57 protein-coding genes, 1 tRNA gene and 1 pseudogene (1 of these 59 only partly in view) are annotated in these 55,212 nt (G+C 63.6%); 14 read left to right on the top strand and 45 right to left on the bottom strand.

Annotated features, from left to right (window positions below):
- The 3 genes in view from KHY18_RS12250 to KHY18_RS12240 are tightly spaced (each overlapping or abutting the next) and all read left to right on the top strand, a layout consistent with a single transcriptional unit that may run on beyond the window.
- On the top strand, window positions 1–660 hold the 3' portion of the coding sequence (locus KHY18_RS12250) for a putative FMN-dependent luciferase-like monooxygenase (protein WP_213299964.1). 429 nt of this gene lie to the left of the window's left edge; 660 of the gene's 1,089 nt are visible here — the last part of the coding sequence; the start codon falls outside the window, past its left edge; the stop codon is at window positions 658–660.
- The gene (locus tag KHY18_RS12245; RefSeq protein WP_213299961.1) at window positions 657–1,322 is read left to right on the top strand and encodes a CMD domain protein; all 666 of its coding nucleotides are present in this window, start codon (window positions 657–659) and stop codon (window positions 1,320–1,322) included. Before KHY18_RS12250 ends, KHY18_RS12245 begins: the two co-directional genes overlap by 4 nt.
- Window positions 1,319–1,933, top strand: coding sequence for an alkylhydroperoxidase domain protein (locus tag KHY18_RS12240; RefSeq protein WP_213299958.1), 615 nt, complete (start codon window positions 1,319–1,321; stop codon window positions 1,931–1,933). Before KHY18_RS12245 ends, KHY18_RS12240 begins: the two co-directional genes overlap by 4 nt.
- A gap of 10 nt (window positions 1,934–1,943) precedes the next feature.
- Here the strand turns inward: KHY18_RS12240 and KHY18_RS12235 are convergent, their stop codons facing one another.
- Complete coding sequence (locus KHY18_RS12235) at window positions 1,944–2,813, bottom strand: VOC family protein (protein WP_213299955.1); 870 nt, start codon at window positions 2,811–2,813, stop codon at window positions 1,944–1,946.
- Window positions 2,814–2,948: 135 nt separating this feature from the next.
- On the opposite strand from KHY18_RS12235, the gene KHY18_RS12230 reads away from it, so the two are divergent.
- Complete coding sequence (locus KHY18_RS12230) at window positions 2,949–3,374, top strand: thermonuclease family protein (RefSeq protein WP_213299952.1); 426 nt, start codon at window positions 2,949–2,951, stop codon at window positions 3,372–3,374.
- Between the two features lie 12 nt (window positions 3,375–3,386).
- Here the strand turns inward: KHY18_RS12230 and KHY18_RS12225 are convergent, their stop codons facing one another.
- Window positions 3,387–3,800: a hypothetical protein gene (locus KHY18_RS12225; protein ID WP_213299949.1), complete on the bottom strand. Its 414-nt coding sequence runs from the start codon at window positions 3,798–3,800 to the stop codon at window positions 3,387–3,389.
- A 103-nt stretch (window positions 3,801–3,903) separates the two neighbouring features.
- A complete protein-coding gene (locus KHY18_RS12220) occupies window positions 3,904–4,116 on the bottom strand; it encodes a hypothetical protein (protein WP_213299946.1) in 213 nt (70 codons plus the stop codon).
- Window positions 4,117–4,335: 219 nt separating this feature from the next.
- Here KHY18_RS12220 and KHY18_RS12215 point away from each other — a divergent pair, with 219 nt between their 5' ends.
- Together KHY18_RS12215 and KHY18_RS12210 are read left to right on the top strand one after the other, a co-directional pair.
- Window positions 4,336–5,370, top strand: coding sequence for a porin (locus KHY18_RS12215; RefSeq protein WP_213299944.1), 1,035 nt, complete (start codon window positions 4,336–4,338; stop codon window positions 5,368–5,370).
- 243 nt (window positions 5,371–5,613) lie between these two features.
- On the top strand, window positions 5,614–5,775 hold the full coding sequence (locus KHY18_RS12210; protein WP_213299941.1) for a hypothetical protein: 162 nt from the start codon (window positions 5,614–5,616) through the stop codon (window positions 5,773–5,775).
- A gap of 10 nt (window positions 5,776–5,785) precedes the next feature.
- Here KHY18_RS12210 and KHY18_RS12205 read toward each other — a convergent pair whose 3' ends face one another.
- The 10 genes from KHY18_RS12205 to KHY18_RS12160 form a co-directional block, all read right to left on the bottom strand.
- Window positions 5,786–6,526, bottom strand: coding sequence for a hypothetical protein (locus KHY18_RS12205; RefSeq protein WP_213299938.1), 741 nt, complete (start codon window positions 6,524–6,526; stop codon window positions 5,786–5,788).
- Window positions 6,523–7,509, bottom strand: a complete 987-nt coding sequence (locus tag KHY18_RS12200; protein WP_213299935.1) for an MlaD family protein — start codon at window positions 7,507–7,509, stop codon at window positions 6,523–6,525. Before KHY18_RS12200 ends, KHY18_RS12205 begins: the two co-directional genes overlap by 4 nt.
- Window positions 7,510–7,542: 33 nt before the next feature.
- Window positions 7,543–8,346 (bottom strand): MlaE family ABC transporter permease, encoded by an 804-nt coding sequence (locus tag KHY18_RS12195; RefSeq protein WP_213299932.1) that lies wholly within the window; start codon window positions 8,344–8,346, stop codon window positions 7,543–7,545.
- A 47-nt stretch (window positions 8,347–8,393) separates the two neighbouring features.
- Window positions 8,394–8,903 carry a disulfide bond formation protein B gene (locus tag KHY18_RS12190; protein ID WP_249729087.1) on the bottom strand — a complete coding sequence of 170 codons (510 nt, stop codon included), beginning with the start codon at window positions 8,901–8,903 and terminating at the stop codon, window positions 8,394–8,396.
- A gap of 43 nt (window positions 8,904–8,946) precedes the next feature.
- Window positions 8,947–10,071, bottom strand: a complete 1,125-nt coding sequence (locus KHY18_RS12185; protein ID WP_213299929.1) for a sulfate/molybdate ABC transporter ATP-binding protein — start codon at window positions 10,069–10,071, stop codon at window positions 8,947–8,949.
- A gap of 13 nt (window positions 10,072–10,084) precedes the next feature.
- Complete coding sequence (gene cysW / locus KHY18_RS12180) at window positions 10,085–10,999, bottom strand: sulfate ABC transporter permease subunit CysW (protein WP_213299926.1); 915 nt, start codon at window positions 10,997–10,999, stop codon at window positions 10,085–10,087.
- Window positions 10,996–11,901, bottom strand: coding sequence for a sulfate ABC transporter permease subunit CysT (gene cysT, locus KHY18_RS12175; RefSeq protein WP_213299923.1), 906 nt, complete (start codon window positions 11,899–11,901; stop codon window positions 10,996–10,998). Before cysT ends, cysW begins: the two co-directional genes overlap by 4 nt.
- 21 nt (window positions 11,902–11,922) lie before the next feature.
- A complete protein-coding gene (locus tag KHY18_RS12170; protein ID WP_213299920.1) occupies window positions 11,923–12,924 on the bottom strand; it encodes a sulfate ABC transporter substrate-binding protein in 1,002 nt (333 codons plus the stop codon).
- A gap of 141 nt (window positions 12,925–13,065) precedes the next feature.
- Window positions 13,066–13,641: an RBBP9/YdeN family alpha/beta hydrolase gene (locus tag KHY18_RS12165; RefSeq protein WP_213299917.1), complete on the bottom strand. Its 576-nt coding sequence runs from the start codon at window positions 13,639–13,641 to the stop codon at window positions 13,066–13,068.
- 112 nt (window positions 13,642–13,753) lie between these two features.
- Window positions 13,754–14,677, bottom strand: a complete 924-nt coding sequence (locus tag KHY18_RS12160) for a LysR family transcriptional regulator (protein WP_213299915.1) — start codon at window positions 14,675–14,677, stop codon at window positions 13,754–13,756.
- Window positions 14,678–14,813: 136 nt separating this feature from the next.
- Between KHY18_RS12160 and KHY18_RS12155 the strand changes: the two genes are divergently transcribed.
- From KHY18_RS12155 to KHY18_RS12145, 3 genes are all read left to right on the top strand, one after another.
- Window positions 14,814–15,431: an FMN-dependent NADH-azoreductase gene (locus tag KHY18_RS12155; RefSeq protein ID WP_213299913.1), complete on the top strand. Its 618-nt coding sequence runs from the start codon at window positions 14,814–14,816 to the stop codon at window positions 15,429–15,431.
- A 187-nt stretch (window positions 15,432–15,618) separates the two neighbouring features.
- Entirely contained in the window at window positions 15,619–15,993 is a 375-nt protein-coding gene (locus KHY18_RS12150) for a hypothetical protein (RefSeq protein WP_213299911.1), read from the top strand.
- Between the two features lie 275 nt (window positions 15,994–16,268).
- Complete coding sequence (locus KHY18_RS12145) at window positions 16,269–18,392, top strand: TonB-dependent siderophore receptor (RefSeq protein ID WP_213299909.1); 2,124 nt, start codon at window positions 16,269–16,271, stop codon at window positions 18,390–18,392.
- 67 nt (window positions 18,393–18,459) lie between these two features.
- Here KHY18_RS12145 and KHY18_RS12140 read toward each other — a convergent pair whose 3' ends face one another.
- The 3 genes from KHY18_RS12140 to KHY18_RS12130 are packed head-to-tail and all read right to left on the bottom strand — an operon-like array spanning window position 18,460 to window position 20,627.
- Window positions 18,460–18,921 carry a GNAT family N-acetyltransferase gene (locus KHY18_RS12140; RefSeq protein WP_213299907.1) on the bottom strand — a complete coding sequence of 154 codons (462 nt, stop codon included), beginning with the start codon at window positions 18,919–18,921 and terminating at the stop codon, window positions 18,460–18,462.
- 24 nt (window positions 18,922–18,945) lie between these two features.
- Complete coding sequence (locus tag KHY18_RS12135) at window positions 18,946–19,983, bottom strand: LLM class oxidoreductase (protein WP_249729086.1); 1,038 nt, start codon at window positions 19,981–19,983, stop codon at window positions 18,946–18,948.
- Window positions 19,980–20,627, bottom strand: a complete 648-nt coding sequence (locus tag KHY18_RS12130; protein WP_249729085.1) for a glutathione S-transferase family protein — start codon at window positions 20,625–20,627, stop codon at window positions 19,980–19,982. The genes KHY18_RS12135 and KHY18_RS12130 overlap by 4 nt, the downstream gene beginning before the upstream one ends.
- A 129-nt stretch (window positions 20,628–20,756) precedes the next feature.
- On the opposite strand from KHY18_RS12130, the gene KHY18_RS12125 reads away from it, so the two are divergent.
- Window positions 20,757–21,647: a LysR substrate-binding domain-containing protein gene (locus tag KHY18_RS12125; protein WP_213299905.1), complete on the top strand. Its 891-nt coding sequence runs from the start codon at window positions 20,757–20,759 to the stop codon at window positions 21,645–21,647.
- A gap of 13 nt (window positions 21,648–21,660) precedes the next feature.
- Here KHY18_RS12125 and KHY18_RS12120 read toward each other — a convergent pair whose 3' ends face one another.
- From KHY18_RS12120 to KHY18_RS12015, 22 genes are all read right to left on the bottom strand, one after another.
- Entirely contained in the window at window positions 21,661–22,284 is a 624-nt protein-coding gene (locus tag KHY18_RS12120) for a LysE family translocator (RefSeq protein WP_213299903.1), read from the bottom strand.
- Window positions 22,285–22,332: 48 nt separating this feature from the next.
- A complete protein-coding gene (locus KHY18_RS12115) occupies window positions 22,333–22,881 on the bottom strand; it encodes an NADPH-dependent FMN reductase (RefSeq protein WP_213299900.1) in 549 nt (182 codons plus the stop codon).
- Between the two features lie 111 nt (window positions 22,882–22,992).
- Complete coding sequence (locus KHY18_RS12110; RefSeq protein WP_213299898.1) at window positions 22,993–23,814, bottom strand: MetQ/NlpA family ABC transporter substrate-binding protein; 822 nt, start codon at window positions 23,812–23,814, stop codon at window positions 22,993–22,995.
- A 77-nt stretch (window positions 23,815–23,891) separates the two neighbouring features.
- Window positions 23,892–24,557, bottom strand: a complete 666-nt coding sequence (locus tag KHY18_RS12105) for a methionine ABC transporter permease (RefSeq protein WP_213299895.1) — start codon at window positions 24,555–24,557, stop codon at window positions 23,892–23,894.
- Window positions 24,550–25,428 (bottom strand): methionine ABC transporter ATP-binding protein, encoded by an 879-nt coding sequence (locus tag KHY18_RS12100; RefSeq protein ID WP_213299893.1) that lies wholly within the window; start codon window positions 25,426–25,428, stop codon window positions 24,550–24,552. The genes KHY18_RS12105 and KHY18_RS12100 overlap by 8 nt, the downstream gene beginning before the upstream one ends.
- Before the next feature lie 332 nt (window positions 25,429–25,760).
- Complete coding sequence (locus KHY18_RS12095; protein WP_213299891.1) at window positions 25,761–26,561, bottom strand: MetQ/NlpA family ABC transporter substrate-binding protein; 801 nt, start codon at window positions 26,559–26,561, stop codon at window positions 25,761–25,763.
- A 109-nt stretch (window positions 26,562–26,670) separates the two neighbouring features.
- A complete protein-coding gene (locus tag KHY18_RS12090; RefSeq protein ID WP_213299889.1) occupies window positions 26,671–27,030 on the bottom strand; it encodes a single-stranded DNA-binding protein in 360 nt (119 codons plus the stop codon).
- A gap of 101 nt (window positions 27,031–27,131) precedes the next feature.
- Window positions 27,132–27,208, bottom strand: a tRNA-Pro gene (locus tag KHY18_RS12085).
- A 32-nt stretch (window positions 27,209–27,240) separates the two neighbouring features.
- Entirely contained in the window at window positions 27,241–27,645 is a 405-nt protein-coding gene (locus KHY18_RS12080) for a MerR family transcriptional regulator (protein WP_213299887.1), read from the bottom strand.
- Between the two features lie 102 nt (window positions 27,646–27,747).
- On the bottom strand, window positions 27,748–28,083 hold the full coding sequence (locus KHY18_RS12075) for an integration host factor subunit alpha (protein ID WP_213299886.1): 336 nt from the start codon (window positions 28,081–28,083) through the stop codon (window positions 27,748–27,750).
- A 38-nt stretch (window positions 28,084–28,121) separates the two neighbouring features.
- Window positions 28,122–30,569 carry a phenylalanine--tRNA ligase subunit beta gene (gene pheT / locus KHY18_RS12070; protein ID WP_213299884.1) on the bottom strand — a complete coding sequence of 816 codons (2,448 nt, stop codon included), beginning with the start codon at window positions 30,567–30,569 and terminating at the stop codon, window positions 28,122–28,124.
- A 72-nt stretch (window positions 30,570–30,641) separates the two neighbouring features.
- The gene (pheS, locus tag KHY18_RS12065) at window positions 30,642–31,694 is read right to left on the bottom strand and encodes a phenylalanine--tRNA ligase subunit alpha (RefSeq protein WP_213299882.1); all 1,053 of its coding nucleotides are present in this window, start codon (window positions 31,692–31,694) and stop codon (window positions 30,642–30,644) included.
- A gap of 101 nt (window positions 31,695–31,795) precedes the next feature.
- Window positions 31,796–32,155, bottom strand: coding sequence for a 50S ribosomal protein L20 (rplT, locus tag KHY18_RS12060; RefSeq protein WP_213299879.1), 360 nt, complete (start codon window positions 32,153–32,155; stop codon window positions 31,796–31,798).
- A gap of 26 nt (window positions 32,156–32,181) precedes the next feature.
- Entirely contained in the window at window positions 32,182–32,385 is a 204-nt protein-coding gene (gene rpmI, locus KHY18_RS12055) for a 50S ribosomal protein L35 (RefSeq protein WP_175504242.1), read from the bottom strand.
- Window positions 32,386–32,597: 212 nt separating this feature from the next.
- Window positions 32,598–33,203: a translation initiation factor IF-3 gene (infC, locus tag KHY18_RS12050; protein ID WP_213299876.1), complete on the bottom strand. Its 606-nt coding sequence runs from the start codon at window positions 33,201–33,203 to the stop codon at window positions 32,598–32,600.
- A 76-nt stretch (window positions 33,204–33,279) separates the two neighbouring features.
- Window positions 33,280–35,211 (bottom strand): threonine--tRNA ligase, encoded by a 1,932-nt coding sequence (thrS, locus tag KHY18_RS12045; RefSeq protein ID WP_213299873.1) that lies wholly within the window; start codon window positions 35,209–35,211, stop codon window positions 33,280–33,282.
- A gap of 278 nt (window positions 35,212–35,489) precedes the next feature.
- Complete coding sequence (locus tag KHY18_RS12040; protein ID WP_213299986.1) at window positions 35,490–37,220, bottom strand: acetyl/propionyl/methylcrotonyl-CoA carboxylase subunit alpha; 1,731 nt, start codon at window positions 37,218–37,220, stop codon at window positions 35,490–35,492.
- Between the two features lie 38 nt (window positions 37,221–37,258).
- Window positions 37,259–38,890, bottom strand: a complete 1,632-nt coding sequence (locus KHY18_RS12035; protein ID WP_213299871.1) for a 5-oxoprolinase subunit B/C family protein — start codon at window positions 38,888–38,890, stop codon at window positions 37,259–37,261.
- A 7-nt stretch (window positions 38,891–38,897) separates the two neighbouring features.
- Window positions 38,898–39,656, bottom strand: coding sequence for a LamB/YcsF family protein (locus KHY18_RS12030; protein WP_213299983.1), 759 nt, complete (start codon window positions 39,654–39,656; stop codon window positions 38,898–38,900).
- A gap of 29 nt (window positions 39,657–39,685) precedes the next feature.
- On the bottom strand, window positions 39,686–40,354 hold the full coding sequence (gene pcp, locus KHY18_RS12025; RefSeq protein ID WP_213299869.1) for a pyroglutamyl-peptidase I: 669 nt from the start codon (window positions 40,352–40,354) through the stop codon (window positions 39,686–39,688).
- Window positions 40,355–40,370: 16 nt separating this feature from the next.
- Window positions 40,371–41,327 (bottom strand): DUF979 domain-containing protein, encoded by a 957-nt coding sequence (locus tag KHY18_RS12020; protein WP_213299867.1) that lies wholly within the window; start codon window positions 41,325–41,327, stop codon window positions 40,371–40,373.
- Between the two features lie 2 nt (window positions 41,328–41,329).
- Window positions 41,330–42,082 (bottom strand): DUF969 domain-containing protein, encoded by a 753-nt coding sequence (locus tag KHY18_RS12015; RefSeq protein WP_213299865.1) that lies wholly within the window; start codon window positions 42,080–42,082, stop codon window positions 41,330–41,332.
- Window positions 42,083–42,450: 368 nt separating this feature from the next.
- On the opposite strand from KHY18_RS12015, the gene KHY18_RS12010 reads away from it, so the two are divergent.
- On the top strand, window positions 42,451–43,128 hold the full coding sequence (locus KHY18_RS12010; RefSeq protein WP_213299863.1) for a GntR family transcriptional regulator: 678 nt from the start codon (window positions 42,451–42,453) through the stop codon (window positions 43,126–43,128).
- A gap of 34 nt (window positions 43,129–43,162) precedes the next feature.
- Here KHY18_RS12010 and KHY18_RS12005 read toward each other — a convergent pair whose 3' ends face one another.
- From KHY18_RS12005 to KHY18_RS11995, 3 genes are all read right to left on the bottom strand, one after another.
- Entirely contained in the window at window positions 43,163–44,074 is a 912-nt protein-coding gene (locus KHY18_RS12005) for a bifunctional GNAT family N-acetyltransferase/nucleoside diphosphate kinase regulator (RefSeq protein WP_213299861.1), read from the bottom strand.
- Window positions 44,075–44,215: 141 nt separating this feature from the next.
- Window positions 44,216–44,734 (bottom strand): GNAT family N-acetyltransferase, encoded by a 519-nt coding sequence (locus KHY18_RS12000; protein WP_349630285.1) that lies wholly within the window; start codon window positions 44,732–44,734, stop codon window positions 44,216–44,218.
- A gap of 8 nt (window positions 44,735–44,742) precedes the next feature.
- On the bottom strand, window positions 44,743–45,390 hold the full coding sequence (locus KHY18_RS11995) for a glutathione S-transferase family protein (RefSeq protein WP_213299977.1): 648 nt from the start codon (window positions 45,388–45,390) through the stop codon (window positions 44,743–44,745).
- Window positions 45,391–45,678: 288 nt separating this feature from the next.
- On the opposite strand from KHY18_RS11995, the gene KHY18_RS11990 reads away from it, so the two are divergent.
- Both KHY18_RS11990 and KHY18_RS11985 read left to right on the top strand, forming a co-directional pair.
- On the top strand, window positions 45,679–46,131 hold the full coding sequence (locus KHY18_RS11990; protein WP_213299858.1) for a gamma-glutamylcyclotransferase family protein: 453 nt from the start codon (window positions 45,679–45,681) through the stop codon (window positions 46,129–46,131).
- Window positions 46,132–46,717: 586 nt separating this feature from the next.
- Window positions 46,718–47,119, top strand: a complete 402-nt coding sequence (locus KHY18_RS11985; RefSeq protein WP_213299855.1) for a DUF2845 domain-containing protein — start codon at window positions 46,718–46,720, stop codon at window positions 47,117–47,119.
- A 309-nt stretch (window positions 47,120–47,428) separates the two neighbouring features.
- Here the strand turns inward: KHY18_RS11985 and KHY18_RS11980 are convergent, their stop codons facing one another.
- The 4 genes from KHY18_RS11980 to KHY18_RS11965 all read right to left on the bottom strand — a co-directional run bounded on the left by KHY18_RS11980 (window position 47,429) and on the right by KHY18_RS11965 (window position 53,787).
- Entirely contained in the window at window positions 47,429–48,280 is an 852-nt protein-coding gene (locus tag KHY18_RS11980; protein ID WP_249729084.1) for an alpha/beta hydrolase, read from the bottom strand.
- A gap of 385 nt (window positions 48,281–48,665) precedes the next feature.
- Window positions 48,666–49,997 (bottom strand): isocitrate lyase, encoded by a 1,332-nt coding sequence (gene aceA / locus KHY18_RS11975; RefSeq protein ID WP_213299849.1) that lies wholly within the window; start codon window positions 49,995–49,997, stop codon window positions 48,666–48,668.
- A gap of 992 nt (window positions 49,998–50,989) precedes the next feature.
- The gene (locus KHY18_RS11970) at window positions 50,990–52,381 is read right to left on the bottom strand and encodes a L,D-transpeptidase family protein (RefSeq protein ID WP_213299846.1); all 1,392 of its coding nucleotides are present in this window, start codon (window positions 52,379–52,381) and stop codon (window positions 50,990–50,992) included.
- Window positions 52,382–52,482: 101 nt separating this feature from the next.
- Window positions 52,483–53,787, bottom strand: a complete 1,305-nt coding sequence (locus KHY18_RS11965) for a L,D-transpeptidase Cds6 family protein (protein WP_213299843.1) — start codon at window positions 53,785–53,787, stop codon at window positions 52,483–52,485.
- 533 nt (window positions 53,788–54,320) lie between these two features.
- Between KHY18_RS11965 and KHY18_RS11960 the strand changes: the two are divergent.
- A pseudogene (locus tag KHY18_RS11960) lies at window positions 54,321–55,212 on the top strand (hypothetical protein); the annotation flags it as partial.

Below are 55,212 nucleotides of genomic sequence, written 5' to 3'. Positions count from 1 at the left end.
GCGGGCCAGCTCGCCACGCTGCGGCGCGCCTGGGCCGGTGCGCCGCTCGCGGGCGGCGACCGCATCTACCCCGCCGCAGAGCAGTTGCTGGGCCGTCTGTGGCAGGCCACGTTCTCGGCCGGCGGCGCGGCCCTGGCCGGCGCGGCCGGCGACGGCCTGATGCTGTCGCGCACCCAGCCGCGCAGCGCCGAGGCCCCGCAGGCCACGCTGGCCCAGATCCAGCACCCCATCATCGACTCCTATCTCGCGGCCCTGCCCGCGGGCCGGGCGCCGCGCATCGTCGCCTCGCGCAGCCTGTTTGTCGCCGACGACCGCGCCGAGGCGCTGCGCCTGGCCGAGGTGGGCCTGCGCCGCAGCATCGCGCGCTCCGCCACCTTGGGCAAATCACTGGTTCCCGCCGATGCGCCGCTGGCGCAGATCATCGCCGCCTATGACGTGCATGTGGGCACGGTCGCCGATGTCGTCGCCTCGCTGCGCGCCGACACCACGCTGGAGCGCGTGAGCGACATCGTGTTCCAGGTGCACTCCATCGACCCTCCGCAGGCGCAGATCCTGCGCTCCATCGAACTGATCGCCACCGAAGTCGCTCCGGCCCTGGGCTGGCGCGCTGCCGTCTCGACCCCCACGACCACCGATTCACCCCTGGAAGCCTTTGCATGACCGCACCAAGCCACACCCTCCCCGACCAGCCAGCCCTGCCCGATGTGATCGACCAGCTGCTGGCCATTCTTCCCGGCGACCCGCTGGACCGGATTCGCGCCCAGCGCCCGCAGGCGCGCACCCAGGCCCAGCAAAGCTATCTGTCGCTGTTCCACCCCGCCGCGCCCGTGGTCGGCCAGGTCACGGCGCTCGAACGCCATGCGCTGGCCTGGTGGGTCGCCACGCTGCACACCGCACCGGATGTGGCCGGCTTCTACGCCCAGGGCCTGCAGGCCGCGGGCGCCGAGCAGCCCCTGCTGCGCGCGCTGGAGAAGGCCGCAGACACGGCGCGCGGGCAAGGCCCTTATGGCCACTATCCCGCAGGACCGCTGAGCGTGGAAAACCTCGATGGCCCCGCGTACGCGCTGGACAGCAGCCTGCGCGCCCAGCTGGGCAACAAGCTCGCGGCCGCCTTCGAGCAAGCCCATCTGCTGGTCTTCCATCCGCGCGATGCCAGCCCCGCGGGCCTGCAAGCCCTGCTCGACGCGGGCTGGGACAACACCGACATCGTGATCCTGTCCCAACTGGTCGCCTTCCTGAGCTTCCAGATCCGCGTGGTGCTCGGCCTGCGCACGTTGCAAGCCCATCTCGCCACCGTCTCCCCCCGCCTGGAAACCGCATGACCTATCCCGAAAACGCGCTCATTGCCCACCCCGACAACCAAGAGCCGCTGGAGTTCACCCAGGCCCAGCTCGAATGGCTGCCCTGGATCGCGCCCTTGCCAGAAGAAGACTTCAGCCCGCGCCACCAGGCCGGCCTGGTCGATGCCTCGCGCATCAAGTCGCCCTACTTCCGCCTGCTGGCGCGCGATCCCGACACGCTGGCCGCGCGCACCAAGACCGACAAGGACATCTTCTACAACCCCGAAGCCGGACTGCCGCGCGCCGAGCGCGAGCTGGCCGCGGCCGCGACCTCGCGCCATAACGGCTGCATCTACTGCGCTTCGGTCCATGCGCGCTTTGCAAGCCATTTCTCCAAGCGCAGCGACGACGTGCAGCGCCTGCTGGACCAGGGCACCGAGGCCGATCTGGGCGATGAACGCTGGAACGCGGTCGTGGAAGCCAGCGTCGCCCTGAGCAACACGCCTTCGACGTTCGACCAAAGCCATGTGCTGCGCCTGCGCGCCGCGGGCCTGGACGACGCGGCCATCTCCGACGCCATCCATGGCGCGGCCTTCTTCAACTGGGCCAACCGGCTGATGCTTTCGCTGGGCGAACCCACACCCGCCGGCTGAGCCGCATCGATCAGAGGCCGGCCTGGCGCTGGTACTCGATCAACGCGCCATGGGTCAGTTCCCCAGGCAGTTCAGTCGCACGGCCCCAGGGCAGCGCCTCGGCGCCCAGGCGGCCGCGCAGCGCAAAGCCCAGCACGCCCTGACCGCGCTGGCGCAACACCGCCGACAAGGACTGGGCCGCCGCGGCGCGGCTGCCCTGGTCGGGCTCGAGCAGGACCAGGCTGGTGCCGCCCTGCGCCACGCCATGTTCGCTCGCATGCGCGGGCAGGCCCAGGCTCGCCAACCGCAGGCCCGTGCCCGCAAGATTGAGCGGCGCGGTCTGCAGCGCATCCTCACCCAGCAAGGCCTGGTAGCCGGCCAGCGTGGTTTCCAGACTATCGACCACCAGCGTCACGCTGGCCACGCCGCTCACGCCATTGGCATGCGCGCGCACCGCGCCGTGCTGCACGCGCAGTTGGCGCGGCGTGATGTCGCCGCACAGAAAAGGCAGATCGGGCGTTGCGGCTCTCGCGGTCTGCCACTGGAGCAATTCGCCGTCGGGCCGCGCACGGCCGCCATCGAGCGGGCCTTCGAGCAGCAGCCCGCCAGCGCCGGCGCGCTCGACCACGGCCTTGACATCGCCGGGGTGCAGCGCGAAATCGACCAGGCCTTCGCCATGGGCTTGCAGCCACTGCCACCAGCGGTCTTCGGCCAGGCCCTGGGCATGCCAGGCGATCAGCTCCAGATAGCTGCCGTCTTCGAACACCACCAGCGCGTTGTGCGTGGGCCGGCCCGGATGCCGACCGCCCTCGATGACATGAAAGCCCAGCGCGCTGTAGTCGGCAATGGTGCGCGGCAGATCGGAAACGGCAATCACCAAGTGGTCCAGGGAAAGTGTCATGTGCGCAATCTTGAATAGACGAAGTGAATGGGAAACCCCTCAGTCTGGGCCTGGCACGGGCTGCTTGGCAATCCGGTTTTTCTCATGTGCAAGTTGGTCGGGTGCATATCGGAAATCGCACATCCGCGGCACCATATGCAGATGATCTCCGCGATCCTTGTCTGCCTGGTCGTCGGCATCAGCGACGGCGACTCCATGACCGTGCGCTGCGCGGCGGCCGCCCCGCAGCGCCAGGTGCGCATTCATGCGATCGACGCGCCCGAGCGCTACCAGTCGTTCAGCGACGCAGCGCGCAGCAGCCTGGCCGCGCTGTGCCTCGACACCCGCGCCAGGATCCGGCCAATGGACACCGACGACTATGCGCGCACCGTTGCCGAAGTCGAATGCCGCGGCGAGGATGTGGCCGCGCACCAGGTGAGCGCGGGCATGGCCTGGGTCTATGAGCGTTATGCCGAGATGCGGCCCGACCTGCGCGCGCTGCAGGCGCAGGCGCGTTCCGCGCGCCGCGGGCTATGGGCCGATGCGCACCCGGTTGCGCCCTGGGAATGGCGACGCCGCTGAGGCGCAGCGCTGTCAATAACAGGCTTCGAATTCCTCTTCGGTCTGGCGATCGAGATCGCGCAGCCAAAGCACGCCTGCGCGCTTGGTGAATCTGAAATGCCGCTTGACCAGTTCATTGGTCAGAAAGCATTCGCTGCGCACTTCCACACCGTCCTTCACCACGACGATGGGCTCGGTGGCGCGGCACACCATGGCATCCAGGCTGTTGTCCTGCTGGGGATTCATGTACCCATAGCGAAAAAACCGCGACTGCACCACCAGGTAGGCGGGCGTGGCCTGGCCCGCACGCTCCTGCCGAAGACAGGCTTCCGACGAGCGATTGGCCAGATAACTGCCGATGAACTCATCGGGAATCAGATAGTCAGGCGCGGCGCTCGCACTGCCGAAAGCGAGCCAGGCCATGCAGGTGATGACATGTCTGCGCATACATCCCCTCCCTCAAAGTGATCAGAGGTTGAAAGTATAATAGCCATAGACTATTAACACAATTATCCGATACCCCAAGAAAATAGAGTGACGAACGACACCATCAGAGCGGCGCCCGGTCGCCCGAAGCGATGCGCCGGATCGCCTCCAGTGCAGCCTCGCGCGTGGGCCAGGTTTCGCCGTTGAGCAGGATGTTGTGCTCATCGACGACGAAACTGGCGCAATACCAGACGCCATTCGCTTGGCGCAGCGTGGCGCTGTAGCTGCTGCCGTCGTTCTCGCCAAAGACGTTTTCCTCAGGTACTTCGGGCTGCATGCAAATCTCCTTGTACATATCTGGAAGCCCATTGTGCGGTGCCCGGCGCGCCGGGGCAACCGGGAGGGTGTGGACCGCGCCCGCAGCGCACCTGTTGGCGACATGCAACATTCATTACAGCGTCATAAGCATATATTCACGCAGGACGGGTCCTACGCAAAAAGCTGGCACAGCTCTTGCTATATTCACGTTTCCTAACCTTTTATTACAGGAGTCCCTATGAAGAAGTCTCTGCTCGCCCTGGTTGCAGCCCTTGCATGCGCTGGCGCGGCACATGCCCAAAGCACGGTGCAAATCTCTGGTCTGGTCGATGTCTACGCTGGCTCCATGCGCCAGTCCGGCAGCGTCGGGCGCACCAGCACCGTGGGTTCGGGCGGCATGACGACCTCGTGGATTGGCTTCTCGGGCAAGGAAGATCTGGGCGGCGGTCTCAAGGCCGAGTTCGTGCTGAACTCCTTCTTGCGCGCCGACGTCGGCAATCTGGGCCGCTACGATGGCGACCCGGCTTTCTCGCGTGACGCCAACGTCGCACTGACCGGCGGCTTCGGCGGCCTGCGCCTGGGCCGCTCGAAGGCGCCCAACTTCCTGCCGACCATCCTGGCCAACCCCTACGGCGACTCCTTCACCGTGTCGCCCCTGGTGCTGCACGCCAACATGGCCAGCCTGCCCGCCTGGGGCTTTGGCAACCTGACCACGCCCGCCGACACCGGCTGGAGCAACCAGGTCACCTACTCCACGCCAAGCTTCGGCGGTCTGAGCGCCAACCTGCACTACCAGTTCGGCGAACAAGCCGGTGACTCGGGCAAGGGCAATGTCGGCGTCAACGTGATGTACTTCGGCGGCCCGCTGACGCTGCTGGGCTTCTACGAGCACGTGAAGATCAACAACCCCGTGGCCCTCACGCCTTTGGCCAACACCAAGACCGACTGGATGCTGGGCGGCACATACGACTTCAGCGTCGTCAAGGCCTATGCGACCTACGGCCAGGCCGAAGTCGATGCCACCAACTTCGAAGCCCGCACCATCTCGCTGGGCCTGGACGTTCCCGTGCTGAGCAAGGCCGGCACCGTGAAGGCCGCCGTTGCCCGCACCAAGGTGGAAGGCCCGGTCAACGCCACGCGCACGACCGCCAGCGTCGGTTACGACCACTTCCTCTCCAAGCGCACCGATTTGTACAGCGTGGTCATGCACGACAAGATCACCAACCTGAAATCGGGCACCAGCCTGGTGCTGGGCGTGCGCCACCGTTTCTGAACGGCCCCGTCCGAGTGCATGCCTGCGGGCATGCCCTTCCACAAAAAAGCGAAGCCTGGTGCTTCGCTTTTTTTCGCCAGGCCATCGCGGCATCACGGGCGGCAAGCGCACGCGCATTTGTCCCACAAGGAAAAAGAAGGATTCGAGCTGCAATCGAGGGGTCGCAGGATGGAACGAATACCGTCCGCACGGTTGACCGATTCGCCCCTTGTCCCTGTCGCCATTTACCTCCCAGGAGGTCCCATGCAAGCTTTTCCTTCCATCTCTCGCCACCCCCTCGTGGCTTTCGCCGTTACCGTGGTCCTGGCCGTCGCTTCGATGACCTTGATGCTCTGGATTGACAACGCGGCCCAGGCCGCCGACAGCCTGCAGGTCGTCGACCTGTTCACGCTGCTCGAAGAGTAAGACCCGAGGGTCAGCGCCCGGCGCCGGGTTGCGAACCCGACGCAGCCTCGCCCTCCGCCTGACCTTCCAGCACACGCACACGGCGTTCCAGCCGCTGCGCGGTTTCCATATCGCCAGACTGCTGCGCCTGGCGTGCCGACAGCAGCAGCCATGCGAGCAACGGGCGTCGCCAGCCCTGGGCCGATGCGGTGTCCACGGCCTCCACCAGCAACTCCGGCGACGGGCCTTGCGCGCGCAGCACCACCGACGCCGCGAGCAGTCGCGACAGCGGCGCGTCCACCGCCTTCACGGCCGCAAACGCTGCCGCCGGCCCCGCGCTCAAGGCTTGTGCCACCGGCTGCTGGGCCTTGGGCAACAGCGCAATCTGCTGCGCCGACAAAGGCTGGGCCTGCAGATAGCGCGCATACGCCTGCTCCTGCGGATCGGCATCGACAGCCAGCGCGACATATTCTTCGCATTCATTCCATTGCAGGCTTGCATGCTCGACCGCGCAGCGCATCAGCGCCAGGCGCGCGAGCAGTTGCGGGCTGGCCGTGCGTTCGACTTCGGCGCGCGCCTTGCTCCATTCGAGCGCCTGCACGCGCTGGTCGGCACGCAAGTACGCCTGGGTGGCGCGGTCGGACGCCGATTCGGCGTTGAGCGCCCAGTCGGCGGCCGGCGGTTTCTGGCTGCAGGCGGCCAGTGTTGCGCCCAGCAATGCAATTGCGGACCAGCGGGCCCAGGGCAGGGAAAAGCGGCGCGTCACGGTCATGGCAGTTCAAGCTCCGGTTTGCGCGCCAGCGGCCACTTGCGCTGGAGGTCGGAGAGAATATCTTCGAGGCGGCGCAGATTGCTTTCGACTTCGGCGCGCAGCGCGCCCAGATCGCCGGTCGCCTCGCGCGCATTCGCGCCCACGGCCTGGGCTTCGACCAGCACCGCATCGACCTTGCGCAGGCTTTGGCGCGTGTCGGCAAGCAAGCCGTTGAGCTGCACTACCGTCGAGCGCACTTCGGGCATCACGCCGTCGGCGTCGAACACCTGGCGGTCGGCGCGCACCACGAGCTGCTCCATGCGCGCAATCAGCGCATTCGCGCGCTCCAGCGTCTGCACCACCTTGCGCGCATCGGCCTCGTTGCCCATCACCACGCCCAGCGCCCCGCCCGGCCCCTGCAGGCGTTCAGCCAGCGACTGGACCTGGCCCAGCGCGCCGCCCAGCGCCGAGTCCTGGGCCGTCATCGCGCCCAGGTTGGCCAGCAGCTCCTTGGCCGAGGCCATGATCTGCGGAATCTCGGCCGTGGCATCGCCGCGCAGCACGGGCCGCACCGAGCCTTCGGCCAGCGGCGCATCCGTGAGAATGCCGCTGTAGGCCTTGATGGTCGTGCCGCCGACCAGTCCGCGCACCAGCGTGAACACGCTGGTTTCACGCAGCCAATGCGCATCCTTGCGCGGCACGTCGACGACGATGCGCACATTGCCGTCTTCCGACAGTTCGATGCGGCGCACGCGCCCTATCGGAAAGCCCGAGAACGTCATGTCCATGCCCACCACCACGCCTTCGGAATCGTCGGTGGTCAGCACCAGCTGCTGCGTGGGCTCGAACACGCCGCGTGAGTACAGCAGATACAGCGCCGAGCCGAAGACCAGCATCAGCGTGAACAGCAGCAAGGCCGCGGCCTTGGCACGCAGATGGGCCACGGGGCGCAGCTCGGCCGGCGAATGCACCGCCGCGCCAGCGTCCGGTTCAGTGGAATCCATGGTGATTTCCGAACATTGCCAAACTCCAAAACATCAATAGTAATTGCCCATGAGCGAAAGCACCTCAATCAACAGCAACACCGCGAACATGCGTGTCAGCCCGCCCAGCTCGCGCCCTTCCTGGCGCAGCCGCGGCAGCGGCGAGTACCAACCGGACGCCAATGGAATCAGCGCCACGGCCAGGCTGAAGAACAGCGTCTTGAGCGTGAACACCAGCGTCACCACGGGCGAGAAAACATGGCCGAAAAGCCGCGTGTAGGCAGGCAGGCCCGCGAGATTGAAACCATAGACGCTCAGATACACCGTGATCAGCGCCACCACGCAGCTCAGCGCCGCGAGCGTAAGACAGGCGAACAGACCGCCCACAGCGCGCGGCAGCAGTTCGCTGCGCACCGGATCAAGGCCATGGCGATGCAATGCCTCGGCACGCCCGCGCAGACGCAGTTGCACCAGCTGCGTGCCATTGGGAATGGTGCAGCGCATGGCGACGAACAGGCAGGCCGTGAGGGGAATCAATTCGAGCACCAGCACCCGAACCACCATCTCAAGCGCATAGCGCGAGAGACCGTAGCTCAGCGCGGTGACGATCACGATGCGCGTGATAACCGCGCACAGCAGCGCCGCGAGCGCCGTGAAGCCGAGCAGCACCGGCCCGGTCTGCACATACAGCTGGTAGGCCATGCGCGCACGCGAATGGCCGCGGTAGCTCGATGGCGACAGCAGCAGCACCAGCACCACGGCGCCGAGATAGACGCTGCGCCACCAGGCCGCCGCGGTCTCGCACGCGCCATTCCAGATGCGCGCGGCAATATCCAACGTGGAATGGCTCAGACTCATGCGGCCATGATACGGTGCGCGGCCAGTACGCAGCCGCTGGAGCAGCGTTAACGCGCTGCGCGCTGGCGCAGAAACACTGCGACCAGGGCCAGGGCCATCACCACGAAGCAGATGAACGACCAGTTGGCGATGGAGCCGCCGAGGAAAGTCCAGTCGATCGCGGTGCAATCGCCCGAGCCACGGAAGATCATGGGAATGGCGCGGCTCAAGGGGTAGTTCTCGACCATGCCGTAGAAGTCACGACCGCAGGTCGCGATTTCGGGCGGGTTCCATTGCAGCCAGCTCTGGCGCGCGGCGACAAAGGCGCCGAAGCCCGCGCTCAGCAGCGCCACGCCGCCCCAGCCGAACAACCAGCCGCGGCCGCGGCGCAGGCTCGCGATGCCGGTGAACACCGCCACGCCGATCAATGCGTAGCGCTGCACGATGCACATGGGACAGGGCTCGAGGCCCTGGCCATACTGCAGATACATGCCAAACGCGAGCATGGCCACACAGGCCGCGCTGATCAGCGCCAGCACCCGGCGCGGCGCCGTTTCGAACCAGTTCAACAACACCATTTTTCTTGTCCTTCAAAGGCCGCGGCGCGGCCCCTGGGAACCGTCAGATGCCTGCAGCCTGGTCAATAAACACGCGGGTCCTGCGCGGTGTCACCACCAGCGTTTCGCCTTCCTTGAATCCCATTTCCTTGAACTGATGGGCAGGAATCTGCGCTTCGATCAAGGCATCCTCCCCGTTCTGGGTGGTTGAATGATTATCGTCGGCGGGAATAAGTTCCAGGCGTGCGATAGGACCGACAACGATTGCCCGCTCCAGGCGCGCGACGATGCCCCGTGGACGTCCCTGGGCGTCGATGTTCTGGCCCGGCGAATAGCGCTCGACATCGAGGTCGTGCGGGCGCACATAGGCAAAGGCCTTGGCGTCCTTGGCCTCGTCGGCCTCGGGTGCATCCACTTCGATGCCGCTCATGTGCACCAGGCCTTCGTTGGCGCGGCCGTGGAACAGGTTCACGTCGCCCAGGAAGCCGTAGACGAACGGGCTTGCGGGGTTTTCCCAGACTTCCTGGGGCGAGCCGCTTTGCTCGATCTTGCCCTGGTTGATCACCACCACGCGGTCGGCCACTTCGAGCGCCTCTTCCTGGTCGTGGGTCACGAAGATCGAGGTCACATGCAGCTCGTCGTGCAGGCGGCGCAGCCAGCGGCGCAGTTCCTTGCGCACCTTGGCATCGAGCGCGCCGAACGGCTCGTCGAGCAGCAGCACCTTGGGCTCGACAGCCAGCGCGCGCGCCAGTGCGATACGTTGGCGTTGTCCGCCCGACAGTTGCGAAGGATGGCGGTCGGCGAGCCAGTCGAGCTGCACCAGCTTGAGCAGGTCCATCACCTTGGTGCGGATCTGGGCTTCGCTGGGGCGCTCCTTGCGCGGCTTGATGCGCAGGCCGAAGGCCACGTTCTCGAACACGGTCATGTGGCGAAACAGCGCGTAGTGCTGGAACACGAAGCCCACGTTGCGCTCGCGCACATGCACGTCGGTCGTGTCTTCGCCGCTGAAATGGATGCTGCCCACGTCGGGCGCTTCGAGGCCGGCGATGATGCGCAGCAGCGTGGTCTTGCCGCAGCCCGAGGGGCCGAGCAAAGCGATCAGTTCGCCGGACTGGATGTCCAGGCTCACATCACGCAGCGCCTGGAAACTGCCGAACTGCTTGCTGACATTGCGGATTTCGATACTCATGATGCTTGTTCTTTCAGGCGGTCGTGGCCAGCGGCGTGGGCCGCTCGGGAGGCAGGTCGGCGGCAGCGGCCTGCTCGCGTTCCGCACGCCATTCGGCGATCGACTTGATGACCAGGGTCAGCAGCGCGAGCAGCGCCAGCAACGAGGCGGCGGCGAAAGCCGCGACCGACTGGTATTCGTTGTAGAGAATTTCCACGTGCAGCGGAATGGTGTTGGTCTGGCCGCGGATATGGCCCGAGACCACCGACACCGCGCCGAACTCGCCCATGGCGCGTGCGTTGCACAAAATGACGCCGTACAGCAGGCCCCACTTGATGTTGGGCAGCGTGACCTTGTAGAACGTCTGCCAGCCGGTCGCGCCGAGCACGATGGCCGCCTGTTCCTCGTCGCTGCCCTGGGCCTGCATCAGCGGGATCAGTTCGCGCGCAATGAACGGGAAGGTCACGAAGATCGTCGCCAGCACGATGCCGGGCACCGCGAAGATCACCTTGATGTCGTTGGCCTGCAGCCACGAGCCCATCCAGCCATGCGAGCCGAACATCAGCACATAGGTCAGACCCGCGACCACGGGCGACACCGAGAACGGCAGATCGATCAGCGTGGTCAGAAAGGCCTTGCCGCGGAACTCGTACTTGGCGATGCACCAGGCCGCGGCGACGCCGAACACCAGGTTCAGCGGCACGGCGATCGCTGCCGTGAGCAGCGTCAGCTTGATAGCCGACCAGGCATCGGGCTCGCGCAGGCCGTCGAGATAGGCGCCAAAGCCCTTGCGCAGCGCCTCGGTGAACACCGCGGCCAGCGGCAGCACCAGGAACAGCAGCAAAAAGGCCATCGCGATGCCGATCAGCGTATAGCGCACCCACGGAGCTTCGGTGGTGCCGGCCTTGGCGCGGCGCACCGGGTTACGGGAAGAAGTGAGTCCACTCATGCCGGTGCTCCTGCGTGGCGGCGCTGCCAGGCTTGCAGCGCATTGATGATCAGCAGCAACACAAAGGAGATGACCAGCATCACCACCGCCACGGCGGTCGCACCCGCGTAGTCATATTGTTCCAGCTTGCCGATGATGATCAGCGGCGTGATTTCGGAAATCATGGGCATGTTGCCGGCGATGAAGATCACCGATCCATATTCACCGACGGCGCGTGCAAACGCCATCGCGAAGCCGGTGAGCAGCGCGGGCGTGATGCTCGGCAGGATCACCTTGATGAAAATCTGCAGGCGCGTCGCGCCCAGGCTGGTCGCGGCTTCCTCGAGTTCCTTCTCCGCGTCTTCGAGCACCGGCTGCACCGTGCGCACGACGAACGGCAGGCCGATGAAGATCAGCGCGATCACGATGCCCGCGGGCTTGAACGCCAGCTGTATGCCCAGCGGTTCGAGGTATTGGCCTATCCAGCCATTGCCGGCGAGCAGCGCCGTGAGCGAGATGCCGGCCACGGCCGTGGGCAGCGCGAACGGCAGGTCGACCAGCGCGTCGACGATCTTCTTGCCCGGAAATTTGTAGCGCACCAGCACCCAGGCGATCAGCAGACCGAACACCAGGTTGACCAGGGCCGCGATCAGCGAAGCGCCGAACGTCAGCCGGTAGGAGGCCATCACGCGCGGTGCGCTCACGGCTTCCCAGAACTGCGGCCAGGTCATGGTGAAGGTCTTGAAGACCAGCGCCGACAGAGGGATCAGCACGATGATGCTGAGATAGAACAGCGTGTAGCCCAGCGTCAGCCCGAAACCGGGCAGGACGCGCTTGGCGCCACGGCCACGCCGCGGTGCCGCTGGGGCGCCCGGGGTGGCGGCGAGGGATGCGGCCGGAGCCGAGTTAGCAGCGAATGCCATGGTGCGGGTGCGCGCGCAGGCTTACTTGCCAGGCGTGTAGAGCTTGTCGAACTGGCCGCCGTCGTTGAAATGCACCTTCTGTGCTTCAGACAGCGAACCGAAGTACTTGGCGACGGTGAACTGCTTGAGCGGCTTGAACGTCGCGGCATGCTTCTTCAGCACGGCTTCGGAACGCGGGCGCAGCGCATGCTGGGCGGCGATTTCCTGGGCTTCGTCCGAGTACAGGTAGTCCAGGTATTCCTTGGCCAGCGTGGCCGTGCCCTTCTTGGCGACGGTGCGTTCGACCACGGCCACGGGGTTCTCGGCGATGATCGACGAAGATGGATACACGGCCTGGACCTTGCCCTTGCCGAACTCGCGGTCGATCGAAATCACTTCCGACTCGAACGTGATCAGCACATCGCCGATATTGCGCTGCAGGAAGATCGCGGTCGCGTCACGGCCGCCCTTGCCCAGCACGGGAACGTTCTTGTAGAGCTTGCCGACGAATTCCGCGGCCTGCGCTTCGGTCGCGCCCTTTTCGCGCGCTGCGCCCCAGGCGGCCAGATAAGCGTAGCGGCCGTTGCCGCCGGTCTTGGGGTTCACAACCACGACTTGCACGCCGGGCTTGAGCAGGTCGTCCCAATCCTTGATGTTCTTGGGGTTGCCATTGCGCACCAGGAACAGCATGGTCGAGGTCGTGGGCGACGCATCGTTGGGGAATTTCTTGGCCCAGTCCTTGGCGACCACGCCGTTGCCGGCCAGGAATTCGATGTCGGTCGTGGTGTTCATGGTCACCACGTCGGCGTCCAGGCCGTCATTGACAGCACGCGCCTGGGCGCTGGAGCCTGCATGCGACTGGTCGATCTTCACGTCCTTGCCGGTAGTCTTCTTGTAATGCGCGGCAAAGGCGACGTTGTAGTCCTTGTAGAACTCACGCGCCACGTCGTACGACACATTGAGCAGCTGGCTCTGGGCCATTGCTGCACCACTGGCCGCGAAGGCAAGGCTGGCCAAAACTGTCTTGAGAGTCAAAGATTTCATGGTTACAAAGCCCGGAACGTGAAAAAGTGTTTCATTGTCTGAAGTTTTCCTTCAAACTCAAACGAATAGATTCTTGTTAATTAATCATCTTTTGGCATATAGAACCCGTGAAGCTGCCCGCCGCAAGGCGGTGTTCATGGCTTATGCCTGCAGCGCGGCAGCGTCTGCGGGTGTAGACGACCAGGCAAGCCCGGCCGTCAGCGACTGCAGCAGCGCCAGTCCCAGCGGCCAGGCGCCATGGCCCGACTCGACATTCACATGGCCCGCATTCTGCAGCCGCACCAGCTCGCTGCCCCAGGCTCGCGCATAGGCGCCAGCGAGCCTGATCGGACAGAACGGGTCGTTGCTGCTGGCCACCAGCACGCTGCGGTAAGGCAGGGGCGCGGCGGGCACGGGCGAGAAATCGATGAGCTGGGCGCGGCGCTCGGGATCGGCGGGCGCAACCAGCAGCGCACCGACGACGCGCTGCGCGGCCTGGGCCGAAATCTGCGTCGTGGCGATACAGCCCAGGCTGTGGGCAACGATCACCACCGGCTCGGGACGCGAAAGAATGCACTCTTCGAGCCGCCCTACCCAGGCGTCGCGATGGGGCGTGATCCAGTCGTCCTGCACCACCCGCTCTGCGCCGGGCAATTGCGCAGCCCAGAGGCTTTGCCAATGACCGGGGCCTGAGTCGCGCCAGCCGGGCACGATCAAAATGCGGGGGGGTGTATCCATGCCAGTTCTCCTTGAACGGACATTGTCTGCACCTTCATCCGAAATCCCAACGAACCATTGGTTGTTATCTTATGGCCCAGAGGCACAGCAGCGCTGCGCGCAGCCGCGCTTGTCAGGCGCTGCCCGGCCCCGAAGAGATGCTGCTGCCGGGTATGGTTTCGGCAAGAAAGTCGAGAAAACTGCGCACCGCGGGCGACAGGCCGCGGCGCGAGGGAAAGACCGCATGGAACACGCCGGGCGGCGGCGACCAGCCAGGCAGCAGATGCACCAGTCGGCCATCGGCGAGTTCGTCGTGGCACATATAGTCAGGCAGCCAGCCCATGCCGGTGCCGGCCAGCACCGCGAACTTCACGGTCAACAGGTCGTCGGCGATGTAGCGCGGCTGGTGCTGCAGCGTGAACTCCTGGCCTTCGGGGCCGCTGAGCAGCAGACTGGAGCGCCCGTCGACCGCCGACATCGCCACGCTGTCGAGCCGGCCCAGCTCCTGCAGTCGGCTGGGCGTGCCCTGGCGGCGCAGCAGTTCGGGGCTGGCGACCAGCACCTGGCGCGAAACATCCAGACGCTTGACCACCATGCTGCCGCTGTCGTCGAGCGAGCCGCGCACGCGCAGCGCCACATCGATGCTTTCCTCCACCAGATTGACGGCGCGGTTGGTGACCTGCATTTCCACGCGCACCAGCGGGTGGCGCGCGAGGTAGATCGGCATCAGTTCCCCGAGCACCGTCTGGGCGATGGTCACCGGGCAACTCACGCGCAATGTGCCGCAGGGTTCGGTACGCACTTGGGCCACGGTGTCGGCCGCGGCCTGGGCGGCATCGCGCATCACAAGGCAGTGGCGCAGATACGCCTCGCCCACTTCGGTCAGCGACAGCTTGCGCGTGGTGCGCTGCAGCAGCCGCACGCCCAGCCGACCTTCGAGTTCGGCGACCCGGCGCGAAAGCCGCGACTTGGGGATTCCCAGCGCCCTTCCGGCCGCCGCGAAGCCGCCGCGCTCGACTACTTCGGCGAAATAGAGCATGTCGTTGAGATCGTTCATTCAGCCCTTTTATTGTCTCGCTGATAGAACAATCTATCGCATTTAAAGCAGCTTATCAAACATTCAACACACCTGCACAATCTATACCAAGCCCTCACCGGCAACCATTCATATCTTGAAATTCAAGGAGCCTTCCATGCAACTGCTGCACATCGATTCCGCCATCACCGGCGACATGTCCGTTTCCCGCGATCTGACCGCCCGCACCGTGCAGGCATGGGTTGCGGCCCACCCCGGCTTGAACGTCGACTACCTCGATCTGGCGCAGGACGCTCCCAGCCACCTGTCGGCGGTGTCCATGGGTTTCCGTACCGGCCAGAGCGCCACGACCGAAGCCGAACGCGCGGAAAACGCGATCTCCGAGAAGCTCGTGAGCCAGTTCCTGGCTGCGGATGTGGTCGTCATCGGCGCGCCACTGTACAACTTCAGCATCCCCAGCCAGCTCAAGGCCTGGATCGACCGCGTTGCCCAGGCCGGCCGCACCTTCCGCTACACCGCCGCCGGCCCTGAAGGCCTGGCCAAGGGCAAGACCGTGATCGTCGTGTCCACGCGCGGCGGCGTTTATTCCACGTCCGAAGGCGGCCGTGCGATGGAACACCAGGAAAGCCTGCTGCAGACCGTGATGGGCTTCATGGGCGTGACCGATGTGCGTTTCGTGCGTGCCGAAGGCATTGCCATGGGCCCCGACGCCAAGGCTGCAGCCCTGGCCCAGGCCGAACAGGCCATCCACAGCCAGCTGGCTCTGACGGCATAAGCGCCCCAGCGGCCTGCTCCAGAAGCAGCGCATCGATGCGCCGCCGCTGACCGCCTTGGTGGGACATTGCACTCAATGTCATCGCCAAGGCGTTTTTTTTTGTTAGGCTTGCTTCAGTAAAAACCCTGAAAGCCGTTGTCGCGGCGCCGGGCTTGTACCCTGTCCCAACCTAACCACCAACGTTTCCATGTCGTCCGCCACGCAGCACCCGCGCAAGTACACCGATGAGTCGTTCGTCCTCAAGGCCACCGCCATCGGCGTGGTCTGTGTCGCCATTGCAGGTTACCTGGTGAATCGGCATCTGGAAGCCAAGAGCGCAGACGAGAAGCTGATTCGCGCCCAGGGCGCGGTGTACAAGGAGTATTTGAACAATACCCCGCCGCAGGAGCCCAAGCCGCTGTCGGAAGCCATGGCCGCGCGCCTCAAGGTGCGTGATCAACTGCTGGCCAATCCCGCAGTGAAACCGGGCCCGGGTTTCGCCGCGCCTGGCGTGCAGAGCACGGGCAAGGCCATCATCGATGCCATAGACCGCGTACAGGGCCGCTCGGCAGCCACGCTTTGATTGAGGAGTTCGCCGTTCGGGCGGACCATGGCCAGCACACTTGATGCCACAGAATTAACCACGGGCCTACTGGTGTTTACACCTGTTCGTGAAAATTTGTGACGGCTCTGTGGCATTCTTCGGCCGTTGCCGTTGCCCGCAGGGTTCCCCGCGTACCCTGACGACGGCGCTCTCCCCCATTTGAATGATTGCTGCGCAGGCCCTTGTGTGGCTGCGCTGCGCTTTGCCGCAGCCAGCCCTCACAGGGCGGCGCCAGCATAAAGAGGTTTTTTCACATGACATTGCATCACCTGCGCTGGGTTGCCGGCCTTCCTGCTCTGGTCGGCGGCATGTATGGCGTCGCCATCGCCCAGCCCGCCACCGAAGCCCGCCTGCCTGAAATCATGGTGCACAGCACGCTGGGCGGCACCTCGCTCGAGCAGACGCCCGCTTCCGTGTCCGTGATCGACGCCGACCAGATGCGCGACCGCCAGTTGCAGGTGAACCTGTCGGAAAGCCTGTCGGGCGTTCCCGGCCTGCAGATCAACAACCGCCAGAACTACGCCCAGGACCTGCAGTTGTCGGTGCGCGGCTACGGCGCGCGCTCCACTTTCGGCCTGCGCGGCGTGCGCCTGTATGTCGACGGCATTCCCGCGACCATGCCCGACGGCCAGGGCGCGCTGTCGCACATCGACATCTCCAGCCTGGAGCGCGTCGAAGTGCTGCGCGGCCCCTACTCGGCGCTGTATGGCAACTCGGCCGGCGGCGTGATCAGCATGTACACCGAAACGCCCACGGGCCGCCCCACTGTCGAAGGCGGCTACTCCGTCGGCAGCAACGGCCAGAAGCGCATCTCGGGCAAGGCCAGCGGCCAGACCGCCCAGGGCCTGAGCTATGTGCTCAGCGCCAGCCGCTACCTGACCGACGGCTACCGCGACCACAGCGCAGCCGACCGCAACGTCGCCAACGCCAAGCTGTCGACCGCCATCGGTGACGACGCGCGCCTGACCATCGTCGCCAACACCATGAAGTCGAACGCGCAGGACGCGCAAGGCCTGACCTGGGAACAGTGGCAGGCCAACCCGCGCCGCGCCTCCTTCCGCGCCGACAACGGCGAAGCCGTGGCCGAGAAGTTCAACACCCGCAAGTCGCTGGAGCAGACCCAGGTCGGCGCCACCTACGAGCGCCGTCTGAGCGGCACGCAAAGCGTGTCGCTGACCGCCTATGCAGGCCACCGCTCCATGGAGCAATACCAGTCGCTGCCCGTCGCCACGCAAGCGCCCGCAGGCCATGCGGGTGGCGTGATCGACATGTCGCGCGACTACGCGGGCCTCGACGCGCGCTGGACCGGCCGCTTCGACAACGCGCCCGTGCCCGTCACCGTCACGGCCGGCCTGGCCTTCGACACCATGAAGGAAGACCGCCAGGGCTACGAGAACTTCATCGGCAGCCAGCTGGGCGTCAAGGGCGCGCTGCGCCGCAACGAAGACAACACCGTCACCAGCATCGACCCCTACGTGCAGGCAACGTGGCAGCTCGCTCCCACCTGGAGCCTGGGCACCGGTCTGCGCTACAGCCATGTGAAGTTCGAGTCCGACGACCGCTACATCCGTGCCGGCAACCCCGACGACTCGGGTTCCGTGACGCACAGCCAGGCCTTGCCCGTGATCTCGCTGTCGCACCAGCTGACGCCCGAAAAGACGGTCTACGTCAGCGCCGGCCGCGGTTTCGAGACCCCGACCTTTGCCGAACTGTCGTACCGCACGGGCAGCATCGGCGGCCTGAACCTGGACCTGCAGCCCAGCGCCAGCACCCAGTATGAAGTGGGCTTTCGCGAACGCCTGACCGGCGCCGTCAAGGGCGGCTGGAGCGCCGCCCTGTTCCATTCGCGCACCAGCGACGAAATCGTCAGCGCGGGCGCGAGCAACGGCCGCACGACCTACCGCAATGCCGGCGACACGCGCCGCCAGGGCCTGGAACTGCAGGCCGACCTGCGCCTCGCGCCCCAGTGGAAAGTGCAAGCCGCCTATACCTACCTCGACGCCACGTTCCGCCAGGCTTCGGGCAGCGCCGCCGCCGGCAACATGCTGCCCGGCCTGTCCAAGCAGCACCTGTCCGTGGGCCTGGACTACGACCTGACGTCCGCGTGGCGCCTGGGCGTGTCGGCCGAGCACGCGAGCAAGGTCTACGTGAACGACGCCAACAGCGCTTCCGCGCCCGGCTACACCGTGGCCGCGGCCAGCGTGGGCTACCGCAAGGTCATGGGCCCCTGGACGCTGCGTGCCTTCGCACGCGTCGACAACCTGTTCGACCGCAAGTACGTGGGCTCGGTCATCGTCAACGACGGCAACAGCCGCTTCTTCGAAGGCGCGCCGGGCCGCCAGTGGATGACGGGCATCAGCGCCGCCTACCAGTTCTAAGCACTGCGCTTGCGAACGCCAAGGGCGCCGGTCTTGCAAAAGGCCGGCGCCCTTTTTCGTTGCGGCTTCAGCGCGCGGCCACGTCCAGGTCGTAAGTGACCCAGGCCGTGGCCTGCGCCAGCTGGTCATATAGATGCCTGGCCACGGCATTGTCTTGGGCCGTGATCCAGCGCAGCACGGGCCAGCCGCGCTGGCGCGCGATCGCCGCGACCGCGTCGATCAGCAGGCGCCCGATGCCCAGCCCCCGGTGCGCGGGCGGCACGAAGAGGTCGTCGAGAAAACCCACATCCTTGCCCAGCAGCGGCTCGGAAAACGAACGGTAATGGGCCAGGCCCACAAGCTCGCCGCGCCGCACTGCCACCAGGCCTTCGACGCGCCGCTCGCGGCCCATCAGCCAGCGCCAGGTGGCGTCGAGCACCGCGTCATTCATGGGCACCTCATAGAACGCCGCGTAGCCGCGGTAAAGCCGCTCCCACGCAAGCCTGTCGCCCGCCGCAAGGGCGCGCACGCTGACCGTACCCTCATTCATTGACCATCCCTCCTGAATCGATGTTCACCACAGGGGCGCGAGCGCCGGCGGCCCCGCATGCGAGGGAAAGCGCGGCAGCACTTCCTCGGCCAGCTCCTGAATCACTTCCGCGGCCGGGCGCTGCGAGAACTGGATGCCCAGCGCCGCATGATTGACGCCCGCGCGCTGCCATTCCTCGAGCAGCGCAATCAAGCCCTTGCGACCGGTGCGCAGCACGAAGCCGCCGCGCAGCGGCGTGCGCGGGTGATCGGGATCATCCACCAGATCCAGCCACTCATTGGTCATGTGCGGCCGGAATCCGCCGTCGGGAATCAGCGCGCGCCAGGCAGCGATCTTCTGCGCCAGGCGCAGCGGCCCCTGCGGCACATGGGTGGCTTCGGGATAGGTCAGCCAACCGTCGGCCTGGGCCGCGATCCAGTCGAGCGATTGACCCGACGAACTGGTGACGACCAAGGGAATGGCGCGGTTCACGGGCTTGGGCAGCAGCGCGGCGGCGTCGATGCGGCCCAGCGGCGAATCGATGGCCGGACTGTCGGCACGCAGCAGATCGCGAAAATACCCGACCGACTGCGCGAAGCGCGCGCCGCGCTCGGAGTGTTCTATGCCATAGGCCGGAAACTCGGCCGGGCGGTCACCCGATGCAATGCCCAGCACCAGCCGCCCGCCCGACAGCTGGTCTATGGTCGCCGACGCCTTGGCCAGATCTATGGGATGGCGCAGCGAAAAGATCGCGCTGCCGGTCGCCAGCGCCAAGCGCTGGGTGCGCGCCGCGAGAAATGCCAGATAGGTGAACGCATCGAACACCTGCCCGGCATCGCCGAACGCCGGGTCGAACAGCGGCACGTCGCGCACCCATACGGCGGCAAAGCCCTGGCGGTCGATCTCCGCCACCAGGTCTGCCTGCCCGGCAAGCACCCGCATGTCGCCCGCGTAAAAGCGCAGCGGCAGGAAGATGCCCAGCGTCAGTTGATCGGGTGCAAACATCCGGCGGTAGCCGGGATGGGCTGAAAAGGCCGGATAGGACGCTCCGGCGGACGACGCAATGGAAGTCATGGCCTTCATGCGCCGGTCGCCGGTGCGGGCAGCGTCACGCCCTTGCGCACCGCGGGCCGGGCGGCAACACGCTCATGCCAGGCGCTCAGGTGGCGGTGGTGACTGAAATCGAAATCGATGATGCGGGCGATATGCGTCCAGCCGAAGTGGGCGATATCGGCGATGGAGAACGCGTCGCCCGCCAGGAAGCGATGGCTGGCCAGATGCTGGTCCAGCGTGGCGAACGCTTCGTCGGTGAGCCGACGATAGCGCTCTATTGCCTCGGCGTTGGGGTGGGCGGCAAACAGCTCGAAATGCACGCGCTGGCCTATCAGCGGCCCGACGCTCGCGGCGTGGAACACCAGCCACTGCAGCGCCTGCCAGCGCGCCTGGGGCGCGCTCGGCAACAGTCGCCCTGTCTTCTCGGCCAGATAAAGCAGGATGGCCGCGGACTCGAACAGCGTAATGCCTGGGGCGGCATCCACCAGCACGGGAATGCGGCCATGCGGATTGAGTCGCAGAAAGTCGGGCTCGCGCTGCGCCCCTTGGTCGATGCGCACATGGTGCAGGGTATAGGGCAGGCCCAATTCCTCGAGTGCAATGGTGATCTTGAAACCATTGGGAGAGCTGTCGGTATAAAGCTGGATAGGCGATCCGGCCATCAAATGATTCATGCGTACGCTCTTATAAATGTAGATAAACTAAATCAACTACTTGCTTCACAAGCGCCTTAATATTAGTTTTCTCATTTGCAGAATGGAAACGATCATTTCTTCTCCATGGATTCAGAAAAACTAAATTCAATGACGGCCGCACTACCGCTGCTTGCGCTGCGCGCCTTCGTCGAAGTCGGTCAGCGCGGCAGCATCAAGGCCGCGGCCCAGGCACTGCACGTGACCTCCGGCGCGGTCAGCCAGCAGATCCGGTTGCTCGAAGACCGGGTCGGCGTGCCGCTGTTCACGCGCGAGCGCCAGGGCCTGCGGCTCACCGAGGCCGGCGCAAGCGTCCACCCTGCCCTGCTTCAGGCCTTTGCGCAGATGGCCCAGGCCATGCAATCGCTACAGCAGACCCAGGCCAGGCCCACGCTCACTGTGAGCACGGTGGCGACATTTGCGGCTTCATGGCTGGTGCCGCGGCTGGGCCGGTTCACCCAGCGCCATCCCGGCATCGAAGTGCGGGTCGAAGCGACTTCGGCCCTGGTCGACATGCGCCAGGGCCGGGTCGATGTCGCGCTGCGCCATGGCCTGGGCGTCTACCCTGGGCTCGATGTCACGCGACTGATGGCGCCCGTGCTGGTGCCTGTGGCCCGCCCCGGCCTCGTAGACACAGACAACCCACTGACGGCGCCTGGAGACTGCCTGGGCTACCCGCTGCTGCACGATGGCGATCGCGCCGACTGGCCGCTGTGGTTCGCCGCGCATGGCGTGGCACCAGACGCGCGCGCCGAACGCGGCACGGCATTCGAAGATGACTTCCTGCTGATACGCGCGGCCGAAGCCGGCCAGGGCCTGGCACTGGTGCCGCAGGAATATGCGAGAGATGAGATCGCCGCGGGCCGGCTGGTGCAGGTGCTCGACAAGCCCTGGCCCGCGCGCTTTGCCTATTACGCGGTCACGCCGGCCCAGGCCAGGCAGCGGCCCGAAGTTCAGGCCTTTGTCGACTGGGTGCTGGAAGAAGCCCAAAGTCCGGGCTGACGCCCATGCCGCCTTACCGGCTCGTAGCTAGGCGCAGCCCCAGCGCCACCAGCGCCGCACCCATCAGCGCGTCGATGGGGCGGCGTATGCGCATGTAGACGCTGCGCACACCGTCAACCGAGAAGAATGCGGCCAGCAAGCCCAGCCACAAGGCCGTGATGGCGCCCACCAGCCCCACGACGGTGAGATACACCCACGCAGGCGCACCAACGGGCAGCAGCGTCACGAACAGGGTCGCGAAAAACGTCGCCGTCTTGGGATTGGTCAGGCCCACCAGCAGCCCGCGCCGCCAGGCCTGGCCTGCACTGCCCACCGCTGCCTTGGCAATGGCGCCGTCGGCCGGCGCCTTGCGCAGCGCGCCCAGCAGCATGCGAATGCCCAGATACACAAGATAGGCCGCGCCCGCGATGCGAATGAATTCATAAAGCCAGAACATCTCCTGGATCAGCAGGCCGAAGCCGAGAATGGCCAGGCTCGCCCACAGGATGACGGCGCAGGCAATGCCCAGGCCCAAGAACACGCCCGCGCGCCGGTCCTGCAGCGAATGCGAGGTGACCGCCACGAAGTCGGGGCCGGGGCTGGCACAGCCCAGAAGAATGATGCCGGAAAGCGTGATCAGTTGAGGCAGGTAGTCCATGGGTTCTCCACGAGGCAGCGCCAAAGCATACCCTGCCCTACACGTCCATCAACCGTGGCGCTTGACCCATTCCACGTAGCGGTGCAGCCAAGCCTGGAAGAAATCATGGCTGGCCTTGCCAATCGTGCCGTCGTCGTTGAACAGCCCGTCCTTGGCCTGGATGAACATTTCGGGCTGGCCCAGCAACGGCACATCAAGATAGGCCAGTACATTGCGCAGATGCTGCTGCGCCAGCGCCGTGCCCGTGGCACCGACCGAAACGCCCAGCACCGCACCCGGCTTGCCGGCCCAGACGCTCTGGCCGTAAGGGCGCGAGCCCTGGTCCAGCGCGTTCTTGAGCACGCCGGGAATCGAGCGGTTGTATTCGGGTGTCAGAAACAGCAGCGCCTTGGCATTGGCGATCTGCGCGCGAAAGCGCTTCACGGCTTCGACCTCGTTGCCGTCGGCGTCCTGGTTGTACAGCGGCAAGGTATCGATCGCGATTTCCTCGAAACTGAAACCTTCGGGCGCCATGCGTGCAATCGCCTGTCCGAGCTTGCGGTTGAAAGAATCCTTGCGCAAGCTGCCGACGATGACAGCGACCTGGTATTGGCTCATGAAAACTCCTCGCTTCAAAAACAAAAAGGGCTTCCTATTATGGAAGCCCTCGTCAGCCAGGTCCGTGGGCAACGTCCTACATGAAGCGACATGCCGACGGGCCCTGCGCGATCACTGCAGGAATGCAGGCTTGGCGTAGCCCTGGAACTTGCTGTCGACCACGGCCTTGTACTCGTTCGAGCGGTAGGCGGCTTCGAGGTCCTTGGCCCAGGCCGAGTCCTTGTCGGCGCGCTTGACCGCAACCACGTTCAGGTAGTGGTCAGGCGTCTTTTCGAGCTTGACGGCTTCGGTCAGCTTGAGGCCCGAGGAAATCGCGAAGTTGCCGTTGATGATCGCGTACTCGGTGTCGCCGATGGAGCGCGGCAGTTGCGCGGCTTCGAGCGGAATGAACTTGAGCTTGCGCGGGTTCTCGACCAGGTCCTTTTCCGATGCGCGCAGCGGATCGATGCCGGGCTTGATCTTCACCAGTTGGTTCTGTTCGAGCAGCACCAGTGCGCGCGCCAGATTGCTCGGGTCGTTGGGCAGCGTCACGCGGTCGCCGCTCTTGGCTTCTTCCAGCGTCTTGCGCTTGTTCGAGTACACGCCCAGGGGCGCGATCGGGCCTTGCACCAGCTCGACGATGTCGAGCTTCTGGTCGGCCGCGAACTTCTGCAGATAGACGCGGTGCTGGAAGAAGTTCGCGTCCAGCGAACCCTGGGCCAGTGCCAGGTTGGGCTGGACGTAATCGTTGAATTCCACCAGCTTGACCTTGTAGCCCTTCTTTTCGAGCAGGGGCACGATGCCTTGCTTGAGCTGGTCGATGTTCGAGCCGGCGGTTCCGCCGATGACCAGTTCCTTCTTGGACTGGGCCTGCACGGGCGCCGTCAGGCCGACAAGAGTCACTGCAGCCACGGCAGCTGCCAGCAGGGAACGACGCACAACGGAATTCTTCATCACAAACCTCTTTCCAAAAGAGAAACAACGCAGAAAAAATACGGCCGCCTGGCGGCCAGGAAAAACGTTTCGCCGGCTCAGCCGCGCTTGTCGAGGCGCCGCGCGGCGGTGTTGCCGACAAATTGCAGGATTTGCACCAGCACCACCAGAATGGTCACGGTCAGCACCATCACATCGGTCTGGAAACGGTAGTAGCCGTAACGAATGGCCAGATCGCCGATGCCGCCGCCGCCGACCACGCCCGCAATCGCCGAATACGACAGGAAACTCACGGCCAGCACGGTCAGCGCCAGCACCAGGCCCGAACGTGCTTCGACCACCAGCACGCGCCAGACGATCTGCAGCTCGGATGCGCCCATCGCATGCGCGGCTTCGATCACGCCGCGCGGCACTTCACGCAGGCACTGATCGACCAGGCGCGCGAAATACGGAATCGCCGCGATCGACAGCGGCACGGCCGCGGCCAGCGGGCCTATCGACGTACCCGCGATCACGCGCGTGAACGGCACCAGCGCCACCAGCAAGATGATGAAAGGGAAAGAGCGCACCGTGTTCACGATCCAGTTGAGCACGATGAACGCCGGCTTGTTGTCCAGCGACTGGCCGGGGCCCAGTAGAAACAGCAGCACGCCCAGCGGCCCGCCGAGAACGACCGCGGCCGTCAGGCCAATGCCCAGCATCAACGCGGTCTGGCCCAGGGCCAGCCACAGTTCGGGAAGAATGGCGGCGATGTTTTCAGACATGGTGCAGCTCCTGGGCTGCAGCCGCAGCGGACGATGAGGAAACGGATGGCGGCGAAGACTCTGCGCTCCAGCGGGCCTCGCGGGCCGTGCGCGCGCGCAGTTCTTCGATTTCCTGGCCCAGCGCCGTGCTGCGTGCCGCGCTAGGGCCTTGCAGCGAGAACTGTTCGACCAGATGGCCGCCTTCGATGATGGCCACTTCGCTGCACAGCACTTCGACCACCGACAGCTCGTGCGTCACGATGACGATGGTCACGCCGGTCTTTTGCTGAATGTCGCGCAGCGTTTCAAGCAGCGAGCGCGTGGTTTCGCTGTCGAGCGCCGAAGTCGGCTCATCGCACAGCAGCACCTGGGGGCGCGGCGCGAGCGCCCGGGCAATCGCCACGCGCTGCTTCTGGCCGCCTGAAAGCTGCGCCGGATAGCTGCCTATTTTTTCGGACAGTCCGACCAGCGCCAGGCATTCGCGCACGCGCGCATCGATCTGCGCGCGCGACAGGCCGCCATGGATCTTCAGCGGAAAGGCCACGTTGTCGAACACGCTGGCGTTCTGCAGCAGGTTGAACTGCTGGAAGATCATGCCGATGTTCTGGCGCGCTTCACGCAGTTCGCGCCGGCTCAGTTGGGTCAGCTCGCGCCCGGCGACGATGACTTCACCCGCATCGGGGCGCTCAAGCAAATTGATGAGGCGCAGCAGCGTCGATTTGCCCGCGCCGCTCTTGCCTATCAGACCAAAGATCTCGCCCTGGCGCACATCCAGCGTGACCGATTTGACGGCCTCGAACAGGCCGCCGTCGGCCGTGGTGAATTTCTTCTGTACATCGCGCAAGCGGATGATCGGCGGTCTCTGGACCGAATCTGCGGTGTTCTGGCTCATGCAATCACATTGTTGAAAACTGAACCGCCGGAACCGGGGAGTCAGCGGCTTGCGCCTGTCGTCAAGGGTCCGATGCCGGGGCGGGCAAGCGCAGATTGCGCGTCGCGAACCTGGGCTCTCAATACGCCATTCGCTGACATGGGAATGACACGAAGTGTGACGCCATCCCCGAAATTCACCAACGAATTTAAAAGCGCATGCTTATGCATTTTTACTAATAAAGAGCGTGGATGCAATGCAGGCAAGCCCCAGGATCGCGCATGAAAAAAGCCAGTGCGGCGCAAGGCGGCACTGGCTTTTCGCTGCGCGCCCTTGCGGGCGCTGGGCGCAATTTAGAACGCGGGAACGACCGAACCCTTGAACTGGGTCTCGATGAACTGGCGCACTTCAGGCGATTGGTAGACCTTGATCAGCTTGGCCACCCAGGGCTGGTTCTTGTCGGCGTCACGCACGACCAGAATGTTGACGTAGGGGTTCTTGGCGCTTTCCTGGGCGATCGAATCCGTCTTGGGGTTCAGGCCGGCCGAAATCGCGAAGTTGGTGTTGATTGCCGAAGCATCGAGGTCGTCGAGCGAACGCGGCAGTTGTGCGGCGTCGAGTTCGACAAACTTGAGCTTCTTGGGGTTGGACACCACGTCCAGCGGCGTGGCCTTGAGGCCTGCGCCTTCCTTGAGCTTGATCAGGCCCTGGGCCTGCAGCAGCAGCAGCACGCGGCCGCCATTGGTCGGGTCGTTGGGGATGCCGAACTTCGCGCCCTGGGGCAGGTCGGCGAGCTTCTTGACCTTCTTCGAGTACAGACCGATGGGGAAGTTGACCGTATCGGCCACGCGCACCAGCTTGTAGCCGCGGTCCTTGACCTGGGCATCGAGGTAAGGCAGATGCTGGTAGCTGTTGGCATCGAGATCGCCTGCGGCCAGCGCGGCATTGGGCTGGATGTAATCGCCGAACTCGACCACCTGGATCTTCAGGCCCTGCTTCTCGGCGACCTGTTTGACCTGCTCGAAAATCTGCGCGTGGGGGCCGGCAGTGACGCCGATCTTGATCGATGTCTTGTCCTGGGCCACGGCGGCCAGAGGAGCTGCCAGGGCCAGGCCCAAAGCCAAAGTGGTCTGCAAAAGTTGGCGCTTGTTCACGGAATGCCTTCAATCAAAAAATTCGGAATGAAAGCACTGTACGCGCAAACCCTAGCGAATTTTTCAAATAAATAATCAGCTGCTTATTCCCAAATCGAATAAGCAAGCGTCATTCTTCATGCGCAGCCTCATGCCCGCCCTGACCCGACAGCACCTGGCGCTGCTTGTGTTCCACATGGTAGGCGGTGAGCACCTGGTGGGCAATCGCGTCCAACGCCGGGTGAACGATGCCTTGCTTGTCTGTCCAGACCTTGGGTGTGATCGGCCCGGCGATAGCGATCGCATCGCCTTCACGCAAGGCTTCGAGCGCGGCGCAGGGCGCGGCATCGAACGCAATCACGTTGACGAACAAATTCTCGCCATCGCCGCATTCGGCGCGCATGCGCGCAACCATGAAAGGCTTGCCCGTCTTGCTGGTGCGCTGCTCGGGCGTGCCGTAAAGACGCCCGGCTATCAATCCATCCATCATGGTCGTACCTTTGTTGGTTGAGACACAGCCATGCTGCGCCAAAAACGGCGGAAAAACAAAAAAGGGTCAGCAGAAAAACTGCTGACCCTTTTTGGGGATTATGGTCGGCGAGAAAGGATTCGAACCTTCGACCCCTTGCACCCCATGCAAGTGCGCTACCAGGCTGCGCTACACGCCGACGAGAATTGAATTATATACCGGAAAATTCGCTCATACAGACAACAGCTCACGAATTTGCAAAAGCTCCTGGCGTACCGCCAGGGAATCGAGCGCCAGCACTGCGCCCTCGCCCGGCACCTGGTCATGCCAGTCGGCGGAAACCAACTCGAAGCCGTCGACATCCGACTCTTCCGCACCCGCTTCGCGCAGCCGGGCACGCGCGCCCTGGATGGTGAAGCCCTGGTCGTACAGCAGCTCACGGATGCGGCGAATCATCAGCAGTTCGTGGTGCTGGTAATAGCGCCGATTGCCGCGGCGCTTGACCGGGCGCAGGTGGGTGAACTCCTGCTCCCAATAGCGCAGCACATGCGGCTTGACGCCGCACAACTGCGCCACCTCACCGATGGTGAAGTAGCGTTTGGCCGGAATCGGCGGAAGCGGAATTCCCTGGGACATCGGATGCATCTCCAATCATCAACCTGACAAGGCTACCGCAGCCACCGCCCTGCCGCCATGCGCAATCGCCCTGCCCGCGCAAAGGCATGCGCTGGCGACCGATCAGGCGACCGATGCGGACGTCTCACCGCTCTGGATCTGTTCCTTGAGCTTGGTGCTCGCATGGAACGTCACCACGCGGCGCGCCTGGATGGGGATCAATTCGCCGGTGCGCGGATTGCGTCCCGGACGCGGCGCCTTGGTGCGGATCTGGAAGTTGCCGAAGCCCGAGAGCTTCACATCATCGCCTTCGACCAGGCTTTGCGACACCAGATCGAAGAACGCATCCACCATTTCCTTGGACTCGCGCTTGTTCAGGCCGATCTGGTCGAACAGCAAATCCGCTAGCTGGGCCTTGGTCAGCGCGGGGCTGTCCAGGCTTTCAATCGCCAATTCCATGGCAGACCCCTTGTCGTCGGAAAAAACAGCCAAATCGATCACCCGCGCAGGCGTGCGCCGCAGCGCGCCACCAGTTGCTCGATCACGGCTGCCATCGCGGCCTCGATCTCGGCTTCGGTCAGGCTGGCGGTGTCGCTGCCCAGCAGCAGGCGCACGGCCAGGCTCTTCTCGTTGGGAGCCAGCGCGCCCGGGGCGGCAGTCTCGCCCGCACGCAGCGGCTTGGCACGGAACACATCGAACAGCACGGCAGAACGCAAGACAGTATGCGCCGCAGCCGCCTCGACGGCCGCCATGATTTCACCATGGGTCACCGCTTCGGCGACCACGACGGCGATATCACGCTCGACCGACTGGTGCTTGGCGACCGCGCGGAACTGGGGAACCTGGCGCAGTTGCACGGCGTCGAGTTCGAGTTCGAACATCACGGGTGCCTGCGGCAGCTCCCAGCCCTGGCGCCATTGCGGATGCAGTTCGCCGACGAAGCCGATGGCCTTGCCGCCCAGCAGCACGCGTGCGCAGCGGCCTGGGTGCATGGCGGGGTGCTCAGCCGCTTCGAAGCTCGGACGCAGCGGCGCGAGCAAGGCTTCTACATCGCCCTTGAGGTCGTAGAAATCGACGGCCTGGTCCTTGCGACCCCATTGCAACTGGTCGGCCGGGCCGCAGGCCATGCCGGCGACGCGCATCGGCTGGTCAAAGCCCTGCACCGTGGTGTCGGTGCTCTGCACGCTCGCATCGCGCAGGAACACGCGGCCGAGTTCGAACACGCGCACGCGCTGGGCCTTGCGGTCCAGGTTGAACTTGACGACCTGCAGCAGCGAGCCCAGCAGCGAGCTGCGCATCACGCTCAGGTGGCTGGCGATGGGGTTGAGCAGCTTGATCGGGTTGGGATTGCCGGCCAGCTCGTGCTCCCAGCGCTCTTCGACGAAGCTGAAGTTGATGGTTTCCTGGTAGCCCAGGGCCGCGAGTTCACGGCGCACCGCGAAGCTGCTGCGCTGGTTCTCGGCGCGCAGCTTGGGCGTGATGGGCGCCAGCGGCGGCGTGGTCGGCAGCTGGCCGTAGCCCAGCATGCGCGCGACTTCCTCGATCAGGTCTTCTTCCAGCGCGATGTCGAAGCGGTACGAAGGCGGCGTCACCGTCAGCACGCCCTCGCCCTGCGTCACCGCCAGGCCCAGGCCTTGAAGCGCGTCGGCGCACTGCTGCTGGGTCACGGGCATGCCGATGACCTTGGCGGCGCGCGCCACGCGCAGTTGCACGGGCTGGGGCACGGGCACGTTGACGATCTGGTCGTCGATGGCACCACACTGCGTTTCGGGCGTGCCGCAGATTTCGAGCACCAGTTGCGTGATGCGCTCGATGTGCTCCACCGTGAGGCTAGGGTCCACGCCGCGCTCGAAGCGGTGGCCCGCATCGGTCGAGAAGTTGAAGCGGCGCGAACGGCCGGCGATGGTGCGCGGCCACCAGAAGGCGGCTTCGACATAGATGTGCTGCGTGTCGTCGGACACGGCCGTGGCGTCGCCGCCCATGATGCCGGCCAGCGATTCGATCGCCTGGTCATCGGCGATCACGCCGACCTGAGCATCCACGGTGACCGTGGTGCCATTGAGCAGCTTGAGCTGTTCGCCGGGACGACCCCAGCGCACGTCGAGGCCGCCGTGGATCTTGTCGAGGTCGAAAATATGCGAGGGACGGCCCAGCTCGAACATCACGTAGTTCGAGATGTCGACCAGCGGCGCGACGCTGCGCTGACCGCAGCGGGCCAGGCGGTCGACCATCCAAGCCGGGGTCTTGGCCTGGGTGTTGACGTTGCGGATCACGCGGCCCGAGAAACGGCCGCACAGGTCGGGCGCGCTGATCTTCACGGCCAGGCGGGCGTCGCTGGCAACAGCGGCCGGCGTGAACGTGGGCGCCAGCAAAGGCGCGCCCGTGAGGGCCGCGACTTCGCGCGCGATGCCGTAGACGCTCAGGCAATGCGCCAGATTGGGCGTGAGCTTGAGCGTGAACAGCGTGTCGTCGAGGTTCAGATAGCTGCGGATGTCCTGGCCCAGCGGCGCGTCCAGCGGCAGCTCGAGCAGGCCGCCGTTTTCTTCGGCGAGCTTGAGCTCCTTGGCCGAGCACAGCATGCCGTAGCTTTCGACGCCGCGCAGCTTGCCGATCTTGATCAGGAAAGGCTTGCCGTCGTCGCCCGCAGGCAGCTCGGCGCCGACCGTGGCGCAGGGAATGCGAATGCCCACGCGCGCGTTGGGCGCGCCGCAGACGATGGTCAGCAGCTCGGCCTGGCCCACATCGACCTGGCACACGCGCAGGCGATCGGCATTCGGATGCTGCAAGGCCTCCTTGATTTCACCGACCACGATGCCGGTGAACGGCGGCGCGACGGGAGCGAGCTCCTCGACTTCCAGACCAGCCATGGTCAGGGTGTGCGCGAGTTCGGCGGTGCTCAGGGGCGGGTTGCAGAACGCGCGCAACCAGGATTCAGGGAATTGCATAGTCAGACTCTTTGGCTTCAAACGGGCCTGCGCTCCAGACGCAGGCGCCAACACAGGCGGTGGGTGCTGCAGTTATTGGAACTGCGACAGGAAGCGGACATCGCCGTCGAAGAACAGGCGCAGATCGTTGACACCGTAGCGCAGCATGGTCAGGCGGTCGGGCCCCATGCCGAAGGCAAAGCCGATGTACTTCTCGGGGTCCAGGCCCATGTTGCGCACCACGTTCGGATGCACTTGGCCCGAACCGGCCACTTCCAGCCACTTGCCCGCGAGCGGGCCGGTCTGGAACTGGATGTCGATTTCGGCGCTGGGTTCGGTGAACGGGAAGAAGCTGGGGCGAAAACGCAGCACCAGATCGTCGCTCTCGAAGAACGTGCGGCAGAAATCGGTGAACACCACCTTCAAATCCTTGAAGCTGACGTTCTCGCCTATCCAGATGCCTTCGCACTGGTGGAACATCGGCGAATGCGTGGCATCGCTGTCCACGCGGTAGGTGCGGCCCGGCGCGATCACGCGGATCTCGGGCATGCTCTGGCCCGCGTCGAGCAGGGCCTGGTATTTCTTCACATGCTGCACCGCATAGCGCACCTGCATCGGGCTGGTGTGCGTGCGCAGCAAGTTTGGCGCGGCCTCGGTGCCACCTTCGACGTAGAAGGTGTCGTGCATCGAGCGCGCGGGATGGTCTTCAGGCGTATTGAGCGCGGTGAAGTTGAACCAGTCGGACTCGATTTCGGGGCCGTCGGCCACATCGAAGCCCATCGAGGCAAAAATGCCTTCAATGCGTTCCAGCGTCAGCGACACGGGGTGCAGACCTCCGGCGCCGCGGCGCCGGCCTGGCAGGCTCACGTCCAGCGCTTCGGCCTTGAGTTGGGTTTGCAGTTCGGCATCGGCCAGCGCCTGGCGGCGCGCCGTGAGGGCGGCCTCGATCGCCTGCTTGGCGACGTTGATGGCGGCGCCGCGCGACTTCTTCTCCTCGACGGAAAGCTGCGCCATGCCCTTCATGAGTTCGGTCACACGACCGGACTTGCCCAGGAACTGGGCCTTGGCGTTTTCCAGATCAGCAGGGGTGACGGCTTGCGCAAACAGTTGTTGCGCGCTTTCGACCAGAGAATCCAACTCGTTCATATCGACTCTTGAAAATAAACAAGGGCTAGTGCCTTTTCAAGCTCTAGCCCTTGTTGTTAGTGCATTAGCAGCTACAGGTTATGTAGCTACAGGCCGTGAACTCAAGCAGCCAGCTTGGCCTTGACTTGTTCCACGATGCTGGCGAAAGCAGCCTTGTCGTGCACCGCGATATCGGCCAGCATCTTGCGGTCGATTTCGATCGATGCCTTCTTCAGGCCGTTTGCGAACACGCTGTAGGTCAGACCCAGTTCACGCGCAGCGGCGTTGATACGGGCAATCCACAGCTGACGGAACACGCGCTTCTTGTTACGACGGTCACGGTAGGCATATTGCCCAGCCTTCATTACCGCTTGTTTAGCGATACGGAAGACATTACCGCGGCGACCGCGAAAACCCTTAGCGAGGGCCAGAACTTTTTTGTGACGGGCACGGGCCGTTACACCACGTTTGACGCGAGGCATGTAAGTACTCCTTGTTCGTCAGTTAATTACAAGCCAAAGCCGGGCAGCATTTGTGCGATCGAGCCCATATTGGTCTCGTGCACAGCAACCGCACCACGCAGGTGACGCTTGTTCTTGGTGGTCTTCTTCGTCAAGATGTGACGCTTGAAGGCTTGACCGCGCTTGACGGTGCCACCGGGACGAACGCGGAATCGCTTCTTCGCGCTGCTCTTGGTCTTCATTTTGGGCATGTGAATGCTCCTGTTAATTGTGCTCGTGAGGCGTTCGTACAAAAGAGTACGAACTTGTTGGCCCCGAGCCACTTCTTTGCCAACCATTTCAGGCCAGCCTGTGCAGCAGCGGATGAATCCGCTGCCCCACTCCGCGCCATGGCGTGAACCATGCCGCGCAAAAGAAAAAGTGAGCCTTTACGGCTCACTTTCGCTGCGAGCTAGATTATGCCTCAAGCTGCGGGCGTTGTGGGCGCATCGCCCTGTGCCTTGGCAGGTGCCGGCTTTTTCTTCGCCGGGGCAATCATCATGATCATCTGACGACCTTCGAGCTTGGGGAATTGCTCGACGGCAATCGTGTCGGCCAGGTCATCGCGAATGCGATTGAGCAGGGCCAGACCCAAGTTCTGGTGCGTGATTTCGCGACCGCGAAAACGCAGCGTGATCTTGCACTTGTCGCCTTCCGCGAGGAAGCGGCGAATGTTGCGCAACTTGATGTTGTAGTCGCCGTCGTCGGTTCCGGGACGGAATTTGACTTCCTTGATCTCGATAACCGTTTGCTTGGCCTTGGCCTCGGCGGCGCGCTTTTGTTCCTGGTATTTGAACTTGCCGTAGTCCATCAGCCGGCAAACCGGCGGATTGGCTGTAGCGGCGATTTCCACCAGGTCAACGTCCAACTCGCCCGCCATGCGCAGTGCTTCCATGATGGGAACAATGCCGAGGGGCTCGTTTTCTGGGCCGGACAGACGCACTTCAGGCGCCATGATTTCACGGTTGAGGCGGTGCTTGCGCTCCTCACGGTGACGGCGATCGCGAAATTCAGTAGCTATGGTTTTCACCCTTGAATATAAATGGCTACAACAGCGTAGCCTGCTTGCGTGCACTGTGCACGCAAGCCAAAGGCTGACATCTCAGTCAGATCTTGGAGGCGATGTCGCTGGCGACCAATTCAATGAATGCGTCGACTGACATCACGCCGAGGTCTTTGTTGCCCCGGGCGCGCACTGCAACCGCTCCAGCTGCCTTTTCCTTGTCGCCAGCGACGAGGATGTAGGGCAGCTTCTGCAACGAATGCTCGCGTATTTTATACGTAATCTTTTCGTTGCGCAGGTCAGTAACCACGCGAAGGTCTTGACCAGGCAAGGCTTTTCGCAGTTTTTCGGCAATTTCACGACAGTAGTCGCCCTGGGCATCGGTGATGTTGAGCACCGCGGCCTGCACTGGCGCGAGCCAGATTGGCAACGCGCCCGCGTGCTGCTCGATCAGGATACCGATGAAGCGCTCGAGGCTGCCGACGATCGCGCGGTGCAGCATCACGGGGCGATGGCGGTTGCCGTCTTCACCCACGTACTCCGCATCGAGGCGCTCGGGCATCGAGAAGTCGACCTGGATCGTGCCGCACTGCCACTGGCGGCCCAGCGCGTCCTTGAGCGTGTACTCGATCTTGGGGCCGTAGAACGCGCCGTCGCCCGGAGCAATCTCGAACTCGCAGCCCGAAGCGCGCAAGCTCTCCATCAGCGCGGCTTCGGCCTTGTCCCAGCTTTCTTCCGAACCGATGCGCGCCTCGGGACGCGTGGCCAGCTTGTAGATGATGTCGGTGAAACCGAAGTCGGCATAGACCTTCTGCAGCAGCTTGCTGAAAGCCAGCACTTCATCCTGGATCTGGTCTTCGGTACAGAAGATGTGGCCGTCGTCCTGGGTGAAGCCGCGCACGCGCATGATGCCGTGCAGACCGCCCGTGGGTTCGTTGCGGTGGCACTGACCGAATTCACCGTAGCGCAGCGGCAGGTCGCGATAGCTCTTGATGCCCTGGTTGAAGATGATGATGTGGCCGGGGCAGTTCATCGGCTTGAGCGCGTAGTCGCGCTTTTCGCTTTCGGTGACGAACATGCCGTCACGGTACTTGTCCCAGTGGCCGGTCTTTTCCCACAGGCCCTTGTCGAGGATCTGCGGACCCTTGACTTCCTGATAGCCGTTGTCGCGGTAGACGGCGCGCATGTACTGCTCGACCTGCTGCCACAGGGTCCAGCCCTTGGGGTGCCAGAACACCGTGCCGGGCGAATGCTCGTCGATGTGGAACAGGTCGAGTTCGCGACCCAGCTTGCGGTGGTCGCGCTTCTCGGCTTCTTCCAGCATGTGCAGGTATTGCGCCAGCGCTTCCTTGCTGGCCCAGGCCGTGCCGTAGATGCGTTGCAGCATTTCGTTGCGGTGGTCGCCGCGCCAGTAGGCGCCCGCGACCTTCATCAGCTTGAAGAACTTGAGCTTGCCGGTGCTGGGCACGTGGGGGCCGCGGCACAGATCCTCGAAGTTGCCTTCACGGTACAGGCTCACGTCTTCATTGCTGGGGATGCTGGCAATGATTTCGGCCTTGTAGTTCTCGCCCAGGCCCTTGAAATAGGCCACGGCTTCGTCACGCGGCAGCACGCGGCGCACCACAGGCTCGTCCTTGGCGGCGAGTTCGGCCATGCGCTTCTCGATCGCCGCCAGATCTTCGGGCGTGAACGGGCGCTTGTAGGCGAAATCGTAGAAGAAGCCGTTTTCGATCACCGGGCCGATCGTGACCTGGGCATCGGGAAACAGTTCCTTGACCGCATAGGCCAGCAAGTGGGCCGTCGAGTGGCGGATGACTTCCAGGCCGTCGGCGTCCTTGGCCGTGATGATGGCCAGCTGCGCGTCCTGCGCGATCAGGTGGCTGGTATCGACGATCTTGGCGACGTCGCCGGAGCCGATCTTGCCGGCCAGCGCGGCTTTTGCCAGGCCGGTGCCGATGGAAGCGGCAACTTCAGCGACCGTGACCGGGCCGGGATATTCACGTTGGGAGCCATCGGGGAGCGTGATGTGGATCATGGGATTCCTTGTCAAACCTTGTCTGGGGGGATTGGGTGCGCGCCCCTGCCAAAAACAAAAAGCGCGGAACAGGTCCGCGCTTGAGAGGGAGAGAAAGCAAAAATCTCGTGCAGGCGCGAACCGCCGGCCTATCGCAGGCCGGAGAACATCTCCGTGGATGTAGTTCGCGGTGTCATAACCAGATTGCCTTTCTCGCCCTTGTACGTTGAAACAATGTGTTTGCGCGCATTTTACCTCTGCCGCGCAAGACCCGCACAGCTCCCGCGTTGTCAGATTGCCTAAACGATGTGGGCAATCGCCGCGCCCTGCTGCTGGTAGGCACCCAACGCAGCGCGTATGGTGATCGTTCCAGCGCGGTGCGCGGTCACCTGCATCTCCATTTTCATGGCTTCCATGACAGCAATCAGGTCACCGGCCTGCACGGTATCGCCGTCGGCGACCTTCCAGGCATGCACGGTACCGCTCACGGGTGCGGCGACGGCCGTGGCGTCCACGGCAGCGGCTGCTGGCGCATCGGCGGCACGCGCCGCGCCCGACGACAGACCCGCGAGCAAGGCCGTGGGCAGGCCCAGCGTCACGCGCCGGCCGTCGATTTCCATGACCGTGCGCTGCAAGCTGGTGTCGGCCACCGGCGTCACGCGCGCCGCGGCTTCGAGGTCTTGCGCGAAATCGGTCTCGATCCAGCGCGTATGCACCTTGAAGTCCTGCGCCGTCTCGGCGGTGAAGTCGGATTGTTCGAGCACCGCGCGATGGAACGGCAATACCGACGCCACGCCTTCGATGCGGAATTCCTTGAGCGCGCGGCGTGCGCGCACGATCGCCTGCTCGCGCGTCGCGCCGGTCACGATCAGCTTGGCCATCAGCGAGTCGAAGGTGCCGGGAATGATGGAGCCCGTGACCACGCCGGAGTCGACGCGCACGCCAGGACCCGACGGGGCTTCGAACAGCGTGATCGCGCCGGGCGTGGGCACGAAGCCGCGGCCCACGTCTTCGGCGTTGATGCGGAACTCGAGCGCGTGGCCGCGGGGCACCGGCGTCTCGAGCACGCGCAGCGGCAGGCCGTCGGCGATGCGCAGCTGCTCGACGACCAGATCGATGCCCGTGGTCTCTTCGGTCACGGGATGCTCGACCTGCAGTCGGGTGTTCACTTCGAGGAAGGAAATCGCGCCGTTCTGACTCAGCAGGAACTCCACCGTGCCCGCGCCGGTATAGCCCGCGGCTGCGCAGATGTCCTTGGCCGACTGGTGGATGCGCGCGCGCTGCTCATCGCTCAGGAATGGCGCGGGCGCCTCTTCGACCAGCTTCTGATTGCGCCGCTGCAGCGAGCAGTCGCGCGTGCCCAGCACCAGCACATTGCCGTGCTGGTCGGCGAGCACCTGGGCTTCGACATGGCGCGGATGGTCGAGAAACTGTTCCAGAAAGCATTCGCCGCGGCCGAAGGCCGTCACGGCTTCGCGCACCGCCGACTCATACAGCTCGGCCACTTCCTCGAGCTTCCATGCGACCTTGATGCCGCGGCCGCCGCCGCCGAACGCGGCCTTGATCGCCACGGGCAGACCATGCTGCTTGGCGAAATCAATGACTTCCTGCGCATCCTTGACCGGTTCGGCCGTGCCGGCGACCAAAGGCGCGCCGACACTGATCGCGAGCTTGCGCGCCTGGACCTTGTCGCCCAGGCGGCTGATGGCTTGCGGCGAAGGGCCGATCCAGACCAGACCCGCGTCGATCACGGCCTGGGCGAAGGCCGCGCTTTCCGACAGGAAGCCATAGCCCGGATGCACGGCATCGGCGCCGCTCTTGCGCGCGATTTCGAGCAGCTTGGCGATGTGCAGATAGGTGTCGGCAGGACGGTCGCCATCGAGGCCGTAAGCTTCGTCGGCCATGCGCGTGTGCAGCGCATCGATGTCGGCGTCGGCATAGACGGCAACGGACTTCACGCCATAGTCGGCGCAGGCGCGCGCCACGCGCACGGCGATCTCGCCACGGTTCGCAATCAGGACTTTTTTCATCATTTCAATTCTTTACTGGTGGTGTCTTGGACTGCGGCTCAGGCCGGCGCCGTCTCGACGACATCGAACGCACGGACCACGCGGAACTTCACGCGGGCGTTGACCGGAATCTGCCCGGCCAGATCGAGGTGGTAGCTCGCCACGCTGGCGATCACGGGATAGCCGCCGGTCAGCGGATGGTCGGCAAGAAACAGCACGGGCTGGCCGCTCGCCGGCACCTGGATCGCGCCGCGCGCCGTGCCTTCGCTGGGCAGCTCCTTGGCCTGCGCGCGCGTCAACGCCACATCGCCCTGCAGGCGAATGCCCACGCGGTTGGACTGGGGCGTGACCGCCCAGGCCTGGCCGCACAGCGTCGCCAGCGCCTGCTCGGCGAACCAGTCGGTGCGCGGGCCCAACACCACGTCGAGACAGATCTCTTCGTTCGCTCGCGGCATGCCGAACGCGGCCTGCTCGGCCAGCGCCACAGGCGGCAGACCGGCAGCGCTGCCTACCCGCAATGCATCGCCCGCGGCCAGCGCGGCCGGGCCGACGCGCGCCAGCGTATCGGTGGACGCACTGCCCAGCACCGGCGCCACGCTCCAGCCGCCGCGCACGGCGACATAGTTGCGCGAGCCGGCCTGGGGCGTGCCCACGATCAGGCGATCGCCGGCATCGAGCGCCAGCGCCGCATAAGTGTTCGCGGCATAGCGCCGGCCCTGCGCCGTCAGCACTTCGATCAGCGCGTCGGCGCCTGTCACGGCGACCACCGCGGGCTGCAAGGCCTCGAGCGTGAGACCGCCATAGGCGACTTCGAGACAGGCGGTGTCAACGCCCAGACCTTGCGCGACATTGCCCACCACGCGGTTGGCCGCGCGCAGCGCGCCGCGGTCCATCGCGCCCGACGCGCCCACGCCCTGCCCTGCATGGCCCAGACGGCCGCCGTCCTGGAACAAGGTCTGCAGGCCCGGCGCCTCAACGCGAAAGACGGCGCCGGCAGCGGCTGCGTCATCGCTGGCCGCGGGCGCCACGCGTTCGCCCGCGCAAGCGGTCATCAGCGCGGCCAGCGCTTCGGGCGACAAGGTGGCGACATCGACAAACTGCACGCCGTAGCCGGGGCGCAGTAGCGAGGGCGCGACGCGCTCCAGATCCCACATCTTCACGGGTGTCGTGCCTATGATCTGCCAGCCGCCGGGGCTGGCCTGCGGATAGACGCCGCTGAACGTGCCGGCCAGGCCCACCGCGCCCGCGGGAATGCGCGTGCGCGGCGTCTTGCGCCGGGGAACGTCAAGGCGTGCATCGCCGCCCGACAGATAAGCAAAGCCGGGCGCGAAGCCCGTGAAGGCGACGGAATACTCGCCGCCAGTGTGCATGCGCACCACGTCCGCGGGCGCGACGCCCAGCAGATCTGCGACTTCCTGCAGGTCTTCGCCGTCGTAATGCACGGGAATCTGCACGCGGTGGCTGGAGCGCTCGACCTGCGCGCCCACGCTGCGCGCGCCGATGGCATCGATCAGCTGCGGCAATTGCGTCAGCGTCGGGTTGAAATAGACCAAGATGGTGCGCGCCGCGGGAATCAGCTCCTCGACGCCAGCCACGGCCTCGGTCTGCAGCGACTGCAGCAGGGCCAGGGTCTGGGCCAGGTCATCGAGTTCGACCAGCACCGCATTCAGATTGACAGGCAGGAAACGCATGGGCGACTCAGTTCACAAACGGCGAGATCGCGACACCTTCGGCCTGCAGGCGCGCGCGCACGGCACGCGCCATCTCGACCGCGCCGGGGCTGTCGCCATGCACGCAGATCGAGTCGGCCTGGATGCGCACGTCGTTGCCATTCAGATCGGCGACCACGCCTTCGCGCACCAGGCGCAGCATGCGGTTCGCGACCTGTTCCGCGTCGTGCAGCACCGCGCCTTTTTCGCGCCGCGAAACCAGGCTGCCGTCGGGCATGTAGCCGCGGTCGGCAAACGCTTCCGACACCGTGGTCAGGCCCGCGTCGCGCGCCCAGCCGATCAGCGGCGAGCCCGCGAGGCACACCAGCACCAGGCTGGCATCGATGGCGAGAATCGCATTGATCACATCGCGCGCCTGGCGTGCGTCATGGGCAATCATGTTGTAGAGCGCGCCATGCGGCTTGACGTAGCGCACGCTGGTGCCCGCGGCCGTGGCCAGGCCCTGTAGCGCGCCGATCTGATAGATCACGTCGGCCACCAGGTCTTCGCTGGCGACATCCATGTTGCGCCGGCCGAAGCCCACGAGATCGCGATAGGACACATGCGCGCCCACGGTCACGCCATTGGCCTTGGCTTCGTGCAAGGTCTTGAGGATGCCCGCGGTGTCGCCCGCATGGAAGCCGCAGGCCACGTTGGCGCTGCTGACAATCTTCAGCATGGCCGCGTCGTCGCCCATGCGCCAGGCGCCCAGGCTCTCACCCAGATCGCTGTTCAAATCCATCTTCAACATCGTGCTTTTCCTTTATTGAATGTCGTTCAATGCAGCTTGCCGCCGGTCTCCACCACATCGGCCTTCACCGTCAGCGCGGTGCGCAGCAGCTGCTGAATACCTTCGACCTGGGTGGACAGCGCCATGCTGGACGTGCCCGGCAGGCGCGCCGACTGTTCGGGCAGCAGGGGCAGATGCACGAAGCCACCGCGCGCGCGGTTGCCCTCGGCCGCCAGCGCATGCATCAGCGCATAGAAAATATGATTGCAGACAAAAGTGCCCGCGGTGTTCGAGACCGATGCCGGAACGCCTGCCGCACGCAGGTCGCGCACGATGGCCTTGATCGGCAAGGTCGACCAGTAGGCGACCGGGCCACCCTCGACGACAGGCACGTCGATGGGCTGGGCCTGCGCATGGTCGCGAATGCGCGCGTCGTCGATATTGATCGCCACGCGCTCGGGCGTGATCTCGTTGCGCGTGCCGGCCAGACCCAGGCAGACCACGAGCTGCGGCTGGTGCTGCGCCATGGCTTGCTTCAACGCCGCGATGGACGCCCCGAAGACGCAGGGCAGCTGCAGGCCGTGCACGCGTGCCGTGCGGCCTTCGCTCTCGAAACTCCAGCCTTCGAGCGCGCGCGCGACTTCCCAGGCCGGGTTGATCGTGTCCTGCTCGAAAGGCTCGAAGCCCATGACCAGGATGTTCACCGCTTCACTCATGATTTGCCTCTCCCATTCAACGGAACATCAGGAAATACAACAGGAAGATATTGACCACCAGCAGCGCCAGCGCGGTCGGCGCCTGCGCCTTGATCACCGCATTCTTGTCCGGCAACTCCAGCAGTGCCGCGGGCACGATGTTGAAGTTCGCCGCCATGGGCGTCAGCAAGGTTCCGCAGTAGCCGGAGAACATGCCGATGGCCGCCATCACGGCAGGGTCACCACCGTACACGCCGATCAAAATTGGCACGCCCACGCCGCCCGTCATCACCGGGAACGCCGCAAAGCCATTGCCCATGATGATGGTGAACAGCGCCATGCCCAGCACGTAGACCGCGACCGCGACAAAGCGGATGTCCATGTTGATATAGCTTGTGGTCACATAGGCCACGGCCTTGCCCACGCCGGCGTCGGAGAACACCAGACCCAGCATGCCCAGCAGCTGCGGCAGCACCACGGCCCAGCCGAGTGCGTCGGTGAGCCGGCGCGATTCTCGCATGCCCTGCACCGGCGTCTCGCGTGTCATGTAGCAGGCCAGGCCCAAGGCCACGATACAGCCCAGGCCCAGGCTCACCAGCGTGGTGTTCTTGGGATCGAGCAGCAGCGCATCACCGATCTTGATGTTGTGCAGCAGCAAGGTGCCGATCACGGTCACCAGCGGAATCGCCAGTGCGGGCGCGAACAGCTTGTTGCCCAGGCGCTTGGCGCTGGCCATGTATTCGGCGTCGGTGCGCGGCTTGTGCTTGCCCACGCCCACGCCGCCGAAGCCGGCGATCAGCGCCATGACGATCACGCCCACGCCCACCCACTCGGGCGGCAGCTTTTCACCGATCAGGAAGACCAGCGAATACAGGCCCCAGAAAGCGGCGCTGGTATAGCGGCGCGTGTGGCCCTTGTCGGCCAGCGTCATCAGCGCGGTGATCGCGAGGATGATGCCGACGAGGTAGTAAAGATGTTGAATCGACAGAATCATGATCAGCGCGCCTCCACGCTCTTGTCCGCAGCCGCTTGTTCAGCGGCGACTTCTTGCGCGGCACGGCCGCCTCCGAGTTCCTTGTCGAGCACCTTGTCAAGGCGGTACATGCGCCAGCCGTGGATCAGGAACGCACAGATGGCCGTGGGAATGCCCCACAGCGCGACATGGATGGGCTCGACTTCGATGCCGGCTTCACGCAGGAACGTGACCATCAGCACGATGGCGCCGAACGCCACGAAGATGTCTTCGCCGAAGAACAGGCCCACGTTGTCGGTTGCCGCCGCATTGGCGCGCAGCTTGTGGCGGATGCGCTGGGGCAGCGTGCCGTACTTGGTCTCGGCCGCGCCTTCGGCCATGGGGGCCAGCAGCGGACGCACCATCTGCGGGTGACCGCCGAGGCTGGTCAGCCCCATGGCGGCCGTGAGCTCACGCGCGGCCAGATACACGACCAGCAGGCGGCCGGCCGTGGCCGACTTGATGGAGCTGATCCAGTTCTGCGCGTGCTGGCGCAAGCCATGGCGCTCAAGCAGGCCGATCACGGCCAGCGGCAGCAGGATGATCAGCGGCAGGTTGCGGGTCTTGATGAAACCCGTGCCTATGGTGGCGAGGATCTTCTCCGGCCCGAAGCCCGCGGCAAAAGCCGTGGCGATGGCGGTGACGATCACCACCAGCATCGGGTTGAAGCGCAGGATGAAGCCCAGGATGATGACGCCGACCCCGATCAGGGGCCAGAGACTGACGTCTGCAATCATTTGAAAACCTTTCGTTGGATCCCACGCGCCGGGCCGGGGGCATCAGGCAGGCCGGTGGCCACTGCCACGCGATCCCCTCGCCCCGCGCTCAGCCCCATGGGACGAAGAACGGCGCAAGGGCTGGTTTGACCAGCCCTTGCATTTTTGTTGAACAATAAAATTGAAAGGTTGAGCACTCATCAGACAATGAATGAACAATGACTGGATTGTGCAAGCCATTTGAGCCCCTGTAAAATCAGTAGTTACCCTCATTCCCCCGGCATAAGCCACGTCGTCTTCGAGGGCAATCGGGCGGATTGGCGGCACAATGGCTTGCCGCCCAGGCAACCGCGCTATGGCATGTCCTTTCACGATCACCCGCACCATTGATGACCTCCGTTCCTGAACTTTCCGTCGCCGCCACCAGCCTCAACGAACGCGTGGCCGACATGGTCAGGCAAAAGATCGTTCAAGGAGAGTTCGTGCCGGGTCAAAAGCTGTCCGAAGCAGCGCTGAGCGAAAGCCTGGACATCTCACGCAACACGCTGCGTGAAGTATTCCGCTCGCTGACCAAGGAAGGCCTGCTCAAGCACGCGCCCAACCGCGGCGTCTTCGTGGCCACGCCCAGCATCGCCTCGATCATCGACATCTACCGCGTGCGCCGCATGATCGAATGCCAGGCCCTGGCCCAGGCCTACCCCTACCACCCCGCCAAGAAGCGCATGCGCCAGGCGGTCGACAACGCCCATGCCTGCCGCGACGCGGGCGACTGGCAAGGCGTGGGCACGGCGAACATGGATTTCCATATGGCGCTGGTCGAAATGGCAGACAGCGAACGCCTCAACAGCTTCTTTTCCCACCTGCTGGTCGAGCTGCGGCTGGCCTTCGGATTGCTCAACGATCCGGAGTTCCTGCACGCGCCTTACGTGAGCATGAACCAGCGCCTCATGGAAATGGTCGAAGCCGACAAGATGACCGAGGCCTCGGCCGCGCTCAACGACTATCTGGTGCATTCCGAGCGCATCGTGCTCGCCGTGTATGCGCGGCAGATTGCGAACGACGCGTAACGAAAAAAGCCATCCCGACGGATGGCTGGCACCTCTATAGGTGAAAGTCGCCCGCGGCTTCGGGCTGATACAGCACTTTCTCGATACGGATACGGCGGGTGCGGTCAGGAATGCGCCAGTCGATGAAGTCGCCTTCCTTGTAGCCCAGGATCGCCGTGCCTATGCCGGAGCATACCGACAGCTTTCCGGCGCTGCCGTCCGCATCCTGCGGGTAGACCAAGGCCACTTCCACCGGCTCGTCGTCCAGATGCAGCAAGGCCCTGGAGTTCATCGTGACGACATCGCGTGCCACTTGCTGCGCATCGACAACGATGGCCCGCTCGATCTCATGCTCCAGCTCGAACACAGCCGGGTCCGGCTCGAGCGCGACGAGACTCCTGAGCCTGGCCTTGTCGATTTCAGTGATGTAGATACCGCAGGGGTCGTCCACCGCGCTTTCACGCAGAAACCGCAGATAGCACGCCGAAGTCATGGAAAACGACTTCAGTGTGGGCGTTTCGCTCTCCAGCACGAAACCGCAGCGCAGGAAGGCCTTGAGCGAGCGTTCATTGTCTGCGTGGATCTTGGCCCTGAGCTTCTCGGCCCGCATTTCGAAGAAGGCGAGCTTCATGCCTTCGCGAATGGCGCTGGCGCCAAGCCTGCGGCCCCAGTTGTCGCGGTCTCCGATGACCAGGACGATCTCGCAGTCGGCGCCCGTCTTGACGAGACGCACGAAGCCTATGGGTACGTCATGCCGGTCATAGGCCATGAAAAACCGGCCGCCCTGGTTGAACAGATGGGTCAGGATGGGCAACTGCACCCGCCCGATGACCTGCTCAATGAACCGCGACACATGGCGCGAATCGCTCAAATAGCGGACGACACTCTCGTCATCCAACCAATCCATCAAATTCAGCGCATGTGCCCGGGTGATCTCCGGACACAGCGAAATGAAAGGCTTGCTCATCTTCACCACATTTGGTTGCAAGTATGAAAGCCCTTCATGGCAGTGGCCATGACGGTTCTTTCGGGAAAGCCGACATTCTAAGGCAAGGTGCCGATCTTCATTACGGTGTCAGCCAGGCGCCCGCTCGCCGCGGCTTTGGGTTCACCCGTCGCCGAGTGCAAGGCGCTTGCGCATCAACGCGTTCTGCAGCGTCACGCCGCGCCGAACCGGGAAACGCCGCTCGACCACCTCAAAACCATGAAGAATGAAAAAGGGCTCCGCGGTCTTGCTGACATCCGACGTCAATTCGGTCAGGCCCAAAGACATGGCTTCTTCATGAATGCGCTGCATCAACCTTCGCCCAATGCCTTGGCGCCCATGGGTGCCGGAAACAAAGAAGTGGTCCATGTATCCGTCCAGCTGTACGTCGGCATAACCGACCACTTCGCCATCCATCTCTGCGACAAAGGGGCGAATTTCCCGCATTCGAGCGCCCCACAGGTCCATGTCCAGGTCTGCCGGAGCCCAGGCTTGAACCTGCTGCGCGCTGTAGTCCCGTGAGGCCACGAGATGAACCGCCGAGAAGTAGACGCGAAACAACGAGGTTTCATCTCCGACCTGAAATCTGCGGATTTTCATGAATGCTTTCTGCTGTTCGCCACATTGGACAGCGGTCTTCATATGGGCAACTAGTAATCGAGCCGCCCCCGCAACTCATCAAAGGGAATCATCACGTGCTCTTGATAGGCAGCGCGCTGCTGCAGGCGTTCGTACCAGGCTTCGACATTCGGAAGAGAAGGCCTGTCTATCTCCAGTTCGAAATAACGATACAGCGCGGTGCCCGCGGGGATATCGGCCAAAGTCAGGCGGTCGCCTGCAAGAAACGGTTGATTCGAAAGCACTTGATCCAGAAGACGAAAGTACTGAGCGCACAGCGCCAGGTTTTTCTCGATGGCTGCCCCATTTCGCAAGTCTGGCGGAGTGCGGTAGAAGCCCCAGAACACGCCCGTCAGGAAGGCCGGTTGCAGGCTGGTTTGGGACCAGTCCATCCAGCGATCCGCCTGGGACTGCAGTGCTGGATCTTCACTCCAGAAATCGGGCGTTCCATGGCGTGCCGCCAGATATCTCAAGATGGCGTGCGACTCCCAAACGATGGTTCCATGGTCGTCGATCAGCGGAACCCGGCCATGCGGATTCATCGCCAAGAATTCCGCTGTGTCCTTGACGCCGAAACTGCCACCGGCGGGTATGTGTTCGTGCGCAAGGCCCAATTCACCAACAAGCCACAATACTTTTTGCACATTGAACGAACTGCGTCGACCCCACACTTTGAGCATTCCAGACCTCTCGAATTTCGTGTTCTTTATGATTTCAATGTAAATGGAAACAGGGCCTGCTTCTGGACGAATCTCAGTCTTGCAAAAAAACACCTGATGCCAACGCATCAAGTGTTTTATGAGCCTGCCCTGCCCCAGCACCCTCATGGGCGCCACAGGCCAGTGAAGATCAGTGGCGCCGAGCCCGTAAGTTGGGGTCATTCGCAAGGACAGCTGGCAGACGAATCCGCACAACCGAGGACATTCCGCTACCCTTCACGGCTTTAACCCGCTCTGCATAGAACCTCCATGTCATCACTTGTCTTCGTTTTCGGCACTCTGAAGCAAGGCTTTCCCAACTTCGCGGTCAACAACGGCAAGCGCATTGCGGGAGATTTCATCACCGTCGAGCGCTATCCGCTGTATCTGGTCGGTGAACGTTTCTCACCTTGGCTGGTAGATGCTGTGGGCGAAGGCGAACGAGTGGTAGGTCAGGTGTTCGAAGTCGACGAAGCCTCTTTGGCCGCGATGGACGAACTGGAGCGAATCACGCACGCGGATGGGTACCGCCGCGTGATGCTCGAGGTCGAGGCGCGGCAAGACGCCCAAAGGACGAGGTTTTTCGTGCTTGCCTACATCAAGCCTCGAGCGCAATTTTCCGTTGCAAATGCCCGGCTTGGTCCATTGCAGGAATACACGCACGAACACGCAGCGATGTACCGCAGTCGTGAAGCCCAGCAGGCTGCGCCATTGGCATTCTGAGAGAAAATTGCGGCATACCGCTGGCATTCAAAATCCGGGGGGCATCATGAACGTCAAGGTCAGACCCGCAACGATAGACGATGCATTTGACGCCTGCGACGTTATTCGCAGTTCAATCATTGAATGTAGATGATCACCGCGACGATGAAGCCGTGCTCCAAGCATGGCTGCCCAACAAAGCAAAAACCACCTCACACCGAGCATCAAGTGGTTTCACCCTTTTCCGCCCCCAGCGTCCTCGTGAGCGCCAGGAGCCGCTAAAGAAACAGAATGTCCATCGGGCTGTTCGCCGTGCTCGCTGACGGCCCAGGGTTGCATTGTTGTATGTGAAGGGACATTGCTTGAGGGTACACCGTCGCACTTGAGCAAAATCCGACAACAATCGGAGTTTTCGGTTTTAGCTGAACGCAAAGGATCGTGGAAATCATCGAAGGCGGACAAAGCCCAACCCGCCGCATTGTCTCAGCGGCTGCTTTCGGCTCGGTACTCTATTCACGCTCTCGGCTACCAGCCGACATTCACGTGCGCCTAGAACAACCGACCATTGCGCTCCGGCTGGGAGCGGTACAAAGCACAGGATTTCTCAATGTTCAACACAGAAAGCTCCATCAGCCCGTCGTTGGCACTGCGTCCTCGCCGCTGGGCCTCATGGTTGGCGGCGGCTTCGGTAGCCATCCTCGCTCCAACTGTAGAGGCTTCCCAGTCCATGGCCTGCAACGGGTCGCTCGTGAGCAAGGGAGATTCGCCTGTGTCGTTGCTTCAGAAGTGCGGAGAACCGATTTATCGTCAAGGCGTCTGCGTTTCGATGCTGCAGCTAGGCTGGGTTGTGACGCCCTATCGTGCGGGTAGCCCTAGCGCGATTCTTGCGAATCAGTGCGTCCCCATGGATGAATGGACATACAACCGAGGGCCCGGTGCATTCTTTGGAATCGTTCGTATCCATAATGGAGTAATTGAATCTGTGCGCGATGGTGACCGCAACAAATGAAAGCTTGCTTTGTGCGCCGGCGGTAGCCTCCTCCCTGAGTTGCGCAAGATGGCTGGTATCGGCCAGAAGCAGTCTTAAATGCATTCCGTCAGGTGACTGCTTAAGAATGGTCTGAGTCGTTCCCGACTCCGGCTTCCCTTTAAGTCGTTGTCAAATTTCGTGTTTACTCTGAAACTTGCCCCGCACTGACTGGTACCAAGGGAAATCATGTCTTCTTCTGAATGCAATAAGCCGGCAGGGTAAGCGCCCAACGAGATCGAGAAACCGCAATGGGCAACCCTGACCCCATGCCTCAAGCCGTTGTATTCATCAAAGTGTTGATTCACTGCGCACAAAGGCCACCACGGTCGGCAGTACCGGGGCTAGCCAGTCCAGGGGCCGGGCCAGGGCGGCAACGGTCGTCACATGGCTGAGGCGGTCAAAGATCCGCATATCTACCTCGGTACCCGCAGCCCGCAACCGGTTCGCCAGGGCGACGGTGTTACGTTGCGTATCCACCACCTTGTCCTTGCGTGCTGCCAGCAGCAAGGTGCGGGGGGCCTTTGCGTTGGCATAGAAGATGGGCTGGGAATCCGCCGGGGTTTGCGGCCAGCCAAAAGCAACCCGTACCTCGGGGTCGACAATCGGCAAAAAGTCGTACGGCCCGGCCAGGCCTATCCAGCCGGCAAGCCGATCGGGTGTCAAGCGTAAAGGCGCCAGCCAACGCGGATCCAGGGCCAGCATGGCGGCGTTGTAAGCCCCGGCGGAATGGCCCATCACCATCACCCGCGCAGGGTCGCCGCCCAGGCTGATTGCATGCGACAAGGTCCACTGCAGGGCCAATGCGCAATCGCCCAAAAACCCGTCGTAGCACACATGGGGGCTCAGCCGGTAGTCGGCCACCACAGCGATTATGCCGTTGGCTGCCAGGGCTTCGCCGACGAATCGGTACTCGGCCCGCTCGCCGCGCGTCCAGTTGCCACCGTGAGAAAATAGCACTACGGGTGCATTGCCGGGCACTGTGCCGCTATCTGGCTGGTACACGTCCAGCAGATGCCGCGGATCGGCCCCGTAGCGCACGCCCTTTGGGCCGTGGTAGGTGTCATGGGCCACCAGATGGTCCAACACCTTGGCACCAGAACACCCGGACACCAGGGCTGTGATGGCGGAGCCGATGCCCATGAGGCTTAGGCGGCGGGTCATAGGGGTGGAAACTTGAGGAAAAAATGGCATGTACTCTATACGCCACTAAACGCCTTTTGGATTCATTTGCCTACTTCAACTTGGCGCTACTGCAAAAACCGAAACATTGAACGACCGGCTCAACATACCGCCACCGACAACTCTTGGCTAGATGCGGAAGTCCACGGTAGACGCTTCAGTGACTGCAATCGCTGCATCGCTGCCATAGGCCTGCGAGGCTCGAACGGTCAGTGACGATAGGACCGCAGCCTCCACAGCTGAATCCAGTCCCACAAAGCAAAAACCACCTGACACCAACGGCATCAAGTGGTTTTCCCCCCAGTCCTCCCCCAGCGCCCTATCGAGCGCCAGGAGCCTATAAAGATCAGTGGAACTGCTCTTCTTCGGTAGAGCCGGTCAAGGCCTTCACGCTCGACGTGCCGCCCTGGATCACCGTGGTCACATCGTCGAAGTAGCCCGCACCCACTTCCTGCTGGTGCGACACGAAGGTGTAGCCCTTTTCACGCGCGGCGAATTCGGGTTCCTGGACCATGTTCACGTAGTGCTTCATGCCTTCGCCGTTGGCGTATGCATGGGCGAACTGGAAGGTGTTGAACCAGTTGATGTGGATGCCGGCCAGCGTGATGAACTGGTACTTGTAGCCCATTGCCGAGAGCTCTTCCTGGAAGGAGGCAATCGTCTTGTCGTCGAGGTTCTTCTTCCAGTTGAACGACGGCGAGCAGTTGTAGCTCAGCAGCTTGCCTGGGCAAGCGGCATGCACGGCCTGGGCGAACTCACGGGCAAAGCCCAGGTCGGGCGTGCCGGTTTCGCACCACACCAGATCGGCGTAGGGAGCGTAGGCCACGCCGCGGCTGATCGCCTGCTCGACGCCGTTCTTGACACGGTAGAAGCCTTCCTGGGTGCGCTCGCCGGTCAGGAACGGCTTATCGTTGGCATCGTGGTCGGAAGTGATCAGGTTCGCGGCTTCGGCGTCGGTGCGCGCAAGGATCAGCGTGGGCACGCCCATCACGTCGGCGGCAAAGCGTGCCGACTTGAGCTTTTCGATGGCTTCCTGGGTAGGCACCAGCACCTTGCCGCCCATGTGGCCGCACTTCTTCACGGCGGCGAGCTGGTCTTCGAAGTGCACGCCGGCAGCGCCCGCGGCAATCATGTTCTTCATCAGCTCGAACGCATTGAGCACGCCACCAAAGCCGGCTTCGGCGTCGGCCACAATGGGCAGGAAGTAGTCGATGAACTCGGCATCGCCGGGGTTCAGGCCGCGGCCCCACTGGATTTCATCGGCACGCTTGAACGTGTTGTTGATGCGGCGGACCATGGTGGGCACCGAGTCGTAGGCGTACAGCGACTGGTCGGGATACATGGTTTCGGAGCTGTTGCCGTCGGCGGCGACTTGCCAGCCCGACAGGTACACGGCTTCGAGGCCGGCCTTGGCCTGCTGCATTGCCTGGCCTGCGGAGATCGCGCCAAACGAATTCACATAGCCCTTCTTGGCACCGCCGTTGACCTTTTGCCAGAGCTTTTCAGCGCCGCGCTGGGCCAGCGTGTGCTCGGGCTGCAGGCTGCCGCGCAGGCGAACCACGTCGGCCGCAGAGTAACCGCGCTTGATTCCCTTCCAGCGGGGGTTTTGCGCCCAGTCCTTCTCCAGTGCGGCGATTTGCTGTTCACGGCTCAATTGTTGCGTCAGCGATTGGGGCATGTTGTTTCTCCAAGGACTCAAGGTTGATGAACTTCTGCGGGAGCATTTCTGCCGCCCTTGGAGACTACTTTAAATTTATTTCAAAAAAATAGCATGAGTCTTATGTCTTATATAAGAGATAAGACTTCCATGCAAATCAATGACTTAGCGAATTTTTTCGCATTACGAAACAACATTTCTCGTATTGATATTTTTTGGTGCGCTGCAGCATTTTCATTTTTCATATTATGAAAACGATATTTCAGCAGGCAAAATTTTGTGTACTGGTGCACCGCTCGCGGAGGAAACCGGCCATTCGACACGCCCAGGACGAACGGGGAACCGAATGCGCAGACGACACCGTGAGGGCTCAGAGATGCGGCTGTCGAAGCGTCCACAACGCTGAAAAGCTTGCGCTCAAGGAGTCGCTGGTCGTGGGGGTTTCATGGGGGGCACTGCCTTGGGCTTTCAAGAAACAGCTTTTTCAACTAAATCGATGACTTACAAGGTGGTCGATTTGGGCAAACGGCGGCGAAACTGGGAGCCGTTCGTGGTGAGCTTGCCTGGCCGGGCGCGTCGAACCATGGACGGCCCGTCCTCATGACTTGAGCGCAGGCCGTTCATCCTTCGACAGGCTCAGGACGAACGGGGGGTGAGGCCCGCTGTTTCTTTCTAACGCCTTGCGAGGCCTCGCCTCGCTCACCTAGCTCTCAAGAAACAGCTTTTTTTGCCAAATAAATCAATGACTTAGAAGGTGGTCGATTTGGGCAAACGGCGGCAAAACAGTGACCCGTTCGTGGTGAGCTTGTCGAACCAAGAACGGCCTATCCTCATGCCTTGAGCGCAGGCCGTTCATCCTTCGGCGGGCTCAGGACGAACAGAATTCGGAGATATTGCCGCCGTACGAGCGAGAGTCGACGGTCTCGCCGCAGCACGAATGGAGAAAACCCGTTCGTGTCGAGCCTCATGCAGAACCTGCGCGATTGCTGTGGAGCAAGGCCACAGACCAGCGCTCAGCCGCGAATCTCTTCGGAAAGCACTTGCCAGCGATCGCCCATGCGGCGCCAGTACTGGCGCAGGGGCAAGGTCTTGCCGGCCTTGCGGCTGCCGATCTGCATGTCGACGATGCGGACCTCGCCTTGCGGATCTTTCCAGGAGTAGACCGACAGGTCTTGCACGCCGATATCCGTGAAGCGGAAGTACTCCAGCAGGCGGGCCTTGGGCTGATGGTCAGCGCCGGGCTCCTGGCCGTACATTTTTGTGAGCAGGCCCGGGTCGGCGGCTTTCCACGCCTGTTGCCAGTTGTCCAGCACGTGCGCAAAAGTATCGGCGGTCTTGGCCTGGGCGCGTTCCGTGGGGGCAGCCCACTGCAGCTTGTCGCGGATCAGCACCGGTGTCTGGCGATCGAGCGTCTTCATCAGCAGGATCAGGTCGGGATTGGCCAAAACGATGCAGCCGTCGCTGGCTTCGGGCAGGCGCGCGAATTGGTCGGGCGGTGATCCGTGCAGCCAGATGCCGTCGCCGGAACGGTCCACGGCCTTGTCCCAGTCATTGGGGTAGTTGAGCGTGAGCGCCCCCTTGCCGTAGAACTCGGGCAGGCGCGGGCCCGGAATCTGGCGACCGATGAAGTAGACACCTTGGGGCGTGCGCTGATCGCCTTCGAGCGTCTTGCCCATGCCGAACTTGCCGATCGAGATATAGAAGTCGCCGATCAGGCGCAGCTTGCCCTTCTCATGGCTGAACAGGTACAGCCGGGACTTGCTTGCATCGATGGCCACGGCGTGGCGCACCGAGGCGCCCAGCGACTGGAACTCTCGCGGCACGCTGCCAGCCGGCGCGGGCAGCACGCCCGCGCCATGCACGCGGCGCTGAAGTTCCTTTTGCAGGCCATGCGCCTGCTGCTGCAATTCCTGCGGCGGAGCAGGCGCTACCTTGGGATCGGCAGGCACATGCTTGACCAGCAGTTGCGTGACTTCGGAGGTGGGCGCGTTCGCCCATCCGGTCATGCGGCCGGTCTTGAAGCGCAGCAGATCGGCATAGACCAACTGGGCCGCGCGAAAGTTGGGGACATCGGCCGTGAGCTGTGCCGCGCCCTTTAAGGCGGCGTCGAGCTCCTGGCGTTTGACCAACTGGATGATGTCCAGCAGACGCGCTTCCGCGGTATTGGGCACCAGGGGCGTTGTGGACGAAGAAACGGCGACCGCGCCGGCCGCGCCTGCGGCACCGGCTGCAGCGGCGATCCTGGCCCGTGTTCCGGGCTTGGGCTCTACCGACACCGCGCGCTTGGCGGGCTTCGCCGCCTTAGCCGGTTTGGTCAGCTTGGCCGACTTGGCGGCCGGCTTCGACTTTTCCTGCCGGGTCTGCGCATGGGCGGTCGAGGCAAATGCTGCGCCGCTGCCTATCATGCACAGCAGGAGCAGCGCTCGACAAAGCGACCTTCTCATCAATGTTCTCGACAATTCTCTTCTTCTGACCATGCGCGCGGGGACCAGGAAAACGACCGGCTTCAGCCGCCCGTGCTTTCACGCACGATGCGCCAGCCGCCGCGCTCGTGGCGCATCGACAGCGTCTTTCGCGTGGTGGTGTTCAGGCTGCCGGCCACATAGTTCTGGCGGAACTTGGCCGTGGCCTCGTCGCCCTTGACGGACACCTGGATGTTTTGCAGCGAAATCGAGATGCCGCTCTTGCCGACGATGCGCACGCGCCGGTCTTCTTTCCACTTGGCCAGGCTGGAGCCGTTGGCAGGTGTGAACTTCTCGCTGTAAGCGTCGAGATAACCAGGCATGTCCTGCTTTTCCCAGGCCGTGACCCAGGCATTGACTGCGGACTCGACTTCGGCGGCTTCCTTGGCGACCGAGGGCTTGGGTTCGGCTGCGGGCTTTGGCTCGGGCTTGGCCGCAGGGGTTGCCTTTGGTTCGGCGGCCACCGCCGGCTTGGCGGGCGCTGGCTCGGCGGCTTTCGCGGCAGGAGCAGCAGGTGCGGCGGCGACGACAACCGGTGGCGCAACAGGTGCAGCCGGCGCGGCGGCCACGGCGACAGGCGCAGGCGGTGCAGTCTTGGCGACGGCCTTTGGTTCGACCTTTGGCTCTACCTTGGGCACGGGCTTGGTTTCGACCACAGGCGCAGGCTTGATCTCGGCCTTCACTTCAGGCTTGGCTTCGATCTTGGGCGCGACAGGCGCGACGGCCGCAACAGGCGCCTTCGCTGCAGGCGCCGCAGGAGCCGCAGGAGCCGTGTTGGCCTGCGCCACCACGGTCTTGGCGCCATTCTGCGAGGTGGGCACCAGTTGCGTGATCAATGCCAGCTTGGCGGGAATGGTCTGGCGCGTGCTGTCGAGCTGCAAGGCCTTGGAATAGGCTTCGCTGGCCATGCGTGCATACAGGTCACCCAGATTCTCATGGGCTGTCGTGTAGCTGGGGTTGGTACGAATCGCCTGCTCCAGCGCTTCAGCTGCCTTGCGCTCCTGGCCTTCTGCCGCGTACAGCACCGCCAGATTGTTATAGGGCTCGGGCATGCTCGGGTATTCCCGGACCAGCGCCGAAAAAATCTTGATTGCCTGGGCGTTCTGTTTCTGCTCGGACGCGATCACGCCGCGCACGAAACGCATTTCCACATCACCTGGGTTCTGCTTGAGATAGCTGTCGGCCTGCGTTGCGGCCTGCTTGGCGTTGCCCTGGTCCAGCAACTTCGTCACCTCATCCACCGCGCGCGAAGCGTGGGCGGGCATGCTGCCCAGCGACAGACAACCCAGCAGCACGGCGAGCAGCGGCCGTGAAAAACGCGCGGGGACAGCACTGCGTTTACGCAACATAACCTGGGATGCAATCTGCATATGGCGCTCTTCTCTTTACGCAATGAATGGGAGGGAGGAAATGGGAAGGGGTTTGTCGCTCATGCGGGATCAGCGCAGCCGCCTGAACACGCAGCCAAACCCTTTCAATTGTATACCGCGGCCTATGTTGCCGGAGCCCTTCAAGGGTGTATCTGGCCGGGCAGCGATCAACCCCCCTTCCCTGCCCTCAATGGCTGGTCCACCAATGCCGGCGATGCGCAGGCTTGATAAGCAGTCTGTTACTGCAAAAACGATACGCCACAAACACCAGACGTTACGGAACATACGCCGTAACACATACCGGAACAAAAGCCGTAACGCACTCTCGCTTTGTGAACAAATCACAAAATATTTTAAAAAACACTATTTAAATCAACACCTTACAAATATCTCGACAACCAGATAGATGCGCTCAGCGACTGGCACACATATTGCGAAAAACCATGCGAACGAGCTTTATGGCCCGCGACGTTGCTTACCGATTGAACGATCAACCTATCTGGAAAGAGCATATGACGACCTCTGCAACACAATCCTCCGGCACCGCCATCGCCCAACTGACAACCTCCCAGCCCGGAGCGTTCAGCACGGGCCCTGGAGCCGGCGCAGCGACTGCGGCCACGACTGGTCCGGTCGTCCTTTCCCAGACTTCATCCGGCGTCCAGATCATTCGTGACGGCCAAGCCATGGCGGCGCAAGCCGGCAGCCGGCTGCAAATCGGCGACAAGATCATCGTTCCGCCCGAAGGCTCGGCCCAGGCCTTGTTCACGGGCAGCGAAGGACAGCAGTTGGTGGGCACGTTCGCCGGAGGCACCGAGGCCACGCTCAGCCTGCGCACCGCCGACGATGGCTCGGGCGTCATGGCGCTTGATCTCGCATCGGGCGATGTGAACGTCGCCTCGGTGGGCTCCGATGCCGTGGGCCTGGTGGTGACCAAGGAATCTTCCGATGCAGGCGGCTGGGTGCTTGGCGACTTTCTGCTCGCCGGCCTGGCCGGTCTGGGCGCTGGCGCGCTGATTTCGTCCAACAACAACGACGACGACGACACTCCGCCGCCTGTGCAGCCGACGAATCCTACGGATACGACCAACCCTACAGATACCACCAATCCAACGGATACAACCAATCCTACGGACGCTACCAACCCAACAGACACCACCAATCCGACGGATCCCACCAATCCCACGAATCCGACCAACCCCACGGATCCAACGGACCCAACTAATCCGACGAACCCCACCAGCCCTACGGATCCAACGGACCCGACCAATCCTACGAATCCGACCAACCCTACGGATCCAACGGACCCAACCAATCCCACGAATCCGACCAACCCTACGGATCCAACGGACCCTACCAATCCTACGAATCCGACCAACCCTACGGATCCAACGGACCCGACCA

This window comes from Acidovorax sp. CCYZU-2555 (assembly GCF_018413525.1).
Taxonomy (GTDB): domain Bacteria; phylum Pseudomonadota; class Gammaproteobacteria; order Burkholderiales; family Burkholderiaceae_C; genus Comamonas.
This window is presented reverse-complemented; position numbering and strand designations above follow the sequence as displayed.

Bases quoted from the DNA above. Each gene is read 5' to 3' on its own strand.
- KHY18_RS12125 (WP_213299905.1), top strand. From the start codon at position 20,757: ATGACGGCCGCACTACCGCTGCTTGCGCTGCGCGCCTTCGTCGAAGTC.
- aceA (WP_213299849.1), bottom strand. From the start codon at position 49,997: ATGCCCCAATCGCTGACGCAACAATTGAGCCGTGAACAGCAAATCGCC.
- KHY18_RS12075 (WP_213299886.1), bottom strand. From the start codon at position 28,083: ATGGAATTGGCGATTGAAAGCCTGGACAGCCCCGCGCTGACCAAGGCC.
- KHY18_RS12040 (WP_213299986.1), bottom strand. From the start codon at position 37,220: ATGAAAAAAGTCCTGATTGCGAACCGTGGCGAGATCGCCGTGCGCGTG.
- KHY18_RS12155 (WP_213299913.1), top strand. From the start codon at position 14,814: ATGCAACTGCTGCACATCGATTCCGCCATCACCGGCGACATGTCCGTT.
- KHY18_RS12150 (WP_213299911.1), top strand. From the start codon at position 15,619: ATGTCGTCCGCCACGCAGCACCCGCGCAAGTACACCGATGAGTCGTTC.
- KHY18_RS12185 (WP_213299929.1), bottom strand. From the start codon at position 10,071: ATGAGTATCGAAATCCGCAATGTCAGCAAGCAGTTCGGCAGTTTCCAG.
- rpmI (WP_175504242.1), bottom strand. From the start codon at position 32,385: ATGCCCAAAATGAAGACCAAGAGCAGCGCGAAGAAGCGATTCCGCGTT.
- KHY18_RS12235 (WP_213299955.1), bottom strand. From the start codon at position 2,813: ATGACACTTTCCCTGGACCACTTGGTGATTGCCGTTTCCGATCTGCCG.
- KHY18_RS11985 (WP_213299855.1), top strand. From the start codon at position 46,718: ATGTTCAACACAGAAAGCTCCATCAGCCCGTCGTTGGCACTGCGTCCT.
- KHY18_RS12005 (WP_213299861.1), bottom strand. From the start codon at position 44,074: ATGAGCAAGCCTTTCATTTCGCTGTGTCCGGAGATCACCCGGGCACAT.
- KHY18_RS12020 (WP_213299867.1), bottom strand. From the start codon at position 41,327: ATGATTCTGTCGATTCAACATCTTTACTACCTCGTCGGCATCATCCTC.
- KHY18_RS12100 (WP_213299893.1), bottom strand. From the start codon at position 25,428: ATGAGCCAGAACACCGCAGATTCGGTCCAGAGACCGCCGATCATCCGC.
- cysW (WP_213299926.1), bottom strand. From the start codon at position 10,999: ATGAGTGGACTCACTTCTTCCCGTAACCCGGTGCGCCGCGCCAAGGCC.
- KHY18_RS12170 (WP_213299920.1), bottom strand. From the start codon at position 12,924: ATGAAATCTTTGACTCTCAAGACAGTTTTGGCCAGCCTTGCCTTCGCG.
- KHY18_RS11970 (WP_213299846.1), bottom strand. From the start codon at position 52,381: ATGATAGGCAGCGGCGCAGCATTTGCCTCGACCGCCCATGCGCAGACC.
- KHY18_RS12110 (WP_213299898.1), bottom strand. From the start codon at position 23,814: ATGAAGAATTCCGTTGTGCGTCGTTCCCTGCTGGCAGCTGCCGTGGCT.
- KHY18_RS12010 (WP_213299863.1), top strand. From the start codon at position 42,451: ATGACCTCCGTTCCTGAACTTTCCGTCGCCGCCACCAGCCTCAACGAA.
- KHY18_RS11965 (WP_213299843.1), bottom strand. From the start codon at position 53,787: ATGTTGCGTAAACGCAGTGCTGTCCCCGCGCGTTTTTCACGGCCGCTG.
- KHY18_RS11995 (WP_213299977.1), bottom strand. From the start codon at position 45,390: ATGCTCAAAGTGTGGGGTCGACGCAGTTCGTTCAATGTGCAAAAAGTA.
- KHY18_RS12210 (WP_213299941.1), top strand. From the start codon at position 5,614: ATGCAAGCTTTTCCTTCCATCTCTCGCCACCCCCTCGTGGCTTTCGCC.
- KHY18_RS11980 (WP_249729084.1), bottom strand. From the start codon at position 48,280: ATGGGCATCGGCTCCGCCATCACAGCCCTGGTGTCCGGGTGTTCTGGT.
- KHY18_RS12225 (WP_213299949.1), bottom strand. From the start codon at position 3,800: ATGCGCAGACATGTCATCACCTGCATGGCCTGGCTCGCTTTCGGCAGT.
- KHY18_RS12200 (WP_213299935.1), bottom strand. From the start codon at position 7,509: ATGGATTCCACTGAACCGGACGCTGGCGCGGCGGTGCATTCGCCGGCC.
- KHY18_RS12145 (WP_213299909.1), top strand. From the start codon at position 16,269: ATGACATTGCATCACCTGCGCTGGGTTGCCGGCCTTCCTGCTCTGGTC.
- KHY18_RS12130 (WP_249729085.1), bottom strand. From the start codon at position 20,627: ATGAATCATTTGATGGCCGGATCGCCTATCCAGCTTTATACCGACAGC.
- KHY18_RS11990 (WP_213299858.1), top strand. From the start codon at position 45,679: ATGTCATCACTTGTCTTCGTTTTCGGCACTCTGAAGCAAGGCTTTCCC.
- KHY18_RS12140 (WP_213299907.1), bottom strand. From the start codon at position 18,921: ATGAATGAGGGTACGGTCAGCGTGCGCGCCCTTGCGGCGGGCGACAGG.
- rplT (WP_213299879.1), bottom strand. From the start codon at position 32,155: ATGCCTCGCGTCAAACGTGGTGTAACGGCCCGTGCCCGTCACAAAAAA.
- cysT (WP_213299923.1), bottom strand. From the start codon at position 11,901: ATGGCATTCGCTGCTAACTCGGCTCCGGCCGCATCCCTCGCCGCCACC.
- KHY18_RS12090 (WP_213299889.1), bottom strand. From the start codon at position 27,030: ATGATGGATGGATTGATAGCCGGGCGTCTTTACGGCACGCCCGAGCAG.
- pcp (WP_213299869.1), bottom strand. From the start codon at position 40,354: ATGAGTGAAGCGGTGAACATCCTGGTCATGGGCTTCGAGCCTTTCGAG.
- KHY18_RS12035 (WP_213299871.1), bottom strand. From the start codon at position 38,890: ATGCGTTTCCTGCCTGTCAATCTGAATGCGGTGCTGGTCGAACTCGAT.
- KHY18_RS12245 (WP_213299961.1), top strand. From the start codon at position 657: ATGACCGCACCAAGCCACACCCTCCCCGACCAGCCAGCCCTGCCCGAT.
- KHY18_RS12220 (WP_213299946.1), bottom strand. From the start codon at position 4,116: ATGCAGCCCGAAGTACCTGAGGAAAACGTCTTTGGCGAGAACGACGGC.
- KHY18_RS12190 (WP_249729087.1), bottom strand. From the start codon at position 8,903: ATGGTGTTGTTGAACTGGTTCGAAACGGCGCCGCGCCGGGTGCTGGCG.
- KHY18_RS12205 (WP_213299938.1), bottom strand. From the start codon at position 6,526: ATGACCGTGACGCGCCGCTTTTCCCTGCCCTGGGCCCGCTGGTCCGCA.
- pheT (WP_213299884.1), bottom strand. From the start codon at position 30,569: ATGCAATTCCCTGAATCCTGGTTGCGCGCGTTCTGCAACCCGCCCCTG.
- KHY18_RS12195 (WP_213299932.1), bottom strand. From the start codon at position 8,346: ATGAGTCTGAGCCATTCCACGTTGGATATTGCCGCGCGCATCTGGAAT.
- KHY18_RS12215 (WP_213299944.1), top strand. From the start codon at position 4,336: ATGAAGAAGTCTCTGCTCGCCCTGGTTGCAGCCCTTGCATGCGCTGGC.
- KHY18_RS12000 (WP_349630285.1), bottom strand. From the start codon at position 44,734: ATGAAGACCGCTGTCCAATGTGGCGAACAGCAGAAAGCATTCATGAAA.
- pheS (WP_213299882.1), bottom strand. From the start codon at position 31,694: ATGAACGAGTTGGATTCTCTGGTCGAAAGCGCGCAACAACTGTTTGCG.
- KHY18_RS12135 (WP_249729086.1), bottom strand. From the start codon at position 19,983: ATGAAGGCCATGACTTCCATTGCGTCGTCCGCCGGAGCGTCCTATCCG.
- KHY18_RS12080 (WP_213299887.1), bottom strand. From the start codon at position 27,645: ATGTCCCAGGGAATTCCGCTTCCGCCGATTCCGGCCAAACGCTACTTC.
- KHY18_RS12015 (WP_213299865.1), bottom strand. From the start codon at position 42,082: ATGATTGCAGACGTCAGTCTCTGGCCCCTGATCGGGGTCGGCGTCATC.
- KHY18_RS12115 (WP_213299900.1), bottom strand. From the start codon at position 22,881: ATGAGCCAATACCAGGTCGCTGTCATCGTCGGCAGCTTGCGCAAGGAT.
- KHY18_RS12105 (WP_213299895.1), bottom strand. From the start codon at position 24,557: ATGTCTGAAAACATCGCCGCCATTCTTCCCGAACTGTGGCTGGCCCTG.
- KHY18_RS12165 (WP_213299917.1), bottom strand. From the start codon at position 13,641: ATGGATACACCCCCCCGCATTTTGATCGTGCCCGGCTGGCGCGACTCA.
- KHY18_RS12240 (WP_213299958.1), top strand. From the start codon at position 1,319: ATGACCTATCCCGAAAACGCGCTCATTGCCCACCCCGACAACCAAGAG.
- KHY18_RS12160 (WP_213299915.1), bottom strand. From the start codon at position 14,677: ATGAACGATCTCAACGACATGCTCTATTTCGCCGAAGTAGTCGAGCGC.
- KHY18_RS12120 (WP_213299903.1), bottom strand. From the start codon at position 22,284: ATGGACTACCTGCCTCAACTGATCACGCTTTCCGGCATCATTCTTCTG.
- thrS (WP_213299873.1), bottom strand. From the start codon at position 35,211: ATGATCCACATCACGCTCCCCGATGGCTCCCAACGTGAATATCCCGGC.
- KHY18_RS12230 (WP_213299952.1), top strand. From the start codon at position 2,949: ATGCAGATGATCTCCGCGATCCTTGTCTGCCTGGTCGTCGGCATCAGC.